The organism is Marinobacter pelagius (genome assembly GCF_003315345.1).
In the GTDB taxonomy this organism is placed as follows: Bacteria; Pseudomonadota; Gammaproteobacteria; order Pseudomonadales; family Oleiphilaceae; genus Marinobacter; species Marinobacter pelagius_A.
The window spans coordinates 114,954-169,396 of record NZ_QNRO01000003.1 but is presented as its reverse complement, the minus strand read 5'-3'; the positions used below and the strand labels follow the sequence as shown (position 1 = coordinate 169,396).

The 54,443-nt window shown below is 60.2% G+C and carries 59 protein-coding genes and 1 pseudogene (2 of these 60 cut by a window edge); 40 read left to right on the top strand and 20 right to left on the bottom strand.

The window, feature by feature from the left end; all coding sequences use genetic code 11:
- Both DET50_RS04770 and DET50_RS04765 read left to right on the top strand, forming a co-directional pair.
- Window positions 1-2,506, top strand: partial view of a ribonucleoside-diphosphate reductase subunit alpha gene (locus DET50_RS04770; RefSeq protein WP_113861729.1) — the 3' portion only. It extends 257 nt beyond the left edge of the window; only the last 2,506 of its 2,763 coding nucleotides appear in the window; its start codon lies off the left edge, out of view; the stop codon is at window positions 2,504-2,506.
- A gap of 194 nt (window positions 2,507-2,700) precedes the next feature.
- Window positions 2,701-3,759, top strand: a complete 1,059-nt coding sequence (locus DET50_RS04765) for a ribonucleotide-diphosphate reductase subunit beta (protein ID WP_113861728.1) — start codon at window positions 2,701-2,703, stop codon at window positions 3,757-3,759.
- A gap of 51 nt (window positions 3,760-3,810) precedes the next feature.
- On the opposite strand, the gene DET50_RS04760 is transcribed toward DET50_RS04765, so the two are convergent.
- A complete protein-coding gene (locus DET50_RS04760; RefSeq protein ID WP_113861727.1) occupies window positions 3,811-4,614 on the bottom strand; it encodes an enoyl-CoA hydratase-related protein in 804 nt (267 codons plus the stop codon).
- Between the two features lie 53 nt (window positions 4,615-4,667).
- Between DET50_RS04760 and DET50_RS04755 the strand changes: the two genes are divergently transcribed.
- Both DET50_RS04755 and rluF read left to right on the top strand, forming a co-directional pair.
- Entirely contained in the window at window positions 4,668-5,441 is a 774-nt protein-coding gene (locus DET50_RS04755) for a CLCA_X family protein (RefSeq protein WP_113861726.1), read from the top strand.
- A 365-nt stretch (window positions 5,442-5,806) separates the two neighbouring features.
- Window positions 5,807-6,838 (top strand): 23S rRNA pseudouridine(2604) synthase RluF, encoded by a 1,032-nt coding sequence (gene rluF / locus DET50_RS04750; protein WP_258546047.1) that lies wholly within the window; start codon window positions 5,807-5,809, stop codon window positions 6,836-6,838.
- On the opposite strand, the gene rlmE is transcribed toward rluF, so the two are convergent.
- Window positions 6,835-7,455 carry a 23S rRNA (uridine(2552)-2'-O)-methyltransferase RlmE gene (gene rlmE / locus DET50_RS04745; RefSeq protein ID WP_091998267.1) on the bottom strand — a complete coding sequence of 207 codons (621 nt, stop codon included), beginning with the start codon at window positions 7,453-7,455 and terminating at the stop codon, window positions 6,835-6,837. The genes rluF and rlmE overlap by 4 nt on opposite strands.
- Window positions 7,456-7,578: 123 nt before the next feature.
- Between rlmE and DET50_RS04740 the strand changes: the two genes are divergently transcribed.
- Complete coding sequence (locus DET50_RS04740) at window positions 7,579-8,325, top strand: TrmH family RNA methyltransferase (protein ID WP_113861724.1); 747 nt, start codon at window positions 7,579-7,581, stop codon at window positions 8,323-8,325.
- Between the two features lie 147 nt (window positions 8,326-8,472).
- Window positions 8,473-8,874 (top strand): GFA family protein, encoded by a 402-nt coding sequence (locus DET50_RS04735; protein ID WP_113861723.1) that lies wholly within the window; start codon window positions 8,473-8,475, stop codon window positions 8,872-8,874.
- 82 nt (window positions 8,875-8,956) lie between these two features.
- Here the strand turns inward: DET50_RS04735 and DET50_RS04730 are convergent, their stop codons facing one another.
- Window positions 8,957-10,036 (bottom strand): TauD/TfdA dioxygenase family protein, encoded by a 1,080-nt coding sequence (locus tag DET50_RS04730; RefSeq protein WP_113861797.1) that lies wholly within the window; start codon window positions 10,034-10,036, stop codon window positions 8,957-8,959.
- A 199-nt stretch (window positions 10,037-10,235) separates the two neighbouring features.
- Between DET50_RS04730 and osmF the strand changes: the two genes are divergently transcribed.
- The 4 genes from osmF to DET50_RS04710 are packed head-to-tail and all read left to right on the top strand — an operon-like array spanning window position 10,236 to window position 14,061.
- The gene (gene osmF / locus DET50_RS04725) at window positions 10,236-11,159 is read left to right on the top strand and encodes a glycine betaine ABC transporter substrate-binding protein OsmF (RefSeq protein ID WP_258546046.1); all 924 of its coding nucleotides are present in this window, start codon (window positions 10,236-10,238) and stop codon (window positions 11,157-11,159) included.
- Window positions 11,160-11,195: 36 nt separating this feature from the next.
- Window positions 11,196-12,350: an ABC transporter permease gene (locus DET50_RS04720; protein WP_113861795.1), complete on the top strand. Its 1,155-nt coding sequence runs from the start codon at window positions 11,196-11,198 to the stop codon at window positions 12,348-12,350.
- A 20-nt stretch (window positions 12,351-12,370) separates the two neighbouring features.
- The gene (locus tag DET50_RS04715) at window positions 12,371-13,318 is read left to right on the top strand and encodes an ABC transporter ATP-binding protein (protein WP_113861722.1); all 948 of its coding nucleotides are present in this window, start codon (window positions 12,371-12,373) and stop codon (window positions 13,316-13,318) included.
- Window positions 13,318-14,061, top strand: a complete 744-nt coding sequence (locus DET50_RS04710; RefSeq protein WP_113861721.1) for an ABC transporter permease — start codon at window positions 13,318-13,320, stop codon at window positions 14,059-14,061. The genes DET50_RS04715 and DET50_RS04710 overlap by 1 nt, the downstream gene beginning before the upstream one ends.
- Before the next feature lie 30 nt (window positions 14,062-14,091).
- On the opposite strand, the gene DET50_RS04705 is transcribed toward DET50_RS04710, so the two are convergent.
- On the bottom strand, window positions 14,092-14,463 hold the full coding sequence (locus DET50_RS04705; protein WP_113861720.1) for a VOC family protein: 372 nt from the start codon (window positions 14,461-14,463) through the stop codon (window positions 14,092-14,094).
- A gap of 175 nt (window positions 14,464-14,638) precedes the next feature.
- Here DET50_RS04705 and DET50_RS04700 point away from each other — a divergent pair, with 175 nt between their 5' ends.
- On the top strand, window positions 14,639-16,831 hold the full coding sequence (locus DET50_RS04700; RefSeq protein WP_113861719.1) for an OsmC domain/YcaO domain-containing protein: 2,193 nt from the start codon (window positions 14,639-14,641) through the stop codon (window positions 16,829-16,831).
- Between the two features lie 40 nt (window positions 16,832-16,871).
- On the opposite strand, the gene DET50_RS04695 is transcribed toward DET50_RS04700, so the two are convergent.
- From DET50_RS04695 to DET50_RS04680, 4 genes are all read right to left on the bottom strand, one after another.
- Window positions 16,872-17,231: a YciI family protein gene (locus DET50_RS04695; RefSeq protein ID WP_113861718.1), complete on the bottom strand. Its 360-nt coding sequence runs from the start codon at window positions 17,229-17,231 to the stop codon at window positions 16,872-16,874.
- Between the two features lie 18 nt (window positions 17,232-17,249).
- Window positions 17,250-17,717, bottom strand: coding sequence for a VOC family protein (locus tag DET50_RS04690; protein WP_113861717.1), 468 nt, complete (start codon window positions 17,715-17,717; stop codon window positions 17,250-17,252).
- Window positions 17,718-17,793: 76 nt separating this feature from the next.
- On the bottom strand, window positions 17,794-19,026 hold the full coding sequence (locus DET50_RS04685; RefSeq protein WP_113861716.1) for an RNA polymerase sigma factor: 1,233 nt from the start codon (window positions 19,024-19,026) through the stop codon (window positions 17,794-17,796).
- Between the two features lie 43 nt (window positions 19,027-19,069).
- Window positions 19,070-19,978, bottom strand: a complete 909-nt coding sequence (locus tag DET50_RS04680) for a LysR family transcriptional regulator (RefSeq protein ID WP_113861715.1) — start codon at window positions 19,976-19,978, stop codon at window positions 19,070-19,072.
- Window positions 19,979-20,140: 162 nt separating this feature from the next.
- Between DET50_RS04680 and DET50_RS04675 the strand changes: the two genes are divergently transcribed.
- From DET50_RS04675 to DET50_RS04665, 3 genes are all read left to right on the top strand, one after another.
- Window positions 20,141-20,620 (top strand): DoxX family protein, encoded by a 480-nt coding sequence (locus DET50_RS04675; RefSeq protein ID WP_113861714.1) that lies wholly within the window; start codon window positions 20,141-20,143, stop codon window positions 20,618-20,620.
- A gap of 67 nt (window positions 20,621-20,687) precedes the next feature.
- Window positions 20,688-21,497 (top strand): DODA-type extradiol aromatic ring-opening family dioxygenase, encoded by an 810-nt coding sequence (locus DET50_RS04670; protein ID WP_113861713.1) that lies wholly within the window; start codon window positions 20,688-20,690, stop codon window positions 21,495-21,497.
- A 71-nt stretch (window positions 21,498-21,568) separates the two neighbouring features.
- The gene (locus tag DET50_RS04665) at window positions 21,569-21,970 is read left to right on the top strand and encodes a DUF2784 domain-containing protein (protein ID WP_113861712.1); all 402 of its coding nucleotides are present in this window, start codon (window positions 21,569-21,571) and stop codon (window positions 21,968-21,970) included.
- 3 nt (window positions 21,971-21,973) lie between these two features.
- Here DET50_RS04665 and DET50_RS04660 read toward each other — a convergent pair whose 3' ends face one another.
- From DET50_RS04660 to DET50_RS19815, 4 genes and pseudogenes are all read right to left on the bottom strand, one after another.
- Window positions 21,974-22,759, bottom strand: a complete 786-nt coding sequence (locus tag DET50_RS04660) for an OmpA family protein (RefSeq protein WP_113861711.1) — start codon at window positions 22,757-22,759, stop codon at window positions 21,974-21,976.
- 22 nt (window positions 22,760-22,781) lie between these two features.
- A complete protein-coding gene (locus DET50_RS04655) occupies window positions 22,782-23,159 on the bottom strand; it encodes a DUF4398 domain-containing protein (RefSeq protein ID WP_113861710.1) in 378 nt (125 codons plus the stop codon).
- 336 nt (window positions 23,160-23,495) lie between these two features.
- The gene (locus DET50_RS19820; RefSeq protein WP_473741713.1) at window positions 23,496-23,969 is read right to left on the bottom strand and encodes a hypothetical protein; all 474 of its coding nucleotides are present in this window, start codon (window positions 23,967-23,969) and stop codon (window positions 23,496-23,498) included.
- Between the two features lie 131 nt (window positions 23,970-24,100).
- Window positions 24,101-24,448 (bottom strand): annotated as a pseudogene (locus DET50_RS19815) (lactate/malate family dehydrogenase); the annotation flags it as partial.
- An 89-nt stretch (window positions 24,449-24,537) separates the two neighbouring features.
- On the opposite strand from DET50_RS19815, the gene DET50_RS19570 reads away from it, so the two are divergent.
- Window positions 24,538-24,663, top strand: a complete 126-nt coding sequence (locus DET50_RS19570; RefSeq protein ID WP_258546045.1) for a hypothetical protein — start codon at window positions 24,538-24,540, stop codon at window positions 24,661-24,663.
- A 14-nt stretch (window positions 24,664-24,677) separates the two neighbouring features.
- Here DET50_RS19570 and DET50_RS04640 read toward each other — a convergent pair whose 3' ends face one another.
- Together DET50_RS04640 and DET50_RS04635 are read right to left on the bottom strand one after the other, a co-directional pair.
- A complete protein-coding gene (locus tag DET50_RS04640; RefSeq protein ID WP_113861708.1) occupies window positions 24,678-24,848 on the bottom strand; it encodes a DUF2897 family protein in 171 nt (56 codons plus the stop codon).
- A gap of 90 nt (window positions 24,849-24,938) precedes the next feature.
- Window positions 24,939-25,622: a DUF4396 domain-containing protein gene (locus DET50_RS04635; RefSeq protein WP_113861707.1), complete on the bottom strand. Its 684-nt coding sequence runs from the start codon at window positions 25,620-25,622 to the stop codon at window positions 24,939-24,941.
- 119 nt (window positions 25,623-25,741) lie between these two features.
- Between DET50_RS04635 and DET50_RS04630 the strand changes: the two genes are divergently transcribed.
- The 4 genes from DET50_RS04630 (at window position 25,742) to DET50_RS04615 (ending at window position 27,949) form a co-directional block, all read left to right on the top strand.
- Complete coding sequence (locus DET50_RS04630; RefSeq protein ID WP_113861706.1) at window positions 25,742-26,065, top strand: DUF3175 domain-containing protein; 324 nt, start codon at window positions 25,742-25,744, stop codon at window positions 26,063-26,065.
- A 59-nt stretch (window positions 26,066-26,124) separates the two neighbouring features.
- On the top strand, window positions 26,125-26,337 hold the full coding sequence (locus DET50_RS04625; RefSeq protein WP_113861705.1) for an acetyltransferase: 213 nt from the start codon (window positions 26,125-26,127) through the stop codon (window positions 26,335-26,337).
- 65 nt (window positions 26,338-26,402) lie between these two features.
- Entirely contained in the window at window positions 26,403-26,915 is a 513-nt protein-coding gene (locus DET50_RS04620; protein ID WP_113861704.1) for a hypothetical protein, read from the top strand.
- Window positions 26,916-26,980: 65 nt separating this feature from the next.
- Window positions 26,981-27,949, top strand: coding sequence for a surface lipoprotein assembly modifier (locus DET50_RS04615; protein WP_113861703.1), 969 nt, complete (start codon window positions 26,981-26,983; stop codon window positions 27,947-27,949).
- Between the two features lie 10 nt (window positions 27,950-27,959).
- On the opposite strand, the gene DET50_RS04610 is transcribed toward DET50_RS04615, so the two are convergent.
- The gene (locus DET50_RS04610; RefSeq protein WP_181799928.1) at window positions 27,960-29,294 is read right to left on the bottom strand and encodes a S8 family serine peptidase; all 1,335 of its coding nucleotides are present in this window, start codon (window positions 29,292-29,294) and stop codon (window positions 27,960-27,962) included.
- Between the two features lie 128 nt (window positions 29,295-29,422).
- Here DET50_RS04610 and DET50_RS04605 point away from each other — a divergent pair, with 128 nt between their 5' ends.
- The 7 genes from DET50_RS04605 (at window position 29,423) to ahpC (ending at window position 36,774) form a co-directional block, all read left to right on the top strand.
- Complete coding sequence (locus DET50_RS04605; RefSeq protein ID WP_113861701.1) at window positions 29,423-29,914, top strand: RNA polymerase sigma factor; 492 nt, start codon at window positions 29,423-29,425, stop codon at window positions 29,912-29,914.
- The gene (locus DET50_RS04600; RefSeq protein WP_113861700.1) at window positions 29,911-30,636 is read left to right on the top strand and encodes an anti-sigma factor; all 726 of its coding nucleotides are present in this window, start codon (window positions 29,911-29,913) and stop codon (window positions 30,634-30,636) included. The genes DET50_RS04605 and DET50_RS04600 overlap by 4 nt, the downstream gene beginning before the upstream one ends.
- 144 nt (window positions 30,637-30,780) lie before the next feature.
- The gene (gene betI, locus DET50_RS04595) at window positions 30,781-31,389 is read left to right on the top strand and encodes a transcriptional regulator BetI (RefSeq protein WP_113861699.1); all 609 of its coding nucleotides are present in this window, start codon (window positions 30,781-30,783) and stop codon (window positions 31,387-31,389) included.
- Window positions 31,390-31,403: 14 nt separating this feature from the next.
- Window positions 31,404-32,873, top strand: a complete 1,470-nt coding sequence (gene betB / locus DET50_RS04590; RefSeq protein WP_113861698.1) for a betaine-aldehyde dehydrogenase — start codon at window positions 31,404-31,406, stop codon at window positions 32,871-32,873.
- A gap of 27 nt (window positions 32,874-32,900) precedes the next feature.
- The gene (gene betA, locus DET50_RS04585) at window positions 32,901-34,586 is read left to right on the top strand and encodes a choline dehydrogenase (RefSeq protein ID WP_113861697.1); all 1,686 of its coding nucleotides are present in this window, start codon (window positions 32,901-32,903) and stop codon (window positions 34,584-34,586) included.
- 213 nt (window positions 34,587-34,799) lie between these two features.
- Window positions 34,800-36,017, top strand: a complete 1,218-nt coding sequence (locus tag DET50_RS04580; RefSeq protein WP_113861696.1) for a BCCT family transporter — start codon at window positions 34,800-34,802, stop codon at window positions 36,015-36,017.
- A 193-nt stretch (window positions 36,018-36,210) separates the two neighbouring features.
- Complete coding sequence (gene ahpC / locus DET50_RS04575) at window positions 36,211-36,774, top strand: alkyl hydroperoxide reductase subunit C (protein WP_217647726.1); 564 nt, start codon at window positions 36,211-36,213, stop codon at window positions 36,772-36,774.
- A gap of 103 nt (window positions 36,775-36,877) precedes the next feature.
- Here ahpC and DET50_RS04570 read toward each other — a convergent pair whose 3' ends face one another.
- A complete protein-coding gene (locus tag DET50_RS04570) occupies window positions 36,878-37,609 on the bottom strand; it encodes a DUF3581 domain-containing protein (RefSeq protein ID WP_113861695.1) in 732 nt (243 codons plus the stop codon).
- 140 nt (window positions 37,610-37,749) lie between these two features.
- On the opposite strand from DET50_RS04570, the gene DET50_RS04565 reads away from it, so the two are divergent.
- Window positions 37,750-39,651, top strand: coding sequence for an ATP-binding protein (locus tag DET50_RS04565; RefSeq protein ID WP_113861694.1), 1,902 nt, complete (start codon window positions 37,750-37,752; stop codon window positions 39,649-39,651).
- Between the two features lie 183 nt (window positions 39,652-39,834).
- A complete protein-coding gene (gene ahpF, locus DET50_RS04560; RefSeq protein WP_113861693.1) occupies window positions 39,835-41,403 on the top strand; it encodes an alkyl hydroperoxide reductase subunit F in 1,569 nt (522 codons plus the stop codon).
- A 128-nt stretch (window positions 41,404-41,531) separates the two neighbouring features.
- Here ahpF and DET50_RS04555 read toward each other — a convergent pair whose 3' ends face one another.
- Both DET50_RS04555 and DET50_RS04550 read right to left on the bottom strand, forming a co-directional pair.
- Window positions 41,532-42,200, bottom strand: a complete 669-nt coding sequence (locus tag DET50_RS04555) for a transglutaminase-like domain-containing protein (RefSeq protein ID WP_113861692.1) — start codon at window positions 42,198-42,200, stop codon at window positions 41,532-41,534.
- Between the two features lie 97 nt (window positions 42,201-42,297).
- Window positions 42,298-43,329, bottom strand: a complete 1,032-nt coding sequence (locus DET50_RS04550; RefSeq protein ID WP_113861691.1) for a histone deacetylase family protein — start codon at window positions 43,327-43,329, stop codon at window positions 42,298-42,300.
- A 144-nt stretch (window positions 43,330-43,473) separates the two neighbouring features.
- On the opposite strand from DET50_RS04550, the gene DET50_RS04545 reads away from it, so the two are divergent.
- The 3 genes from DET50_RS04545 to DET50_RS04535 all read left to right on the top strand — a co-directional run bounded on the left by DET50_RS04545 (window position 43,474) and on the right by DET50_RS04535 (window position 45,028).
- Window positions 43,474-44,043: a YgjV family protein gene (locus tag DET50_RS04545; protein ID WP_113861690.1), complete on the top strand. Its 570-nt coding sequence runs from the start codon at window positions 43,474-43,476 to the stop codon at window positions 44,041-44,043.
- Window positions 44,044-44,059: 16 nt separating this feature from the next.
- Window positions 44,060-44,626: a hypothetical protein gene (locus DET50_RS04540; protein WP_113861689.1), complete on the top strand. Its 567-nt coding sequence runs from the start codon at window positions 44,060-44,062 to the stop codon at window positions 44,624-44,626.
- A 111-nt stretch (window positions 44,627-44,737) separates the two neighbouring features.
- A complete protein-coding gene (locus DET50_RS04535; protein WP_113861688.1) occupies window positions 44,738-45,028 on the top strand; it encodes an encapsulin-associated ferritin-like protein in 291 nt (96 codons plus the stop codon).
- A gap of 21 nt (window positions 45,029-45,049) precedes the next feature.
- Here the strand turns inward: DET50_RS04535 and DET50_RS04530 are convergent, their stop codons facing one another.
- Window positions 45,050-45,961 carry a LysR family transcriptional regulator gene (locus tag DET50_RS04530; RefSeq protein ID WP_113861687.1) on the bottom strand — a complete coding sequence of 304 codons (912 nt, stop codon included), beginning with the start codon at window positions 45,959-45,961 and terminating at the stop codon, window positions 45,050-45,052.
- Between the two features lie 104 nt (window positions 45,962-46,065).
- On the opposite strand from DET50_RS04530, the gene DET50_RS04525 reads away from it, so the two are divergent.
- The 9 genes from DET50_RS04525 (at window position 46,066) to DET50_RS04485 (ending at window position 53,955) form a co-directional block, all read left to right on the top strand.
- The gene (locus DET50_RS04525; RefSeq protein WP_113861686.1) at window positions 46,066-47,439 is read left to right on the top strand and encodes an aminotransferase family protein; all 1,374 of its coding nucleotides are present in this window, start codon (window positions 46,066-46,068) and stop codon (window positions 47,437-47,439) included.
- 6 nt (window positions 47,440-47,445) lie between these two features.
- A complete protein-coding gene (locus DET50_RS04520; protein WP_113861685.1) occupies window positions 47,446-48,147 on the top strand; it encodes a CoA transferase subunit A in 702 nt (233 codons plus the stop codon).
- Window positions 48,137-48,790 carry a 3-oxoacid CoA-transferase subunit B gene (locus DET50_RS04515; RefSeq protein WP_113861684.1) on the top strand — a complete coding sequence of 218 codons (654 nt, stop codon included), beginning with the start codon at window positions 48,137-48,139 and terminating at the stop codon, window positions 48,788-48,790. Before DET50_RS04520 ends, DET50_RS04515 begins: the two co-directional genes overlap by 11 nt.
- Window positions 48,790-50,073 carry an ArgE/DapE family deacylase gene (locus tag DET50_RS04510; protein WP_113861683.1) on the top strand — a complete coding sequence of 428 codons (1,284 nt, stop codon included), beginning with the start codon at window positions 48,790-48,792 and terminating at the stop codon, window positions 50,071-50,073. Before DET50_RS04515 ends, DET50_RS04510 begins: the two co-directional genes overlap by 1 nt.
- Entirely contained in the window at window positions 50,070-51,248 is a 1,179-nt protein-coding gene (locus DET50_RS04505; protein WP_113861682.1) for an acetyl-CoA C-acyltransferase, read from the top strand. The genes DET50_RS04510 and DET50_RS04505 overlap by 4 nt, the downstream gene beginning before the upstream one ends.
- A 70-nt stretch (window positions 51,249-51,318) precedes the next feature.
- Window positions 51,319-51,972, top strand: a complete 654-nt coding sequence (locus DET50_RS04500) for an amino acid ABC transporter permease (protein WP_113861681.1) — start codon at window positions 51,319-51,321, stop codon at window positions 51,970-51,972.
- Window positions 51,969-52,691, top strand: a complete 723-nt coding sequence (locus DET50_RS04495) for an amino acid ABC transporter ATP-binding protein (protein ID WP_113861680.1) — start codon at window positions 51,969-51,971, stop codon at window positions 52,689-52,691. The genes DET50_RS04500 and DET50_RS04495 overlap by 4 nt, the downstream gene beginning before the upstream one ends.
- Window positions 52,692-52,694: 3 nt before the next feature.
- Complete coding sequence (locus tag DET50_RS04490; RefSeq protein ID WP_113861679.1) at window positions 52,695-53,201, top strand: GNAT family N-acetyltransferase; 507 nt, start codon at window positions 52,695-52,697, stop codon at window positions 53,199-53,201.
- Window positions 53,182-53,955, top strand: coding sequence for a transporter substrate-binding domain-containing protein (locus DET50_RS04485; RefSeq protein WP_113861678.1), 774 nt, complete (start codon window positions 53,182-53,184; stop codon window positions 53,953-53,955). Before DET50_RS04490 ends, DET50_RS04485 begins: the two co-directional genes overlap by 20 nt.
- 41 nt (window positions 53,956-53,996) lie before the next feature.
- Here DET50_RS04485 and gabT read toward each other — a convergent pair whose 3' ends face one another.
- Window positions 53,997-54,443 carry the 3' portion of a 4-aminobutyrate--2-oxoglutarate transaminase gene (gene gabT, locus DET50_RS04480; RefSeq protein ID WP_113861677.1) on the bottom strand. The gene runs 825 nt beyond the window's last position, so only the last 447 of its 1,272 coding nucleotides appear in the window; its start codon lies beyond the right edge, outside the window; the stop codon is at window positions 53,997-53,999.

Genomic DNA, 54,443 nt, shown 5'->3' with positions numbered 1-54,443 from the left:
GGATATCCAGGACCAGGTGGAACTGGCCCTGATGCGGGCCGAGGAACAGAAAGTGGCCCGGGCCTATGTGCTGTACCGGGAAGAACACGCCCGCAAACGCGCCGTGGAAGAACCCATGGAGGCCCACCCGCACCTGACCGTGAAAAAGGTCGACGGCAGCATCGCCCCGCTGGACCTGGGACTGATGAAGCTGCAGGTGGAACAGGCCGCCACCGGCCTGGACGGCATTGACGGCGAATCCCTGGTGGAAGACGCCCTGCGTAACCTGTACGACGGCATCGAAGAAACCGAAGTGCTCTCGGCACTGGTCATGACCGCCCGCAGCCGGATCGAGCAGGAGCCCGATTACAGCGCCGTGACCGCCCGCCTGCTGCTGGAACAGCTGCGCCTCGAGGCCGCCGAAGCCCTGGACCTGCACCGGAATCAAACGCTGGCGGAGGTGTATCCACAGGCCCTGGCCGCCTTCATCCACGCCGGCATCCGCCACGAGTTGCTGGACGAAGCCCTGGCGGCCTTTGATCTGGAACGCCTCGGCGAGGCCCTGAAGCCCGAGCGCGATCACCAGTTTGGCTTCCTTGGCCTGCAGACCCTGTACGACCGCTACTTCCTGCACTGGAACAAGGCCCGGCTGGAGCTGCCCCAGGTGTTCTTCATGCGCGTGGCCATGGGCCTGGCGCTGCGGGAAGACGACCCGAACGAACGGGCCATCGAGTTCTACGAGTTGCTGTCCAGCTTCGACTATATGGCCAGCACGCCCACTCTGTTCAACAGCGGCACCCGCCACTCCCAGCTGTCCTCCTGCTACCTGACCACCGTGCAGGACGACCTGGAGAGCATCTACGGCGCCATTCGCGACAACGCCATGCTGTCCAAGTGGGCCGGGGGCCTGGGCAACGACTGGACACCGGTACGGGCGCTGGGTTCCCACATCAAGGGTACCAACGGCCAGAGCCAGGGCGTGGTGCCGTTCCTGAAAGTGGTGAACGACACCGCCGTGGCCGTCAATCAGGGGGGCAAGCGCAAGGGCGCGGTGTGCGCCTACCTGGAAAGCTGGCACCTGGACATCGAGGAATTCCTGGAACTGCGCAAGAACACCGGCGACGAACGCCGCCGCACTCACGACATGAACACTGCCAACTGGGTGCCGGACCTGTTGATCGAACGCATGCGCGAGGACCGGGACTGGACGCTGTTTTCCCCCAGTGACGTGCCGGACCTGCACGACCTTTACGGCAATGCGTTCCGCGAGCGTTACCAGCATTACGAAGCCCTGGCGGAGCAGGGCAAATTCAAGCTGTTCAAAAAAGTCCCCGCCAAACAGCTGTGGCGCAAGATGCTCACCGTGCTGTTCGAGACCGGCCACCCCTGGATCACCTTCAAGGACCCTTGCAACCTGCGCTCGCCCCAGCAGCACCAGGGCGTGGTCCACAGCTCCAACCTGTGCACCGAAATCACCCTGAACACGAGCGAGGATGAAATCGCCGTGTGTAACCTGGGCTCAGTCAACCTGGCCGCCCACATTGTCGGGGGCGAACTGGACGTGCAGCGCCTGGAGCGGACGGTCACCACCGCTGTACGGATGCTCGATAACGTCATCGACATCAACTACTACGCCGTGCCCCAGGCCCGCAATTCCAACCTCAGGCATCGCCCGGTGGGCCTGGGCCTGATGGGCTTTCAAGATGCCCTCTACCAGCTGGGCCTGCCGTACTCCAGCCCGGAAGCGGTGGAATTTGCCGATGTCGCCATGGAGCAGCTCAGCTACTTCGCCATCCGCGCCTCGGCCACCCTGGCGGGTGAGCGGGGTGCCTACGAGACCTACGAGGGCTCGCTCTGGGATCAGGGCATCCTGCCCATCGATTCCCTCAGTCTGCTGAAAGACAACCGCCGGGAAGGGGATTGTTCGGTCAATACCGACGCGCGCCTCGACTGGAGCCCGGTGCGCAAGCTGATCGCCAAAAACGGCATGCGTAACAGCAACGTCATGGCCATCGCCCCGACCGCCACCATCTCCAACATCGTCGGCGTGTCCCAGTCCATCGAACCGGCGTACCAGAACCTGTTCGTCAAATCGAACCTCTCCGGCGAGTTCACGGTGGTGAATCCCTCCCTGGTGCGCGACCTCAAGGCCGAGGGCCTCTGGGACAATGTCATGGTCAACGACCTCAAGTACTTCGACGGCTCGGTCCAGCAGATCGACCGCATCCCGGCAGAACTGAAAGCTCGCTACGCCACCGCCTTCGAGATCGACGCCCGGTGGCTGGTGGAAGCCGCTGCCCGGCGCCAGAAATGGCTCGACCAGGCCCAGAGCCTGAACCTGTACATGGCCGAACCCAGCGGCAAGAAGCTTGATGCCCTGTATCAGCTGGCGTGGGAGCGTGGGCTCAAGACCACCTATTACCTGCGTTCCCTGGGGGCCACCGGCGCCGAGAAAACCGCCCCGGTGGCCGCGCTGCAGCCGAAGGTGTGTGCCATCGATAACCCCGACTGCGAAGCGTGTCAGTAACTACTGACATACACAAGAGACTATAACTGCCAAGCCTGGAGAACCGGGCTGGTATCCCCTGCCGAAAATGTCTGTAGCCATGGATGGCTACAGCCAAGCCCTACAGGGACGTATTCGCGGGCGGTTTTCGGGAGGGGATACCAGACCGGTTCAACCACCAGCCTGGCAGGCTACAGAATCAGAGGTAGATACCAATGCTGAACTGGGACGACGAACCAAAAACCGAATCCAAGGCAGCCACCCAAAATGGCCCGGCTCCGGTCAACGTAGACGACAAGCGGGTCATCAACGGCGAGACCGACATCAACCAACTGGCACCGTTCAAGTACCCCTGGGCCTGGGAGTACTTCATGAATGCCAACAAGAACCACTGGACCCCGCTGGACGTGAACATGGCCCAGGACGTCCACGACTACCATCACCGCCTGAACCCGGCGGAGAAACACGTGTACGAGAACGTGCTGGCCTATCTCACCACCTCCGACATCCTGGCCATGCGCAACATCGGCCTGGCGGTGATGGAGAAGATGAGTGCGCCGGAGCTGCAGATCTACCAGGCCCGGCAGGTGTACGAGGAATCCATGCACACCTGGGCCTACCAGCACTGCATCGAAACCCTGAATCTGGACCAGAGCGAGATCTACAACCGCTATCGCGTGGTGCCGGAGATCCACGGCAAGATCAGGATGGCCAATCGCCGGCTCGATGCCGCCATGCGCCCCGACATGAACCTGCGCAACCCGGACGACCTGCAGGAATTTGTCATGTCCTACCTGTTCTTTGCGGCCGTGTTCGAGGGTGCCTGGTTCTATAACGGCTTCAGCCCCATCTTCGCCCTCCAGCGCCGGGGCCTGATGCGCGGCACCGGAGAGCAGCTGCAGTACATCCTTCGGGACGAGGCGATGCACTTCTCCTTTGGCCTGAAAGTGGTGAACCAGATCCTCGAGGAAGAAAACATCACCCTGGACCCGAAAGCCGTGCGCGAGATGTGGGACGAATCCGAGGCGGCGGAAACCGCCTACGCCAACTACATCCTGCGGGATCCCATCCTGGGTTATTCGGCGGAATATCACAGCGAGCAGTTCCGCTTCGTGGCCAACCGGCGGGCCCGCACCGTGGGGCTGGAAGAACCGTTCCCGGGGGCGAAGAACGTCTCGCCCTGGCTGGATGAGCAGGCCACTCTGCGCAAGGAGAAGAACTTCTTCGAGACCCGGGTGATCGAGTACCAGACCGGCGCGCAGCTGGAGTGGTAAGCCCGTAGGGAAGGTCGGAGCTGCCCGATCTGTCGGGCAGCTCCGGATGGGTTATTTCCGGGCCATGGCCTCCAGCATCCGGTTCACCGCGTCCAGGTGCTCCGGCTCATTGTGGCACATGCCCTGGAAACAGGCGCAGATATCCAGGAAATCCTTCAGCTCGGTGCGCTGGGCCATCTTCATCAGGCGCTTAGTGAGCCGTGTGGCCTTGGGCGGCTGATTGGCCATTTTCATCGCCATCTTCAGGGTTGCCGGCATCAGATCATCGGCCGGTACCACGTCCATGACGATGCCCAGTTCCCTGGCTTCGGCGGCATCCACGATGCGGCCCGTCAGCGTCAGTTCGAAGGCACGCTGGTAACCAATCAACCGCTGCATGAACCAGGCCCCGCCATCGCCGGGAATGATGCCCAGGTTCAGGAAGGTTTCCCCGAATTTGGCGGAATCGGCGGCAATGCGGATATCCGCCATATTGGCCAGATCAAAACCCGCGCCAATGGCTGGCCCGTTCACCGCGGCAATGACCGGTACCTCCACCGCCTGCATCGCCAGTGGAATGCGCTGGATGCCCTTGCGATAGCGCTCGGCACACTCGGCCGGCTCACCGGCGAAATCGCCGCTGCGGGTGGCCATGTCCCGGACGTTGCCGCCGGCACTGAACGCCGAGCCGGCCCCGGTGATTACCAGTACCGAGACCTCCTGGCAGTGATTGACCCATTCGGCGGTGGTGACGATGTCATCAATCAGGTTCGAGCCGGTGAGGGCATTGCGCAGGTCGTGCCGGTTCAGGGTCAGCACCGCCACGCCGTCTTCCAGGGTGAGCAGGGCGTCGGTCAGCTGGGGCAGTTGGGTCATCATGGATTCCTTGTTCTGTAGATTCAGAGCGATTGTCTCCCTATGATTGGCCCATGCCAAGAACCTTCTACCGCCGAGGCCCCGATCACCGGGGCGATACCGCCGTCACCTTCCTGGACGTTCGCCGCCGTTTCCAGTTCCGCACCGTGGAGATTGGCCGCTGGGTGACCGAACCGGAAAAACAGCGCAGCGCCGGGCTCTTCTATGATGCCCTGTGCGACCTCATGACCATCCTCGGTGGCACGGAAACCCTCATCTCCCTGCGCGGCACCCTGGCACTGCAGTACGGCATCGGCGGCCGGCCCGGCGTTTCGGCCCACTACAGCCCCGCCACCCGTAGCTTCGCCCTGGCCAAGAACGCCGGCCCCGGCAGCATTGCCCACGAGTGGTTCCACGCCTTCGACCACTACATCGCCGACAAGTTATTCACAGGCACCGGCAAAGGCGAGTTTGCCTCCAAACTCTGGCTCACCCGCGAGGACGCCATCGCCCATCCCCTGAACGAGCGCCTGCAGACCTGCTACCGGACCGTATTGCTCAACGAGGCAGGCACCGAACCCAGCGACCTGTTCCGAAAATCTGCGAAAGCCGACAAGGCCGCCGGGGTGCACTACTACAGCCAGCCGGAGGAGCTGTGCGCCCGGGCCTTTGAAGCCTTTGTGCAGGACGCCAACTGTAAGAATGCGTTTCTGGTGCGTGGAACCCGGGAATCGGAAGAGGCAAAGCTGGGGCTTTATCCACAGGGTGAGCAGCGCGAGCGGATTAACCAAGCCTTCCGGAATTACTTCCATAACCTGGGCCGGGTCCTGCAGCGCACCGAGCATTGAGAACCGGAGTTAAACGAACGCGTTCGCAAAACTCCGAAAGTTGCATAAAAAATCCGTGTAACTCTCTGATAGGGTTGGAAAGAAAGCCGATCAATCCGCGATCGTGGTCGCCTTTGTTTCGTGGCTTCTCGTCTTGGTTGCACGCGACCTGCGCTTCGCTCCGGCACCCAGCAATGGGGGGCGTTAATGGCAAAGGCTTCAGTCTTTTGGGTGGCTTTGTGTCAGAAGCCTTACGTAGGTCTCGTCGCTAAAAATGTCGAAACATAACTATCGGTTCCAAGCGACGCCCATAGAGCAGAAGGTGGGAATACCATAAGATAGGCGGGTGACTAGCTGCGAGCGTGGTGCCGTCTTAGCCGGGTGCTGTGCGCAGTTTTATTTTCCAAGCCAATCATCAAGATAAGTCATTACCTATGTTGAATGCCTCGTCGACCCGCCTCAATAAATACATCAGCAGCAGCGGTATGTGCTCGCGCCGCGAAGCGGACCGTTACATTGAACAGGGCAACGTATCTCTGAATGGCCGGCGTGCTGAGGTGGGCGATCTGGTCACGCCCGGTGATACGGTAAAGGTTAACGGGCAGCTGATCGAGCCGCCAGAGCCCGACGACTTCGTTTTCATTGCACTGAATAAACCCGTGGGCGTTGTCAGCACGACAGACAGCAGTGAGCCCAATAACATCCAGCGCTTCGTGGGCCACGGTACCCGAATTTTCCCGATCGGTCGCCTGGATAAGGATTCCCAGGGCCTGATTTTTTTAACCAGTAACGGCGATCTGGTGAACAAGATTCTGCGCGCTGGCAATGACCATGAAAAAGAATATCTGGTGGAAGTGAACAAGCCCATTACCAAGGGCTTTATTGAAGGGATGGCCAACGGGGTGCCGATTCTGGGCACCATGACCAAGAAGTGTAAGGTGCAACAGGAGTCCGCTAAGGTTTTCAGAATCACCCTGGTACAGGGCTTGAACCGCCAGATTCGCCGTATGTGCGAACACTTTGGTTACGATGTAGTCACGCTGGAACGTGTTCGCATCATGAATGTGGATCTCAAAGGCCTGGCCGTTGGTGAGTGGCGCGACCTCACGCAAAAAGAGCTGAATGGCATTATGGACGCCATTAAAGACTCCTCTTCTGAGGCGCCTGCCGGGCATAAAACCACGCAAAAACGGTCAGCCAGTAAGAAGTCCGGTCCGAAACGTGGCGACCCACCTAAAGCCCAGAAAACTGGCGTTAAACCCAAAGGCAGGCATAAGCCCGGGAAACCATCCGGCAAACATAAGAAACCGGGCAAGGGCGGTGACATAAACCGGCCGGGTGGGAAACCCGGCGGTAAAAACACAGGGCCGAAGTCAAAACGGCCAAGGAAGCCAAGCGTCAAGAAAGCGCGTGGCTAGCCTTTGAAGCCTTTGGCCACCACATAGACCTCGCGGGAGCGGGCGCGTGACGCATCGGGTTTGCGAATCAAGACCTTGCTGAACGACGAACGCACGTCTTTGAGGTATTCGTCATAGCCCACCCCCTGAAACACCTTGGCGACAAAACAGCCGCCGGGCTTCAGGACCTGGCGAGCCATATCCAGGGCCAGCTCCACCAGATACATGGACGCTGCCTGGTCGGCCACATTGATACCGCTTATGTTGGGGGCCATGTCCGAGACCACCAGGTCCACCGGGGCGTTGTCCAGGGTGGCCATGATGTCGTCAAAGACCTCGTCTTCGGTAAAGTCTCCCTGGATGAAGTCCACACCCGCTATGGCATCCATGGGCAGAATATCGGAGGCGATCACGCGGCCCTTGGCGCCGACCCTGGTCGCCAATACCTGCGACCAGCCGCCCGGTGCACTGCCAAGGTCCATGGCCACCATGCCGGGGCGAACCAGCTTGTCTTTCTCAATCAGCTCAAGCAGCTTGTAGCTGGCGCGGGAGCGATAGCCATCAGCTTGCGCGCGTTTCACATACACATCATTGACGTGCTCATCAAGCCATTGCTGGCTGCTTTTGGATCTGGCCATGTCATTGCTCTGAATAGAACCTGAAGTGTGCGCGAATTATACCTGCTCCGGCAGGGGGCTGTAACATGGGAAAATCCCGATCCATGCTAGTATTCAGTGGCTTATTGGTGTGAGTAACGCGCGATGAAACTGGATGACATAAAAAAGCTGCATAAGAAGAAAGGCCGCAAAGATCTGGGCTGTTTTTTGGTGGAAGGCGAGCACCTGATCCTGGAGCTGGAAAAGGCGGCCAGAGCTATTCCTGCATTCCGGCAGGCGAAAGTTTATGTCAGTGAAAGCTACGGCGACGTGGCGACATCGCTGGAACAGGTACGTATTACTGACAAGCAAATGCAAAAGATTGCCGATACGCAGACTCCGCAGGGCATTGTTGCGGTGGTGCCATTTCTTCCCGCTGAGCCGCTCTCTGCGCCTTCTGTTGATGCGGGTGAAACACCCCACGAAAAAACCATTTATTTATACGAAGTTCAGGACCCGGGCAACCTGGGTACCATTTTGCGAACTTTGGCCTGGTTCGGCGGTTTTCGCTGCGTATTAAGCCCCAACAGTGTGGACCCCTATAACCCAAAAGTGGTGCGTGCGAGTATGGGGGCGATTTTCCATGTGCCCATTGAATTGGATGTGAGTATCAACGAGCTGAAAACGCGCTTTGATCACTTTGCGTGCCTGGATATTGCCGGAGCACCACTCTCCAGTGAAAGCTTTACAACGCAACAGTGCTTTATATTTGGCAATGAAGCGCGCGGAGTTCCCCACGACGAACTGGCCAGGCTTGATGTGACCGCGTATTCCATTAAAGGGGCCGGCGTTCTTGAATCGCTGAATTTGGCCACGGCCGTCAATATGTGCGCGTACGAACTGAATCGCTAGCCTCGACGCCGCTCACAGATCCGGTCATCGGGTCTCGGAATCCTGCGAGAAAAGGCCTCCGTATGAGGTATAAAAAAAGGATTTAACAATCGGCTGCACAGCCAAGGCGTTATGTGTTTTCACCCACAGTCCATGGAAGGAGTTCTGATGGCTGATCATTTCGGTTCTTGTCTGTGTGGTACCGTGAGCTTTGAGGTAAAAGGTGAGTTCGACAGCTTTTACCTGTGCCATTGTCGGCATTGCCAAAAAGATACAGGCTCGGCCCATGCAGCAAATCTATTCTCGCACTCAGCGAAATTGGTCTGGCAGTCGGGTGCAGATGCTGTGACTTCCTTTACGCTTCCAGGTACTCGTCACAACAAAAGCTTTTGTAAGTTGTGTGGTTCAGCATTGCCAAACACTCAGATTGCAGGTTTGCTTGTCGTTCCCGCAGGGTGTTTGGATACTGAAATCACTGTGGTGCCAACTGCGCATATCTTTTCATCCGGCAAAGCTGCTTGGGATGATGGGTTAGGGGAGGTGCCAAAGTTCGAGGGATTGCCAACTTGAGCTACCATCACTTAACCAGTGGCTGTTGCCGGAGGTAGCTGGGCCGGATTCACTGAAACCGGGCAAGCAAGAGCTTCCCGCCTCAGTTCTGCATCCGGATATCATCCTTCCACCGAAAGCCAACGCCACCCGTTTGCCAGACACCATCCTTGTTGAACGGATGAGGCCCGTTCATATTGATGTAGGTGGGCAACCCGAAGTGCGGTGCCAGGTTCTGTCTCGCCTTGATCGTCACTCGATCCATGATTCGTAACCCCTGCTGCTCGGCTGGCATGTGGGCTTCCGGTGATGCCCGGTGAGCCACCGCCCAGTTATCGATAAAGAGCAGATCCCCGGTGTCATAGTGGTAACGGATCCCGTAACCTTTTTCGAAGGACTCGTTCAGCAAATCGTTATAGTCGTTGAAAAGCTGCTTCATCTCGTCCGGAGTCAACAAACGCAAATTGTCGGCCGTTGCTGGCAATGTCTGCAGTTCTTCAATCGAGAGTCCGTACTCCGGTAGTCGCTCAAGAACCGCACCGGTCATTCCCAGATGCAGCCACACGCTTTTTCGTCCGGAAATGGGATGGGTGTGGACAACGGGGTGGGTCACGCAGGAGGCTGAATTCACGGATACGAGGCGTTGCCAGAAATCCTGTTTTTCTTTTGGCAGCGCATCAAAGCCAGCGCCCTGGTGGGCAAAGTGTGTGCCGCCGCCATGCTCGGGCGCCCGGGCCATGTAATAGGCTGAATGCGAAAACGTTGCGGCTTCGAAGCTGCCGTCATTGTGCCACTGGGGGCCAACCCCCAGAATGCCGTAGCGGCTGTTATTGGAGCAACGGAAGATGTGTCTGTTCCTGTCCGGCGTCGCCGGATGGATGCCATGGGTGGAGTGGATTTCGCGAGCGCCCCACCATTTGCTGGCGTTGATCAGTTCCTCGGGGGAGAGATCGCGCTGGTGTTTGAAGACGATGAACCCCCGATTCGCCATTTCCTGCTCCAACGCTTCGATGATGGGTTCGGGCAGATCGGAGCGAACATCGGCGCCGTAGATCTTGACGCCGAGAGGCTCCAGTTGTTTGAGCGTCAGCCCTGCTTCTTCGATCAGGGAGACCCGATCAGGGTCCAGCGAGGGTATGGTCGGTGCCTTGTTGCGGGTGGTGTCTTCCGATGTCTGGCCCATCATCCTGACTCCCTTGCTGGTTAATTCATGATCAGACTAACGCACTGTGTTTTGTACACAACCCCTTTGGGGCGTTGAAAGACCAATTCCGCCTTGCCTTCGTATGTGCGTGCCATAGACTGAATGGTTGTGGCTGCAACGTGCGTTCGCATGTTGCGACAGCCTTTGGATTCCAAATTCAGCCAAACGACCAAGAGGAATGGCCGTGTTCCCCATCTCCCGTTTTCGCCGCGCTGCGGCACTGACCGCCATGTTGATCACTGCGCCGGCCATGGCCGCCGACCCGGTGGTGGTGTCATCCAAGATCGATACCGAAGGCGCCGTATTGGGCCAGATGGTACTGCAGTCCCTGGAAGAGGCCGGCATTCCGGTGGAAAATCGCCTTCAGCTCGGGGGCACGAGCATCGTGCGCAACGCCATCAAGGCGGGCGAAATCGATGTCTACCCGGAGTACACCGGCAACGCGGCGTTCTTCCATGACCAGGCCGATCGCGACATCTGGAAAGACGCGGACAAGGCCTACGAGCAGGCCGCCCGTCTCGATGAGGAAGCGCACAACATCGTCTGGCTGACACCGGCGCAGGCCAACAACACCTGGGCCATGAGTGTGCGCGGGGACCTGGCGCGGGAGAACAGCCTGAAGACCCTGGAAGACCTGGCCGGGTACATCAATGACGGTGGTGCCTTCAAGTTTGCGGCCAGTGCCGAGTTTGTGGAATCAGCCAGCGCCTTGCCCGCGTTTCAGGAAGCGTATGGCTTCGAGCTGGCGTCCGATCAGCTGCTGATTCTGTCCGGTGGCAACACCGCCGCCACCCTCCGGGCAGCGGCTCTGAACAACAACGACGTCAACGGCGCCATGACCTATGGCACCGATGGCGGTCTGGACGCGCTGGATCTGAAGGTGATGGAAGACACCCTGGGCGTTCAGCCGGTGTACCAGCCGGCGCCCATCGTCCGTGCCGAGGTGCTGGAAACCTACCCGCAGATCCGGGAGGTGCTGGAGCCCATCTTCGAATCCCTGGATCTGGAAACCCTGCAGCGCCTGAACGGCCAGGTTGCGGTAAATGGTGTGCCCGCCCAGACAGTGGCGCGGGACTACCTGGATTCCCTGGCCCGGGAGTGAGGTTTGTCGGTTAGCCGCTCCGAATCCAGTCAGCTTATGCCGAACCGTGTCATTCCCGCGCTGGGGTTGCTGGCCCTGGCCCTGGTCTGGCTTCTGGACGTTGGCACCATCCAGCCCAATCGCATCGTGCCCGGCACCGGCCATGGCCTGGTCTCGGCGGTTGGCTGGGGCGGCGCGGCCCTGGTCACGTCGACGCTGGCCGGCTCCATTCTGCTCGCCTTCCTGAATCTCCGTGGCCGCTACCTGATCCAGCTCGCCCTGCTTGGCCTCTCGTTGGCACTGCTGCCCCTCTTGTTGGATGTGTTTGCGAGCCGGCATCTGCCGGAGGATTCCCCCTTTGCCCGCTCGTCCATTGGTGCGGGTTTCTGGTGCCTGTTGTTTTTTTTGTTCCTGATGTTGATCGAGACTCTGGGGCGGCTCGGGAGCCGGCGGGGGCTGGAGCTCCTGCTGGTGGTTGTGATTGGTGGCAGTTGGCTGATATTCCTGCAGAGCGAAGGCCTCGAGAGCCTGTCGCTGGTGCGGGAATTCAACGCGCGGCCGGCCAAGTTCGAGCAGGCGTTCTGGACGCATCTGGCGCTGGCGTTCGGGGCGGTGGCCATCAGTGCCGTTCTGGCGTTTGGTCTGGCACTGAAAATGATGCGCAGTCCCGGCTGGCAGCGGCCCATCCTCGGTCTGGTGAGTTTTCTCCAGACCATTCCCAGCCTGGCGGTGTTCGGTTTGCTGATTGCACCGCTGAGCGCCCTGGTGGCGGCCTTCCCGGTCCTGGAAACGCTGGGTATCCGGGGGATCGGCTGGACGCCCGCGTTGCTGGCCCTGGTCGCCTACAGTCTGCTGCCGATGGTTCGCAACACCTTTGTCGCGCTCACCGAAGTGCCCGAGAACCTGGCCGATGCTGGCCGGGGTATGGGCATGAATGAGCGCCAGCTGTTTTTCAAGCTCAAGTTACCGCTGGCGCTGCCGGTCATCATTGAGGGGGTGCGCATTACCACCATTCAGGCCATCGGTCTGACGGCGGTGGCGGCCCTGATCGGTGCCGGCGGCTTTGGCAGTTTTATTTTCCAGGGGCTCGGTCAGGCGGCGATGGATCTGGTGTTGCTCGGGGCCTTGCCCACCATTGCGCTTGCCCTGCTGGCCGATGCCGTATTCACCATGCTCGCTGCCAGCCTGAAGCCGACCCCGGCCACGGCCTGACAGGAAGAGGATTTGTCCGGATGATCGAACTGAAACATGTCACCCGGCGCTTCGGTCCTACCGTCGCGGTGGATAACATCAACCTGACCATCGAAACCGGCGAGGTCTGCGTCCTGGTGGGCAGTTCCGGCTGCGGCAAATCCACCACGCTGCGGATGATCAACCGCCTGTTGCCCCACAGTGAAGGCGAGATCCTGGTGGACGGGGAAGACATCACCACCATGAATGCGGAGCAGCTGCGGCTGAACATGGGGTACGTGATCCAGGGCACGGGCCTGTTCCCCCATTGGACGGTGGCGCGGAACATCGCCATGGTGCCCCAGTTATTGAAGTGGCCCCGGGACCGGATCGACGCGCGGGTCCACGAGCTGATGACCCTGCTGGATCTCGACCCGGCCACCCACGCCAATAAATACCCCCAGCAACTGTCCGGCGGTCAGGCGCAGCGGGTAGGGGTGGCCCGGGCGCTGGCGGCAGACCCGAACATCCTGTTGATGGATGAGCCCTTCGGTGCGCTGGATGCGATCACCCGGGAGAATCTTCAGCTGGAGATGCTGCGCATCCAGAAGCAGGTCCGCAAAACCACCGTTTTCGTCACCCATGACATTGATGAGGCTCTGAAACTGGCGACCCGTATTGCGGTGATGGACCAGGGGCGCATCATCCAGCACGACACCCCCGAGAACATCCTCCGGCGGCCGGCGTCTGAGTTTGTCGAGAACCTGGTGGGCAAACAGGACCGGGGCCTGAAACTGATGAGCCTGCGCCCGGTGCGGCAGCTGATGCAGGCCCATCCGGCGCCGAAACGCCCGGAACCGGGGGCGGAGGGGCTCAAGGAAGAGGACAATCTTCGTCTGGCGCTGTCGGTCATGCTCTGGCAGGGGGCGGAGCAGGTGCCCGTCTTCAATGCCCGAGGGGAGGAGACGGGAGTGATTACCCGTGAACGACTGATTCAGGAAGGCGCCTGATGCGACTCTGGTTGCCGCCTGTCCTGCTGGCCGTTCTCCTGTGCGGACTGAGCGCCGGTATGCCGGCACTGGAGCCGCTGTTTCACTGGGTGCAGCCGGACAAACAGCAGGTGATCTATGAGCGGGAGAGTTTTCTGTTCCTCCTGCAGAACCATTTGCTACTGGTCCTGATCTCCGCGGCGGTGGGCACCCTGGTCGCCGTGGCCGGCGGCATTTTCGCCACCCGTCCCTCGGGCCGCGATTTCCTGCCGCTGGTCAGTCAGGTGGCGTCCATCGGCCAGACCTTCCCGCCGGTCGCGGTGCTGGCGCTGGCGGTGCCGGTTCTCGGTTTCGGGGAAGCGCCGATACTGGTTGCCCTGATGCTCTATGGCTTGCTGCCGATTCTGCGTAACACCCTGGCGGGCCTGGAAGGCATCAGCCCTGCCGTGAAGGAGGCGGCCAGGGGAATGGGCATGTCACCCCTGCAGGTACTGGTGCGGGCCGAACTGCCCCTGGCGGGCAGGGTGATTCTTGCCGGCATCCGCACCTCGGTCACCATCAACATCGCCACCGCAGCCATTGGCTCCACCATCGGTGCCCGAACGTTGGGCGATCCGGTCATTGCCGGACTGGTCAACGGCAACACCGCATATGTGCTGCAGGGGGCGATCCTGATCGGCTTGCTGGCGCTGGCAACCGACAGTCTGTTCGAGGCACTGGAACGAACCTGGGACCGTCGGTTTTCGCCACAAGTGGCGGTTTGATACGCGCCTGTTGAAAGCTTTTCAGTCGGCTCAGCCGAAGTGGTAAAACGCCAGCTTGTTGCCGTCCGGGTCTTTCACGTAGGCCCCATAGAACTGTCCCGGAATCCGTTGTCCCGGCTCGCCGTCACAGGTGGCGCCCAGTTCGATGGCCTTTTTGTAGTGGGCATCGACCGCTTCTTTGGGGCCGGGGTGGATCGCCAGCATGTTGCCGTTGCCCGGGTGGTTGGGCTCTTCGTTAAAGGGAATGCACACCGCCAGCATCGGTTCGCGCATGCTTTTGCCGATGAAGGCAATGCGTCCCATGTCCAGCAGGACCTTGGCGCCCAGATCGCCCAGCAAGTCGCTGTAGAAGGCCTTTGCCCGTTCCATGTCACTGACACCGAGGGTGACGTAGAAGATCATAATGTTTTCTCCTCGTTGATTGATTCAGCACCGTATTTACGAAGGGTGCGATGAAAAGATTAGTCGTCCCTACTCCGTCGCAGTATTACGGAGAGACGGGGCCTTGCAAAAACTGGATAATAGCGCATTTTAGCTTGACGGCTCGCCGAAATTCTCCAAGCCTGGTGCTCCCGCTATGGAAATCAAAGTCAATTTTCTCGACAACCTCCGCCTTGAAGCCAAGTTCGACGACTTCACCGTCGTCACCGATCAGCCCATCCGGTACAAGGGTGATGGCTCGGCGCCGAGTCCTTTCGACTACTTCCTGGCATCCTCAGCCCTGTGTGCGGCCTATTTCGTTCGGGTGTATTGCCTGGCGCGCAATATTCCCACCGACAACATCCGGCTGTCCCAGAACAACATCGTGGACCCGGAGAACCGGTACAACCAGATCTTCAAGATCCAGGTAGAGCTGCCCGAGGACCTGCCGGAGAAAGACCGGCAAGGGATCCTGCGTTCCATCGACCGCTGTACCGTCAAGAAGGTGGTGCAGACCGGCCCGAACTTCGAAATCGAGACCGTGGAAAGTCTGGATGAGGACGCCCAGGCGCTGCTGATGGTGGAGCCGGACAGCGAGCACCACACCTTCATCGAGGGCAAGGACGCACCCCTGGAGCAGACCATCGCCAGAATGACCGGCATCCTGCGTGAGCTGGGCATGAAGATCGAGATTGCCTCCTGGCGCAACATCGTGCCCCACGTGTGGTCGCTGCACATCCGAGATGCCGCCTCGCCCATGTGCTTTACCAACGGCAAGGGTGCCACCAAGGAGAGCGCCCTGTGTTCCGCCCTGGGCGAGTTCATCGAGCGGCTGAACTGCAACTTCTTCTACAACGACCAGTTCTTCGGCGAGGACATCGCCAACGCCGGGTTTGTGCACTACCCGGACGAGAAGTGGTTCCAGCCGGGCCCGGATGACGAGCTGCCCGAAGGCATCCTGGACGACCACTGCCTGACTATCTATAACCCGGAGGGGGAGCTTGGTGGTTCCAACCTGATCGACACCAACTCCGGCCGCGTGGACCGGGGTATCTGCTCCCTGCCGTTCGTGCGCCAGTCCGACGGTGAGGTGGTGTATTTCCCCTCCAACCTGATTGAAAACCTGTTCCTGAGCAACGGCATGAGTGCCGGTAACACTCTGGCCGAGGCCAAGGTGCAGTGCCTGTCCGAGATTTTCGAGCGTGCGGTGAAGAAGCAGATCATCGAGGAAGAGATTGTCCTGCCGGATGTGCCCCGGCATGTGCTGGCGCGCTATCCCGAGATCGTGGAAGCCATCGAGGCGCTGGAAGCCCAGGGCTTCCCGGTGCTGGTGAAGGATGCCTCCCTGGGCGGTCGGTTCCCGGTAATGTGTGTGACCCTGATGAACCCGAAAACCGGCGGCGTGTTCGCCTCCTTCGGGGCCCATCCAAGCTTCCATGTGGCCCTGGAGCGCAGCCTGACCGAGCTGATGCAGGGCCGCAGCTTCGAGGGCCTGAACGATGTGCCGCCGCCCACGTTCAACAGTCTGGCGGTATCCGAACCGAACAATTACGTGGAGCACTTCATCGACTCCACGGGGGTGGTGTCCTGGCGCTTCTTCAGCGCGAAGTCCGACTACGAGTTCAGTGACTGGAACTTCTCCGGCAGCAATGAGGAAGAGGCCGATCTGCTCTTCGGTATCCTCGCGGACCTGGGCAAGGAAGTTTACGTGGCGGTGCATGAGGATCTTGGCGCCCCGACCTGCCGCATTCTGGTGCCGGGCTACTCGGAGGTCTATCCGGTGGAGGACCTGATCTGGGACAACACCAACATGGCCCTGGACTACCGGGAAGACATCCTCAACCTGCACTCCCTGAGTGACGAGCAGCTGGCGGACCTGGCGGAGCGACTGGAAGCGAGCCAGCTCGATAACTACATGACCATCATCAATCTGATCGGCGTGGAGTTTGATGAAAACACCGTGTGGGGGCAGCTGACCATCCTGGAGCTCAAGCTGCTGATCTGCCTGGCCCTGGGCTGGCATGAGGAAGCGCTGGAATTTGTCGAGATGTTCCTGCAGTTCAACGACAACACCGTCGAACGCGGCCTGTTCTATCAGGCCATGCAAGCGGTGCTGGAAGTGACCCTGGATGACGAGCTGGAACTGGACGATTACATCGTCAACTTCCGCCGCATGTTCGGGGACGAGACCATGGACGCAGTGGTCGGCTCGGTGGAGGGCACCGTGCGCTTCCACGGCCTGACCCCGACCAACATGCAGCTGGAAGGCCTCGACAAGCACTTGCGCCTGGTCGAGAGCTACAAGAAGCTGCACGCGGCCCGGGTGCGGGCAGCGGGCCTCAAGGTCTGAAGCATAGGCAAGTCAGCCCTCGGGGCTGACCTGCAACCTCTCAATCCTTGGGAGGCAGTTCCCGAGCCGGTCGCACTTCGATACTGCCGAATCGTGCCGGTGGAATACGGCTTGCCAGTTGGATCGCCTCGTTCAGATCCCTGGCTTCGAGCAGGTAGAACCCCGCAAGTTGTTCCTTGGTTTCCGCGAAGGGTCCATCAGTGATCAGCACCTCCTCATTCCGGACGCGAACGGTGGTTGCGGTATCCACCGGTTGCAGGGGCTGACCGGTCACGAAATGACCCTGGGCTGACAACCGCTCGACGCCGGCCACGCATTCCTGGTTGAGGTCATGCCATTCCTGATCGGTCATCGCATTGATGATGCTTTCCTGGTAATAAACCAGGGCAACGTATTTCATGGTCTGCTCCTTTTGTTGTTACGTGCACTGCTCGAGTCCGCAGCTGATCATCCACTGAAGCCCGTACCGGTCACGGGTCATGCCGAAGCGATGGGCCCAGAAGGTCTGCTCGAAAGGCATGATTACCTGGCCCCCATCGGAAAGCGCTCGGAAGACCCTTTCCGCCTGATCCTCGCGGTCGTATTCCAGGTGAATCTGGGCGCCCTCAGGCTGCTGATATTCGAGGCAATCAGCGCCCATCAGCCTTCGTCCTCTGAGGTTAACGGAGGCATGGACGATCCGATCATGCATGTCAGCGGACACTTCTTCCGCGGCAGGGGTCTCGCCATAGGTAATCATGGCCTCCAGGAGGCCGCCGGTGACTTCGGAATAGAATTCCATGGCCTCACGGCAGGTTCCGGGAAATGCCACATGTATGTTCATTTCCCGTGGCAATTGGCTGTTTTCGGCGGCAGTATCCGCCGCGGCCTCAAGGATTTTGTTCATCTGATGATTCTCCGTTGGTGGTTATATGACTGAGTCGTCCGGCACCAACGGCAATCGACAACATCGGAAACTTTTTTCAGGTAATGGGCCCGAGTGCTGCCAACCTGCGTTGAAGGAAACGTTGCTCGGGGCCCTGGCTGGTCAGCTCTATGGCGCGTTGGTAGGCCGTTGCTGCGGCTTTCGTGTCACCGGCGCGGCGATAGAGATCGGCCCGCACGGCATGGAACAGGTGGTAATTGAGAATTGCTTTTTCCGGGATGAGGGCCTCAAGCAGCCGAAGTCCATCTGCCGGCGTGTCACGCATGGCAACGGCGACCGCCCGGTTGAGTGCGATTATCGGAGAGGGTTGTTGGCGGTAAAGCGCATCGTAAAGCCGGACAATTCGCGCCCAGTCGGTGGTATCGGCCTGAAGCGCTTGGGCATGCACGGCAGCGATGGAGGCCTGCAGGGTGTAGGGGCCGGTGGGGGAAGCGGTCAGGGCGAGTTCAAGGTACTGCAGCCCCTGACGGATGTCTTGCTGGTCCCAGCGGCTACGATCCTGATCTTCGAGGGTCACCAGTTCCCCTTCGGCGTCCTGGCGCGCGTGGCGTCGGGAGTGCTGCAGTCGCATCAGCGCAAGTAATCCGAATACCTCCCCCTGCGGCAGCATGCCGCCAAGCTCCTCGGCAAGTCGGATTGCCTTATTGGCGAGACTGATGTCTACGACCGACTCTCCGTCGCTTCGGGAGTAGCCTTCATTGAAGACGAGGTATACGACTCGAAGCACATCCGGCAAACGCTGCGGAAGCTCTTTCGCGCCCGGAATCTCGTAGGGGATTCCCGCTTCCCGGATCTTTTTCTTGGCGCGCACGATGCGTTGGGCCAGGGTGGCCGGCTTCTGAAGCAGGCCACTGGCTACCTGCTCGGTAGTCAGTCCGCACATTTCCCGAAGTGTCAGGGCTACCCGGGCATCTATGGAAAGGCCGGGGTGGCAGCAGGTGAACAGCAGCCGGAGCTGGTCATCTGCGATGGATTGCTCATCGGGCTCGGGAGCAACGTCCTCACCGTTTGCCAGAAGATGGGAATACTGCCGGGCGGTCTGCTTGCGCCGGATCTGGTCGATGCCCCTGCGTTGACCAGCACGAATCAGCCAGGCGGTCGGGTTGTCGGGGGTGCCTTCCTCCGGCCATTGGCGGATAGCGGCGGTGAAGGCCTCCTGCATAGCCTCCTCGGCCAGCGCAAAATCGCCGAGCAGGCGGATCAGCGTTGCGAGCACCCGTCGGGACTGTTGCTGGTAGAGTTGCCCAAGTGCGAGAGGGTCGTTGGCCATTGGTTTCTGTCCGGGAGTTTCACACCAGTGCAGTCACTTTAGTTCACTCGAAGCGATCCCAGTAGGGCGGTTCGCCGAAGTAGCCGTCGAGAAAGTCGACAAAGCTGCGCACCTTGCTGGCCAGCAGCTGCCGGTGCGCGAACACCGCGAACAGCGCCATTGGTGCCGGTTCGTGGTCCGGCAGGATAACCTGCAGTTTTCCGTCCCGAATTGCAGAGCCTGCGATGAAGGTGGGCTGCAGCGCGATTCCGGCGCCGGCAATGGCGGCTTCCACCAGCACGTCGCCGTTGTTGCTGACCATGTCACCCTCCGAATGTTTCCCCGCGCTCCTCAGCCACCGGTGAACCTGTCCGGTGGCGTCCTGATCCATATAGCTGTAGCGCAGATAACGATGATGCTCGAGGTCCTCCGGGCGCTGAGGGATACCGTGCTGTTTCAGGTAGTCCGGCGAGGCGCACAGCACCAGCCGGACCGGTGCGATGCGCCTGGCGATCAGCGACGAACTCTTCAGGTGGCCGATGCGCAAGGCCACATCAAAGCCTTCCTCGACAATATCCACTTTGCGGTCGTTCAGTTGCAGGTCGATGTCGACGGCGGGATGGGCGTTCTGGAACCCGGTCAGTAAGGGAGCCATGTGGCGGATGGCAAAGGACACCGGGGCACTGATGCGTAACAGGCCCCGGGCCTCGGTCTGCAGGTCGCCCAGCTGGTTTTCCAGATCGTCGATATCGGTGAGCACCTGTTCGGCGCGCTGATGGTAGCGGATGCCGGCTTCGGTCAGATGAAGCTTCCGCGTGGTTCGGTTGAGGAGGCGTACGCCCAGGTGCTGTTCCAGTTGGGAAACGTACTTGCTGACCAGCTGAGGTGACATCTCCAGCCGGTCCGCAGCGCGGGTGAAAGTGCCTTCGTTCACCACGGTGACAAAGGCGCGCATGGCGTCGATACGGTCCATTGGGTCGTCCTGCCTTGTTGTTATCTGCAATTATCAACATATGGTTGATAATAAGCCAACACTGCCCACCTTAGTCTTTCGATCCGGCGATAGTAAAGTGGTCCCATCTTCTGGAGCGGCGCTTCAGAACCCATCAATAGCGAAAGATTCGAGGTGACCCTTATGAACACTCAATTTGCACAGGCGCTTTTCGGTTCCACCGGCGGCTTTGCGGCGCTGGTCCTGCGGGTACCGGTCGGGCTCATTCTGGCGGCCCACGGCGCGCAGAAACTGTTTGCCTGGTTTGGCGGCTATGGTCTGGAAGGCACCGGTCAGTGGATGGCCAGCATCGGCCTGGAGCCGGGCTACCTGATGGCACTGATGGCCGGTAGTGCCGAGTTCTTCGGCGGTCTGGCCCTGGCCCTGGGCTTGCTGACCCGCCCGGCGGCGCTGGTCAGCGCCATTGCCATGCTGGTGGCGATCTTCGCGGTTCACATCGGTAACGGCCTGTTTATGTCCAACAACGGCTATGAGTATGCCCTGACCCTGTTCGTGGTCAGTGTGGCCCTGGCGATTCAGGGTGGTGGACGCTACGCCCTGGATAACGTGCTGCTTGAGCGACTCGGTCGCGGAGCTGCGTACCGCAAGCCTCTCGCGGCATAATCGGCGATATTCAGAACAAAAGGTGCTCCTGGAGTTGCCCGGGAGCTCAGGTTCGGGAGTGACAAACATGCAGAGAACGACCGATGTCTTGTTCATTTCTCACGGTGGCGGGCCGATGCCGCTGCTGGGAGACCCTGGCCATCGCGAGATAGTGGATCGGCTCACCGAAATTGCCGGCAAGCTGCGTAAGCCGTCGGCGATCCTGGTGGTCAGCGCCCACTGGGAAGAAGCGGTGCCGACGGTCACGGCGGGAGCCAACCCGCCGCTGATCTACGATTACTATGGATTCCCCCCCGAATCCTACGCCATCGAGTATCCCTGTCCTGGTGAGCCGGCGCTTGCGGGGCAGATTCATTCGGCCCTGGAGCAGGCTGGAATACCGGCGAGGCTGGACGATCGGCGGGGGTTTGATCACGGCCTGTTTGTACCGTTGAAACTGATGTATCCGCAGGCGGATATTCCGTGTGTGCAGCTGTCACTGGTGAACAGTCTGGATGCGGAGGCCCATCTGGCCATTGGCCGGGCCTTGCAGGCACTGGACTACGACAACCTGCTGGTCATCGGCTCCGGCTTCTCCTTCCATAACATGCGGGCGTTTTTCGCCTCCGCGACCCCGGAGATCCAGGCACGAAACCGGGCCTTCGAGGCCTGGCTGGAGGATACCTGTACCAATGCGGCAATCAGTGAAGTCGAACGGACTGACCTTCTGAAGCATTGGGACCAGGCACCCTATGCCCGGTTCTGTCACCCCCGTGAGGAACACTTGCTTCCGCTGCATGTGTGTTATGGACTGGCGGGGCAGGCCGCCCGGACCCGCTTTGAGGCAACCATTCTTGGAAAGCAGTCCGGGATGTTTTACTGGCGGGTGGGCCGGTAAAGTAGGGGCTGACTCACGGTTTCCGGAGGCTGTGACTGTTGCCATGATGCCGCTGAAAAAACGGGGCTCTCATGTCCCCTGAGCTGTATCTCCTGCTGGCGGATTCGCTGCTGGTCCTGCATGTACTGCTGGTGGTTTTTGTCATTTTCGGGCTGGCGGCGGTTTTCCTGGGCCGTTTGCTGCATTGGCGCTGGGTGCGGAATTTCTGGTTCCGGGTCACTCATCTGGTGGTAATCGGCATTGTTGTGCTCCAGGCCTGGCTTGGCGTGCTGTGCCCGCTGACCGTCTGGGAAATGGAACTGAGGGAGCGAGCCGGCGCGGCCGGCTATGAGGGCTCGTTCATCCAGCACTGGCTGCAATCCCTTCTGTATTACAGTGCCCCGGAGTGGGTGTTTATCCTCACCTATACGGTATTCGGGGGCGTGGTCCTGGCCAGTTGGTTTCTGGTCAGGCCAGGACCGCCCCGGAAATAAGCCTCAGCGTGTCTGAATCACGCCGTTCTCGTCGGAAATGACGATCTCCACCCGCCGGTTCTGCTGTCGCCCGGCACTGGTGTCATTGCTAGCCACGGGATAGGCCTCGCCATAACCCATGACTTCCACCCGGCTGCGGGCTACCCCCTCGGCCATCAGCGCATCGCGCACGGCCATGGCCCGACGTTCGGACAGATCCTGGTTATACGACTCTGAGCCGGTGCTGTCGGTATAGCCTTCGACCCTTACCCGGCGGTCTTCATACTGGAGCATGAAGTCTGACAACCGCTGTACCGTGCGCATGCCGGCTGGCTTCAGGTCGGCCTTGTTGAGGTCGAACAGGACATCGCCGAGGGTCAGCACCATGCCGCGCTCGGTCTTCTCGGCCTGGAGCGCTTCCATTTGAGCACGGAGGGCTTCCGCCTCGTTGGATTTCAGTTGCAGCATGATGTCCTGGCGACGTTTTTCGGCGGAGCTGATTTCCTCTTCCAGCTCGGCGCGCAGGCCCTGCTGTTCCGCAATCTCCGCGTGGCGCTTGGCGAGATAGGCGGCGTGCTCAACCCGCACTAGATCCTCGTCATCCTCCAGCAAGGCTTGCGCCCGATCCAGTTCGGTCCGGGCACTGCGGAGCTGGCTGGAGCCGCTGCGGGCAACGTAGGGATCTTCCTCGATCTCGTTGTAGATCATGCGGGCTTCTTCGATTTTGGCGTTCTGCTCCGGGGCACTGGCACAGCCAAACATCAGCGCCGACAGCCCGACCGTGGTTATCAGGGATAGTGTGCGATTCATGGTGTCGATCTCCTTTCAGGGCTCACTGTTGGTCCATTTCCAGCTGTCTGCGGAGGTTCTCAATGTTGGCATTGATCTCCTCCACGGCGCGCCTGGCTTTTTCGGTCTCGGAGCGTGCTCCGGCCAACTGTGCGTCCACCGCGGCCTGCTCCAGCAAGCGCTCGGCTTCCCTGTATTCTTCCCGATCGATCAGTTCGCGGGCATCGGCCACCTTGTTCTGTGCCTGGTTCAGCAGAACCGGCTCGAACTGACGGGCATCGGCAGCTTCTGCCTGGGTGATGGACCCGGTGGCCAACTGCAAATCACTGTCCGGACGGGGTCCGGGACCCGCGCAGGCCGCGAGGGTCACTGCGAGTCCAAGAATGATGAGGGGGCGTGAGAAACGGATGTGTGGCTGCATGCATGAACTCCCTTGTTCAGACATTTCCTTAAGTAGGGGTGATCGCGACGGTTAAGATTTGAGCAATCCCTACGGAAATATAGCAGCTGGGCAGGGGGAACGCGGGTTTTGATTGAATAATGAGCGAATTCGGGCCCGGGCGTCTGAAAATGGGATCAGTCGGGCCGGAACCGCTGTTACTGCGTACGTTGACGCTCTCGAGGGTTGCGGGCACTTGTCGCCAGTCCGCGCTGACGGCGTGTTCGTACAGGGTGTGAAAGGGGCCGAGGGCCAGGACGCCAAGACCGACGGCCAGAAAGATGAGGCCAAAGAGACTGACCCCGGGCCCATGGGGCATCAACGCACCCGATCGGTTTGCAGGTATTGCTTCTTGGGCAATGAAATGCCGTCGTCGTAGAGCGTGGTGCCCGAGCGCAGGCAGACCGAGAGGTTGCGATGGGACTCCCCGGTTTCCTTTGGCAGCAGGTTTTTCACCGTGTCCATCTCTTTGAGCAGTTCCTGCTCGGACAGAGTCATCTTTTCCCGGGCGAATTCGCCGATCTCCAGCCCCTGGACTATCTGGTAGCGACCATAGTCACAGCGCACCGGGAAAGAATAGATGATGCCTTTCTCGATCCCGTAGCTGCCATCGCTGACAATGCCCATACTTACCCAGTCGTTCTCGGGTGTACCGTTAATCCAGTCGTGCATGTGATGGATGATGGCCTGGGCGGCCGAGGCGGCACTGGAATGGCCGCGGGCGTCGATGATGGCCGAGCCGCGCTTCTGGATCTTTTCGATGAAGGTGTCCCGGTACCAGTCCTGATCCACCTGTGGCAACGCCGGCTCGCCGTAAATGGTGGAGTGGTGCAGATCCGGGAACTGGGTGGGGAGTGGTTGCCCCAGACTGTGATGCGGCGGATATCCTTTGGGTTGGCACCGGTATGGTTGGCCAGCTTGTTGATGGCCCGACCCTGGTGGGCGAAGATCGGTGCGTTGCTGGCAATCAGTTCGCTGCGCTCCATGCCCGGCCCCCGCGGCTTGGCGCCGATCAGCAGCACGTAGTGAGCACCGACCACCCCTTCCTCGAAGTTGTCATGCAGACTGATGCTGTGCAGCAGCGGGAACGCGCAGTCCTCCAGCTCCATGGCAATACCGCGCAACGGCTCCATTGCCTGCGGCATCTCAATCAATTGCAGAATAACCGGCTGATCCCGGCCGATCATTTCACCGGTGGCGATCTTGAACAGCAGGGAGTGGCTGATACTGCCGGCGGCGCCGGTGATGGCGATTCTGACGGGACGTTTCATAGCTAGTAACCATTGTTGTTGTGGATCCGGATTTGCCGGCGTTCACCGGCGAAAACGAGAATAACGATTATGCTTGGAGGATAGAAGGTATGGCAGAGCCTGCGATGGTTTGTCGCAGTGCCTTCTTCAACTGGGGCGCACTTCTCGGGGCGGGTATTGCGTGGTTTCTCGCCAGGGTTGTGCTGGTCTATCTGGCGGCTTTTCTTTTTCGTTAGTTGAGCTCCGTTACTCAATCATTACCCTCGGCTTTGTCTTTTTCCTCCATCTCCGTCTTGCGTTTGCGGATCTTCTCCAGTTTCTCCGGTGGGATGCGCATATGGGCGGAATCGCGCAGCAACATGAGGCTGCCGACAATCAAGGCGAGCGCGAGCAAAATGATGATCCATCCAATCAGAGGCATATCCGTGACCCTCACGCGGAACCAACGTCAATGGTGCACGAGGCCGGACCTTCCTTCCACACCATTTTTGCCGCGCTGGCTCCGGCGGGACTAGTGACAGTGCGCATGCGCTGCCGCGTCGGTGTCTCGCGGATCCCCCATGCCGCCCTTGAGGCCATACTTGATCAGCAACAGATTGGCGGGCCAGGCCGCGAAAAGGCCGAGGGACAGGGATACGTAGAGGGATGACCAGAACAGGGCGTCGCCCATGGTGGACTTGCCGCCGAGATACAGATCGGTAGTGATGGCCACCGATTCCATCACCACGATGGAAATAGTCTCGGCCACGAATGCGCCCTTGAAGGCTTCCTTGAAGGCCATTCCGTTCTGCATCATCGGGCCGATGTTCAGGGCAAAGCCGAAGATATAGGCCAGGGTGAAGGTGATGACAGCGGCCCAGAAGTTCCCCATTGCGAACAGGCCCACGGAGATAATCACACCCAGGATCTCGCCAATGCCGCAGCCGGAATAGCAGTGGGCCACGGAGCGGAAGCCTTTCCGGGACAGGCTGTCTGTCGGAATCTGTTGACGCCCCGAGTAACGGTAGATCAGGACACCGATGGGCCCGGAATACAGAACTGTGAGGGTCCAGACCCATTGCATCATGGAGGCAATGTGGCTGTTGTTGGTGCGCAGATCGTACACAACCCACGCTACACTGGCAGCAACGAGTGCGAGCCAGATACCGAGTCCGCTCCAGCTGTCGATCAGGGTCTGAATCTGGTCAATACTCATGGAAGAAGGGTCCTGTCCGGAGAGTTTGTGCCTACTGTCTGTGACCATGGAACCGGATAGCCCACTTTTCAACCAGCTCGGTCAAAACGTTGGCCGGGCTATACGGATGGGAGGAACGAATGGCATCAGAAGCAGACAAGCCGGACTCTTCCGACAACTGGTCGCAGAAGGTAACGGAAACCAGCGATTCGCTGGATCTCCAGGCAGGTGTGTTCACGCTGGAGGATCCGAAGGAGATCGCGCTTTCACTCAGCCGGTCAGCAGAGCAGAGCGGGCGCCGTAAATCTGAACCGTATCGCTCGGCGATGTCGATGCTGACGTTTTATATCAACCGCGCCGGCAAACATTTGCCAGACGACCAGCGCAAGCGGCTGGAGCAGGCCAAGGACGAGCTGAGAGCCCTCTACGGCCGGCCCAGGAAACAGACCGCTGACCGTAAATAAGCAGACTGGCGGGTCTTCTGTTAAGTTTAGGGATAATCCCCCAGAGAAGGAGTTCGTCCATGTTCGTTGCCGAGAAAGCCACCGGGCACTTGATCGAAGTGCTGGATAGCGCCGCTCTGTTCGACCCTCACCTGGATTCCATCAGGGGCAGTCTTCACTATGGGGAAGAAGCCCAGGACCCGGAATCTTTCCAGAAATCCGAACTGGTTTTCCCCTCCGGTGAACCCCTGCCGAAGTGCTGGACGGATCCGAATTACCGCCGTAAGGAATAAATTCTTCGCTGAATCGTCCTCCTGATGAAAGCCACCCGAAAAGGGTAAAACAGGAGGACGAAATCATGAAAAAGCAGGTACTGACCCTCGCAATCTGTTCCATCCTTTCCACCGCTGCGTTTGCGGCCGAAGGCTCCGGTGCTGCCAATGCCGATATGCAGGCCGACACCAGCATGAGCGCTGAGGCCAGCGCCCAGAATGGTGTTTCTGCCCAGGGCAGTGGTTCTGCCTCTGCCGAGGGCAGTGTCAACGGCCAGGCTGTTCGGGACGAGGCGTCCGAACAGGGTCAGGCGGCCAGCAACGAGGCGCGCCAGAAGGCCAACACCGCCGTCCGTGCCGGTGTCGAGGCGGGTCAGAAGGTTCGTGGCACCGCCAATGCTACAGCGGATGCGGCAACCGACACTGCCGCCGAGCAGCGTGAAGCCGCCGGCGAACGCATGAACAAGGCCCGAAATGCCGAAATCCAGGCTGAAACCAATCAGCAGATCGGCACGTCAGTCTCCGATAGCGTCAAAAGCGAAGTCCGTAACACCGTGAAAGGTACGGTGCAGGGTTCCGCTGGCGGCGGCCTGTTGTAAAGGCGTGATCCGAGAGCAGCCGGGCCGTTTCAGGCCCGGCTTTTTTCTGACAGAGAGGAGCCGATATGCGTTTGATACAGCGAATCTCCACCCTGTCCCTGGCAGTGGGACTGATGTCTCCGGTTCTGGTGGTCGAGGCGGCGGACAAGGCTGAACTGAACGGCCATCTGGAAGGCGGCTATGAGCACGACAGCAACCTGACCGTGGACGAACTGAATGCCTCTTCCGGCGAGAGTGACGAGGCCTGGGTGTTCGATGCCGGTCTGGAAGGTATCCTCAAGCCGGCAGAACGACTGAATGTCACTCTGGGGTATTCGGTGTCCGGTCGCCGGTACCAGACTTTTGACCGGTTTGATCAGGACATCCACCTGGCGTCTGCCGACATCAGTTACGACTTCGATCCGGTCACTGTCGGGGCGAGCTACCATTTCTCCCATGCCACACTGGGTTCCGACCCTTTCCTGGATTATCGGCGGGCGAGTGTCTATCTGGGGCGTCTGGTGGGTGACGATGTCTACCTGCTGGCGAGCGTGCAGGACAAATCCAAGGACTTCGAGGACAGCAGCGCCCGGGACTCGGACATCAAAGGCGCCAGCCTGGACTCGTTTTTCTTTTTCAACGAAGCGCGAAGCCATTTACTGGTTGGGTTGGACGGCGACCGCGAGGACGCCGAGGCTGATGCCTATGACAACCGCCTGATCCGGGTCCGCGTCAGCCTGGTGCACAAGTTTACGTTGGCCGGCGAGGACAACCGGTTCCGCCTGGGCTGGCGCTTCGAGGACCGGGAATACGAGGCGGTGACCATCACCAGCAGCGATCCGTTGCTGACGGATCCGCTCACTGGTGACCTTACCGAGCGCAGTTCCAGCCAGCGCGTGGATCAGGCCCGGATCCTGGAGGCGGGTTGGCGCATCGGCCTGACCGAGGTGGTCAGTGTTGAGCCCAGCATTTCCTACGGTAACTATACCTCCAACGTGGACTCGGCCGACTATGACAAGACCGTGGCCGGCGTCACCCTGCGGGCCGGTTTCTGACCGGGAAGGCTCAGTAATCCAGCAGGCCGTGGCCGAAACTCCGGTCACGGCCAGGTTCGCCAAGATCCCGGGCTGTCCCGATAAGTGCCTCGATTGCCTGCTCGGCAGAAGCCTCACGGAGCCGGCAGGCCAGGGCCGCCGTGACCACCGGTGCCGCCAGGGAAGTGCCGCTGTCAGAGACCCGGCCGCCCTCCGGAGCGGCGACCGGAACCGATACCCCCCGGGCCGCAAACATCACCTGCTCGCCACGATTGGCCCACCGATAGAGCTCATTCGAGTCGTCCACCGCGGTAACACCGACAACCCCGGGATAGGCTGCCGGATACAGCGGCGGCGCCGCCGGGCCCTGGTTGCCGACCGCCGCCACCAGCACAAGGCCACGATCCAGCAGGTTGCGGATAACCGTCGCCAGTACCCGGTTATCCGGCCCCGTCAGGCTGATGTTCAGGACGGAAATATCCTGCTCCGACAGCCAGTTCAGGCCCTCCAGGAGATGCCCCAGGGTGGCGCCGGACAGGTTCCGGTTCCGGTCATAGAACACCGACGCGTTGAACAGCGTAGCGCTCGGAAGCCGGGCCGGCGAGTCATTGCCGAGGTCGCCCACCATCAGGCTTGCGACGGCGGTCCCGTGGGCGCGTGGCTCCGAGAGCTGGCCTTTCGCTCCGTCGACGTCCAGGAAACGGGACTGCACGACGCGGGCCTGCCGGAATGAAGGATGCCCGGTGGCAATTGAGGTATCCACCATACCGACCCGCACCGGGGAAGAGCACAGGCTCTGCCACCGGGGTGACCGCGCCTGCGGCTCCGGCGGCGGTTCGTCAGCCTGGGGGCTGTAGATATGGTTACGGTCCAGCCGGTCCACAAGCTTTGGCAGGATTGCTTGCAGTGCTTGCCGCGAGTCCAGCTCCGGTGATACCCGGAAGCGGACAAGGTTCAGGCCCAGTCCCGCCAGTTCCTGACGCTTGAGCAGCGTAATGCCCGGTTGGTCGAGTCGCGCGATTTCCTCGTCCGTGCCGGTGAGCAGCCACTGGCGTTCCACCGCACGCCCGCCATCTTCGACGGCAACCTCGGTGAACGCCACCTCGCCCTGTTTCGTCAGGACAGGAAGCTCCGCGGGCAGGTTTTCAAGCGGGTTACGGAAGGATTCGGACACGGTTTCTACCCGCTCCTCGACCTGCCGGGCCATCCTCCGCTCCACCAGACGTTCTGCGCTCTGTTCCACCTGTCGGGTTACGGGCCCGGCCGCCCCGTCCAGCACGCTGCCGGTACCCAGCGCCAGCACCGGGGTGGCGAGCGAGGCCAGGGCGAGCGCGGGGAGCCAATGGATCTTTCGGAAGTGCTTCATCGTGTCTGTCCAGATTCGGAAGTGTTTCATTCGATATAACGACCGGGTCGGGGAAAAATTCCGCCCTTCGATGGAATAAAACGGTTTCTGGCTCGTTGTACTGTTAACACGTATCAGCAAAGAGCGCTATGCAACAGGAAATCACCGAACTATTGCCCAGGCTCAGACGCTTTGCCTACTCGCTCACCGGCTCCATGCCCGATGCCGACGACCTACTCCAGAATACGGTGGAACGGTTGCTGGCCCGGGACATACCACGGGACGCGGACCTGACCAAGTGGTCGTTCCGGGTCTGCCGGAATGTCTGGATAGACGAATGCCGGGCCCGAAAGGTTCGCCGGGAGGCGGCGGAGCAGCCTGAGCTGACCGACGGCCAGGTTGTTGACGGCGAACGTCAGACCACCCGGAAAATCGAATGGAACCGGGTGGATGCGGCCATGGCCCGACTGCCGGAAGATCAGCGCCAGATCATTTCCCTGGTGGCCATACAGGGTCTGTCTTATCAGGCGGTGGCCGAGATCCTGTCGGTACCCAGGGGTACGGTGATGAGCCGGCTCGCCCGGGCACGATCGGCATTGAGCGAGGCGCTGGCACCCGTAAGTATGAGGACCGAATCATGAAGATTACCGACGAGACCCTGTCTGCCTTCCTGGACCATGAACTGCCCGAGGCGGAGATGCAGGCGGTGCGTGACCAGCTGGCCGCCGACCCGGCTCTGGCCGATCGTCTGGCGGAACTGGCGTCGGTGGATGCCGAACTGCAGGCCCGCTATGGCGCGATCGATGAGCGGCCTATGCCGGAAACCGTGACCCGGCTGCTGGGGGATGAGCCGTCCGCAGGTGCCGGCGGCGGGCCGGACAATGTCATTGCCTTCCCCGGGTGGCGCCGGGTGCGGGAGCACACCGGGAAAGTCGTCGCCGCGGCCGTAATTGCCGGGTTTGCCCTCGCCCAGTGGCTGGCCGTGCCCGGCCCCGGCGAAGAGGCCGGCTGGGCGGAAGTGGCACAGGCCCTGGAGACGCGTCCGAGCGGTGAGCCCCATGCCATTGACGAAACCACCGTGACGCCGAGGCTGACCTTCCGGAACCAGGACGGAGACTGGTGTCGGCAGTACCTGGTACAGAAGGCTGACCATGCCTCCGAACAGATTGCCTGCCGCACCGGTGCCGGTGACTGGCAACAGGTGGCGAGAGTCGATGTGGAGGTAAACGCCTCACCGGAGACCTATCAGACCGCGACTGGAGGTCGCGTCCTGGATGAGACGCTGAATCGACTCATGGAAGGGCCGCCCATTGGCCCTGATGCGGAAAGAACCCTGATCGGGAAAGAGTGGAGCGGCCAATAACGGCCGCTCTTTTTTTGAGCAAATTTGAAATTCCTGTCACCTTTCTGTAGCCTTTATTTTAATTGAACGTTCAATTAATAAAAAACAGGCAGAGATCAGAGCCTGTTTTCGACACGGAAATCATCGGGAACACGCGGAATCGCCATGCCAAAAGTTGGAATGAAAGATACCCGCAAGCAGCAGCTCATCGACGCCACCATGGAGTCCATTGCCGAGCTGGGCATGCAGAACACCACCATTGTCAGCATCAGCAAGCGGGCGGGGATGTCCTCGGGGATCATCAGTCATTACTTCGGGGGCAAGCAGGGCCTGATCGAGGCGGCCTTGCGTTACCTGCTCGAGCAGCTGGGCAAGGAACTGCGTGAGCGCATGGCGAAAACCGATGGCTCGCCGGAGCAGCGGCTCGATTGCATCGTGGAAGCCAACTTCTCCGAATTCCAGCGCTCGGCCCTGGCCGCCAAGACCTGGCTGAGCTTCTGGTCCCGCTCCATGCATGAGCCGGGGCTCAAGCGACTGCAGCAGATCAACAACGCCCGGCTGTACAGCAACCTGCGCTATTCCTTTGCCCAGGTGTTGCCGGCGGGGCAGGCCACGGAGGCCGCGCGCCAGACCGCTGCGATGATTGACGGTTTCTGGCTGCGAAGTGCCCTGAGCCTGGACCCGATGGAAAGCTTCGAGGCGGGCGAGCGGCTCACCAAACAGTTTATTCACGACACCCTGGCCAAGGCCGGGGCAACGAATTCAGCGAATTGAGGTTACCGGTCACTATGTCCAACAACGTACCTGTGGTTCAGAACTTTGTGCACGGCCGTTTCCTGGCCAACACCAGCGGCGAGACCTTCCCGGTGGTCAACCCGGCCACCGGCCAGGTCATCTACGAGGTGGAAGTGGCGGATGAGGCCATCCAGCAGGCGGCCATGGAAAGTGCCCGGGCCGGTTTTGCCCAGTGGTCCGCCATGCCGGCCATCGAGCGCAGCCGCATCCTGTTGAAGGCGGTGGCCTTACTGCGTGAGCGCAACGACGAGCTGGCGGCCGCGGAAGTTCGGGATACCGGCAAGCCCTGGCAGGAAGCGGAGGCCGTGGATGTGGTCACCGGCGCGGACGCCATCGAATTCTTCGCCGGCCTGGCGCCCTCCATCGAGGGCAACCAGCAGGATCTGGGTGGCGATTTCTACTACACCCGCCGCGAGCCGCTGGGTATCTGCGCCGGCATCGGTGCCTGGAACTACCCGATCCAGATCGCGTGCTGGAAGTCAGCTCCGGCGCTGGCCTGCGGCAACGCCATGATCTTCAAACCCTCCGAGGAAACCCCGATGGGCGCGGTGAAGTTGGCGGAAATCTTTGTCGAGGCCGGTGTGCCGGCTGGCGTGTTCAACGTGGTCCAGGGTGAGGCGGAAGTCGGCCAGTGGCTGACCCACCACCCGGACATCGCCAAGGTGTCGTTCACCGGCGAAGTTGCCACCGGCAAGAAGGTAATGTCAGCGGCATCGTCCACTCTGAAGGACGTCACCATGGAACTCGGCGGCAAGTCCCCACTGATTGTCTTTGACGACGCCGACCTGGAGAACGCCATCTCCGCCGCCATGGTGGGCAACTTCTACACCCAAGGCGAAATCTGCACCAACGGTACCCGGGTGTTCGTGCACGAGGATATCTACCCGCAGTTCATGGAGCGCCTTCTGGAGCGGACCCGCAAGAACATCAAGCCGGGTGACCCGATGAATCCGGACACCAACTTCGGCGCCCTGATCTCCAAAAAGCATCAGGACCTGGTGCTGGATTATATTGCCAAGGGGCTTTCTGAAGGCGCCACCCTGAGCCACGGAGGCCGGGCCTTCGAGCCGGATGATTCCAAAGGTGGCTATTTCGTGGAGCCTACCATCTTCACCGACTGCACCGATGACATGGCCATCGTGCAGGAAGAGATCTTCGGGCCGGTGATGTCGGTACTGACCTTCTCCGACGAGGACGAGGTGATTGCCCGCGCCAACAACACCGAGACCGGTCTGGCCGCCGGCGTGTTTACCAACGACATCCGCCGGGCGCACCGGGTTATCCATCAGATCCAGGCGGGCATCTGCTGGATCAACAGTTACGGCGCCTCGCCGGCGGAAATGCCGGTGGGCGGCTACAAGCTCTCGGGCATCGGCCGGGAAAACGGGCGCGAGACCATTGCGCACTACACCCAGATCAAGTCGGTGTATGTGGGCATGGAAGATCTCGACGCCCCGTTTTAAGCCCGCGGGCCACAGAGGAGAACGCGTATGAAAGAAAATCAATACGACTACATCATCGTGGGCGCGGGCTCGGCCGGTTGTGTGCTGGCCAACCGTCTCACCGAGGATGGCCAGAACAAGGTGCTGCTGCTGGAGACCGGCGGCAGCGACAAGAGCATCTTTATCCAGATGCCCACGGCCCTGTCCATTCCCATGAACACCAAAAAGTATGCCTGGCAGTTCGAGACCGAACCGGAGCCCTACCTGGACAACCGCCGCATGCATTGTCCCCGGGGCAAGGTGCTCGGCGGCTCGTCGTCCATCAATGGCATGGTTTATGTCCGCGGTCATGCCCGGGATTTTGACGAATGGCAGTCCGAAGGTGCCAACGGCTGGAATTACCAGAACGTCCTGCCTTATTTCAAAAAGGCGGAGTCCTGGGCCTTTGACGGCAATGACTACCGGGGCGATTCCGGACCGCTGGGCGTGAATAACGGCAACAACATGCAGAACCCGCTGTACAGGGCCTTTATCAAGGCGGGTTCCGATGCCGGTTATTTCGAAACCGCCGACTACAACGGCGCCCAGCAGGAGGGCTTCGGTGCCATGCACATGACGGTCAAGAACGGCCGTCGCTGGTCCACCGCCAACGCCTATCTGCGCCCGGCCATGGGGCGGGATAACCTGACCGTGGTCACCCACGCCCTGGTTCACAAGGTATTGCTGGAAGGCAAGACTGCCACCGGCGTGCGTTACGAGCAAGGTGGCAAGGTCCACGAGGTACAGGCCAGCCGCGAAGTGATTCTCTCCGCCGGTTCCATCGGTTCTCCGCACCTGTTGCAACTGTCCGGTATCGGCAAGCGCGAGGTGCTGGAGCAGGCCGGTATCGAGGTGCAGCACGAGCTGCCCGGCGTGGGTGAGAATCTGCAGGACCATCTGGAATTCTACTTCCAGTTCCGCTGCAACCAGCCGGTGTCCCTGAACCGCAAACTGGACTGGTGGAACAAGCTCAAGATCGGGGTGCGCTGGATCCTTCGCAAGGACGGCCTGGGAGCCACCAACCACTTCGAGTCCTGCGGCTTCATCCGTTCCAAAGCGGGTGTGGAGTGGCCGGACCTGCAATACCACTTCCTGCCGGCGGCCATGCGCTATGACGGCAAAGAGGCCTTCGATGGCGACGGCTTCCAGCTGCACATCGGTCACAACAAACCGAAGAGCCGCGGGTTTGTGCACGTGCAGTCCGCCGATCCGAAGCAGGCGCCTCGCATTCGCTTCAATTACCTGGAGCACGAAGCCGACCTGGAAGGCTTCCGGGATTGTGTCCGTCTGACCCGGGAAATCATCAACCAGCCGGCCATGGACGAATACCGGGGCGCGGAAATCCAGCCCGGTGCCGAGGTCCAGAGCGACGAGGAAATCGACGCCTTCGTGCGCCAGGCGGTGGAAAGCGCCTATCACCCGTCCTGCTCCTGCAAGATGGGCACCGATGAACTGGCAGTCGTGGATCCGGAGACCCGGGTACGCGGCATCAAGAACCTGCGGGTGGTGGACTCGTCCATCTTCCCGACCATACCCAACGGCAACCTGAACGCGCCCACCATCATGGTGGCCGAGCGGGCAGCCGACCTGATCCGGGGCAAGGAGCCCCTGCAATCTTCTGAAGTGCCTGTGGTAATGGACGACCAGTGGCAGGCACGGCAGAGACCGGGACAGGCAAAGCGCGCGCTGGCATAGCGCGTCGTCATCCCGCCCGGGCGTGCAACGCGCCCGGGGTTTTGCAAGCCCTCAGGATTTCCCTATCAGCGCGACGGCATCCCGCCGTTTCCGGGCGCCGGATAGGCAAGTCCTGGGTTTGTGTCCGATTCGAAAGAAGCAGCGCTTACAAAGTAGAGGAGGAACACCCATGCTGTTCACTATAATGATGACAAACAACCGGAGGTGCAGCGCATGACACTCTGGTTATCCACAGGCCTCATTTTCACCTTCGCCGCCATTGTCCTGATTCTGTACAAATGGTGGGATATGCAGTGCATCGGCGTAACGCCGGTCCGCACCCTGACCTTCATTGCCATCCTGTTCACCTCCGGCCTGGACGTGGGGCTGATCATGTTCCCGCTGACCGAGTTCGGCGGCTATGGCAACGTTGGCGAAAACCCGGAGTACGGCTTTGCCAATCCGCTGGCCATCGAGTTCGGCTTCTGGGCGTTCCTGATCTGGGGCTTCTATTTCCTGACCTGTTTCTACTTCGCCATCATTGAGCCGCGGGTGAAGTTCTTCGAGATCCCGCTGGTGAAGCTGGTTAACAACGTGGTGATCATCGGCACCTGTGCGTTCACCGCCTACCTGCTGCTGGTGAACCTCCCCTGGTATCTGCCACAACTGGGCGACGGTGAATCCGTGGTGCCCGCGTTCTACGTGATCGTGTTCCTGGCCATCGCGCTGGCGGTGTATTCCAGTTCCAAGGTGAAGTACATCCGCATTCTCAGCATCGGCTCCAGTGTGCTGTTCATTGCCCTGATTGTCGGCATGTGGTTCCGGGCATTCGTGCTGGGCAAGGGCTCGCCGGCGGATTTCTTCGGCACTGCCAGCATGCTGGGCGAGTATTTCGGCAACATTCACCAGTTTGTGTTGCCGATTAACGACTACCACGCCTTCTACCTGTTCTGGTGGTTTGCATGGAGCATCATGATCGGCCAGTTCACTGCCCGTTTCGTCAGTGGTATCCGGACCTGGCAGCTGCTGATTGCCATGCTGGTGGTACCGTCCATCGCCATCGGGGTGTGGTTCAGCGTGCTGTATTACTATCACGCCGAAGGCCTGCAGATTGCTGCCTTCACCAACATTGCCATGATTTCCGTGGGTGTGCTGATGGTGGTGAATTCCCTGGATTCGCTGATCCGCCTGTATACGGACAACCTGAACCTGACCGCCCAGCGCCTGGGCCGGGTGAACTACGTGATCTTCAACCTGGTGGCCATGGTCGGGCTGACCATGCTGTTCCAGCTGGATTTCCTTCGTATCCAGTGGGTTGGTGCGCTGGTCATCGCCCTGTATTTCGCCTGCTTTGCCTACATCCTGGCGAAGAAGCGGAGCGAGGTGGCTGCCATCAAATCGTCACCCAAGGAAAATATTCTGGATTTCCACAAGATTGAACTTGCGGGATAAGACCCCATATCAACAACCGCAGTTACTTCCCGGGATGGAAATGACTGCGGGTTGTTGGTCCGGGCTTCGTCTGGATAGACTGAGCCTATCCCTTGATTGGAAATTATCAATTTAAACGAAGCCGGAAAAATCCGTATCTTTGCGTCCCGTAAATTCTTCAACCCTCAAATGCACCAAACAGGAGTTATCTTAAATGGGCATCATTAACAGCGAGATCAAGCCGTTCAACGCCACCGCATTCAAGAACGGTGAGTTTGTTGAGATCAGCGAAGCGGACGTAAAAGGTAAGTGGGCTGTCTTTTTCTTCTACCCGGCCGACTTCACTTTCGTATGTCCGACCGAGCTGGGCGACGTGGCTGACAAGTACGAAGAGCTGCAGAAGCTGGGCGTAGAAGTGTTCTCCGTGTCCACCGACACCCACTTCACCCACAAGGCGTGGCACGATACTTCCGAGACCATCGGCAAGATCCAGTACTACATGGTTGGCGACCAGACCGGCACCATCACCAACAACTTCGGTGTTATGCGTGAAGGCCAGGGCCTGGCCGACCGTGCCACTTTCGTGATCGATCCGGACGGCATCATCCAGGCCGTTGAGATCACCGCCGAAGGCATCGGCCGTGACGCCGACGACCTGCTGCGCAAGATCAAGGCCGCCCAGTACGTTCGCAAGAACCCGGGTGAAGTTTGCCCGGCCAAGTGGAAAGAAGGCGAAGAGACCCTGGCTCCGTCACTGGACCTGGTCGGCAAGATCTAAGTTTCGCCGAACGGTGAAACTGAATGGATGCGAGGTCTGCTCTGCGGACCTCGGATTCCCGAGGAACCCCGGCCCGGCCGGGGTTTTTTGTGTCTGACCGGTATCAGGAGCTGGCGATCTCGCTGCCGTAATCGGCGCCGCGGGCCTTGAGCCGGTAGAATTCCTCGATCACTTCCGCCATCGCTTCCGGACAGTAGGGCCGTAATCCGCTCAGCACCAGGCGTTTGGTCACATCGCCTACCGGCTTGCCATCGGCCTTCAACAGATATTCCAGCGTCACGTTGCCCCGTTTACCGGCGGCTTCCAGGTCGGCATTGCTCAGCTCCAGTTCAGGGGAGGAGGCATCCACTGTGTCCAGGGCCAGGCTCATGCTCTCATACATCACCATGGGGCGATCCGGATTGAACATGACGCCATTCGATTCCATCAGCGGCTTGAGGGTGTGCGGGAAGTTCTTGCCCGATGCGGCCACGTAGCAACGGGTGAAGTCCTCGATGAACTGCTCGTCCCGGGTAAGCTCGCCGCTGCGGGTAACCTCAAGGTAGACCTTGCCATTGTCGTCACAGACTTCGATGGTCTCATCCCCATTCTCCCGGAACAGGAGCTCAACGCCATCACCAACCAGGGCGCGGAACCGGAATGTCATGTTCCGGGAAAGCCCGAAGCGGGACACAACCACGGCAAACAGTAGATCCCCCGGTACGCAGAAGCGGCGGGCATCGGGATCATGAATCGGGTTGAAGTCCCCGGCCACTTCCTTGGCGAACTTGCTGGCCTGGAGCGCGGAAATGGTGACACGTCCGTCCTGGAGGGAGTGGAAACGTTCTAGAAACATGGTTCGCCTTTTCGGGTCGCGGGGCTGACAATGGGAGATTAACTCTTCGTCCCCCTATGATAGTTGAGCCGTATCAATAGCAAAATGCGCTATTTGTCCTACTGTGGAAAAGAGGCCTGGAAATTCACGGGGGATGGCTTATGGGCATTACCGCAATTCCGGTAGATCAACGGGTGATCGATATCGATTCCCGCCGGTTCGCGTCGGTGGAAAAGGCGCTGGTGGAGCTGATCACCAACAGCGATGACAGTTACTCCCGACTCGAGCGTGCCGGAGTTGCGGTGACCGGCAGCATTACCATCCAGTATGAGCGCCACCAGAACGGCGCCATGCTGGTAGTTGCCGACCAGGCCGAGGGCATGACCTGGCAGCAGGCCCTGACCAGCCTGACCTATGGCGGTGCCCATAGCCCCCTGGCGAATGGTGAAGCAACCGGCCGGGGCTTCTTCGGTCGTGGTCTTAAACAGGCGATCTATGGCCTCGGTTATGGCTGGCTGGAAACCCTCCATAATGGCCGCTACACGCGCGTCGATTTGTTCCGGGGAGAGGATGGCGGCTACCTCTACGACGACGGTGAAGGCGATCGTGAGGCGAAGGATACCGACTACGAGCGCCTCGGCACCGATGCCAATGGTACCCGGGTGGCCATCGTGATCGACAATCCCCTGGTCCACATTTCCCAGTACCGTTCGGTTTTGCACTCCCTGTCCCACAACATCTACCTGCGGGAAATCCTCGGGCGTCGGCGAGTGGAGCTGGTACACCGTCAGGCCGGTAAGGAAGTGGAGCGGATGGGGCCGGTCCACTACCTGGAACCGGAATCCAGGGTGCTGCTGGGGCCACAGCAGCCGTGCAGTTTTGTCTACGAACAGGTGAGCTACCCGTTTACCTTGACCCTGAAGCGGGCGCTCAATGCCGAGCTGACCCTGCACGGTGACGAGCGCACCAACGGGCTGCTGGTGTTGTCCGGTAACGCGGTGCTCGATTGCCAGTTGTTCGAGTTCGAGAACCAGGTGGGCACGGAATACCTGTTCGGCGAGGTGAATTGTCCTGCCCTGGCTGAAAAGCTGGGGCAGGGCCTGGCTATCATCAGTGACGAGCGTGACGGCCTGAACCTCAAGGATCCGTTTGTGGCAGCGTTCGGGCGGGCCGTCAGCAAGTATCTCCGCCCGGCGGTACAGGAAGAGCGGGAGCAACTGCGCCACCTGGAGCATGCGACCGCATCGGGTCGGACCGACCACATGATCGAGCATCTGCTGGAGCGGATGAACCGGGCCGCAATCCAGGATCTGCGCATCTCCTTGCCGCCGGCGGGTGATACTCAGGCGGAATCGGAGCCGGAGCCTGAAGAGCCTGCCCTGCGCTTTACCACCCCGTTCTATTACCGGCAGGCGGGGCATCCGTTTCATGTCTCCTTGCTGGTGAAACCGGCCAGCTTTGCCCCGGACGATGTGTTGCACATCAGCTACCGCTTCCCGGATTCGGTTCAGCTGGATACCAAACCGACGGAGGTGCCGGTGTCCCAGTTGACCGACCGCAATCGCATTGAATGGACTATCACCGGAGATTCCGTCGGAGACCGGGGTGAGATTACCGTTCGAAGCCAGCATTACTGGGCCTGGTGTGAGGTAGTGATCGCGGACCACGGCGCCCATCACCGGCACCATCGGCCCAAGCATCATCCCAGCCACAATCACCGGGCCGCATCCCGTGACCACGGCGAGGCGATGTTCATTGGCTATGACTTCCGCGCCCTGCACAACGAGCTGGAGCGAGCGGTATACAGCCCGAAGGAGCGCAAGATCCTGATCAATACCGAGGCACCGACCGTGCAGCTGTACGTGGACGGTCGCGGGCGTTTCCGGGATTCCGCGCGTCTGCTGCTGGCGGAGCTGTTTATGGACGTGATTTCCGATGAACTGGCCCGCCACCAGCTGGCACGGTCGAAGGAGCCGGAGAGCGTGGCCGCGTTCCACGCCGCCAAGATGGACATCATCCGGCGTTATGGCCGTGACATTCACCGTTCCTTCATCAATGCCTGACCGTCTGCCAGGGAGTGGCAGGCTATTGCTGCATTCCGCTTTATAGGGCTGCCCTATCAATCAGTTTGGGGCAATTAATTTGAGGCTTAGGCCTCGAATCCTTATCTTACCCACATCTTCAATTACTGATTCATTTTTAATTCAAACACTTAGATTTACGACATATCAAGGGGAAAAACCTACATGTTGGATGCCAATATCAAGCAACAGCTCCAGGCCTACATGGAAAAACTGCAGCAGCCGATCGAGCTGGTGGCGGCCTACGACGACAGCAAGAAGTCCCAGGAGCTGAAAGAGCTGCTGGAAGATATCGAGCCGATGTCTTCCAAGATCAGCCTGCGTACCGAGGAAGACCCGGACGTGCGGCGCCCGTCCTTTGCGATCAACCGGGTGGGTAGTGACATTGGTGTCCGGTTTGCCGGCATCCCCATGGGCCATGAGTTCACCTCCCTGGTGCTGGCACTGCTGCAGGTGGGTGGTCATCCGTCCAAGGAATCCCAGGAGCTGATCGAGCAGATCAAGGACCTGGAAGGGAGTTTCGAATTCGAAACCTACTTCTCCCTGTCCTGCCAGAACTGCCCGGACGTGGTTCAGGCCCTGAACCTGATGGCTGTTCTGAACCCGAACATCAAGCACACCTCCATCGATGGTGCCCTGTTCCAGGACGAAGTGGAACAGCGTGAAGTGATGGCGGTGCCCAGCGTATTCATGAACGGCGAGTCCTGGGGCCAGGGCCGTATGACCCTGGAAGAGATCGTGGCGCGGCTGGACACCAGTTCCGCCGAGAAGGAAGCAGAGAAGCTCAACCAGAAAGATCCGTTCGAGGTGCTGGTCATCGGTGGTGGCCCGGCCGGCTCTGCTGCCGCGATCTACGCCGCCCGTAAGGGTATTTCCACGGCGATCGCGGCGGAGCGTTTCGGTGGTCAGGTGGCGGACACCATGGGCATCGAAAACCTGATCTCCGTGCCGTATACCGAAGGCCCGAAGCTGGTGTCTGCCATGGAGCAACACGTCAAGGAATACGACGTGGATATCATGAACATGCAGCGCGCCGAGAAGCTGATCCCGGCCGCCAAGACCGGGGGTCTGCACGAGGTGCGCCTGGCGAATGGTGCCACTCTGAAATCCCGTACCGTGGTGCTGTCCACCGGTGCCCGCTGGCGTCAGCTGGGCGTACCGGGTGAGGAAGAGTATCGCAACAAGGGCGTGGCCTACTGCCCGCACTGTGACGGCCCCCTGTTCAAGGGCAAGCGCGTGGCGGTCATCGGCGGTGGTAACTCCGGCGTGGAAGCGGCCATCGACCTGGCTGGCATCGTGGGTCACGTGACCCTGATCGAGTTCGGCGCCGAGATGCGTGCCGACGAGGTGCTGCAGAAGAAGCTACGCAGCCTGAAGAACGTTGAGATTATCACCTCCGGCCAGACCACCGAGATTACCGGTGAAAACGGCAAAGTGAACGGTCTGACTTACACCGACCGTAATACCGGTGAGTCCCACCATGTGGCGCTGGAAGGTGTGTTCGTCCAGATCGGCCTGGTCCCGAACACCGAGTGGCTCAAGGGTGATATCGAACTGAGCCAGCATGGCGAAGTGATCGTCAACGACCGCAACGAGACCTCCATCCCGGGTGTCTTCGCGGCCGGCGATGCCACCACCGTGCCGTACAAGCAGATCGTGATTTCCATGGGTGAAGGATCGAAGGCGGCGCTGAGTGCCTTTGACTTTCTGATCCGGAATTCTGTGGAGGACTGAGATCGGCGTGAACACGGGGTCAGATGAACAAATTCATCAGACCCCTTTTTTCACTCCCAAGCTCGCGCCCAAACTCCGGGGTCTGATGAACTTGTTCATCTGACCCCTCTTTCACTCTTCGCACGGGCTCACCGCCCGAAAATATCCTTTTCCAGACTCCCTTCAACTTCCAGGTTCTCCCCATCTTCCGGAAACAGATGCCCATACGCCGCCCGCACCCCATCCACAATGAACTGGTGCGGCACATCGTCAAACACCCCGTGGTCGTTGATGTACTCCATATGCGCCTGGCCATCCTCGGTGAATTCCTGGAACACCGAGTCATTCACACCATCAAACTCCAGCGGCTCCACCTTCATCAGCTCACACAACTGTTTGTTGAACGCCGGGGTCGCCTTTACCCACTGGTCATTCAGATAGAGCTCGATAAAGCCGTGCATCCGGAATATGTCCGAGCGCAGCCATTCGATCAGTTTGGGGCTGGAGAGGTGGTTGCGCACATCCGCCAGGCCCAGACGGCTGGGAATGCCGATGGCCCGGGCGGCGGCGCCGAGGAGGACGGCCTTGGGAATGCAGTAAGTCTCGCCGCTGGTCAGGGCGTAGCTGGCGGACAGGGTGGTGGGGTCGGTGCGGAACACATAGGGGTTGTAGTTGATGCTGTCCCGGACCGCGAGGTAGAGCACCGTGATCTGCTCCACCGGGTCGTCGGAAACACCTTCAAGCTGCCGGGCGATCCAGGCCTTGAGTTCGGGCTTTTCGTAATCGAAGAAGGCGGTGGGCTGAAGGTAGCGTTCCATAGGGACTCATCCAGGGTTCGGGCATCAGAGTCCGATCGTCCCTGATTAGCAACCTACGGGCAATGACCATTTCCGCCAAAGCCATTGCCCGCTTTGCTCATTCCTTGCCTTCAAAGCCCTGCATGACATTGACGGCATTCACGCCGATGGCGTCCACGTCGTAACCGCCCTCCATGGTGAATACCGTCGGCAGCCCCAGCTGCTCCAGGCGTTTGCCCAGTTTGAGGTAATCGCCGGAGGTCAGCTTGAAGAAGGAAATCGGATCCTCCTCGAAGGTATCGACGCCGAGCGCCACCACCAGGGCATCCGGTGCGAACGCCTGGATGCGTTCGCAGGCCTTCTCCAGACCCTGGTTCCAGACGCTGTAGGGGGTGCCAGGCGGAAAGACGATGTTCAGGTTGTAGCCTTCGCCTTCGCCCTCTCCGGTTTCATCCTCGAATCCCAGAAAGTGTGGGAACACCAGGTCCGGATCACCGTGCAGGCTGATGGTGAGTACATCGTTGCGATCATAGAAAATAGACTGGGTGCCGTTACCGTGGTGAAAATCCACGTCGAGCACCGCGACTCTGCCATAGCCCTGGTCCCGGAAGGCCTGGGCGACAATGGCGGCGTTGTTGAAGAAACAGTAGCCTCCGAACACGTCGGCATGGGCATGATGCCCCGGCGGGCGGCACAGGGCGAAGGCCGCACGCTCTCCACCTGCAACCAGTTTCTGGGCGGTGAGGGCGACATTGGCGGAGGCCCGGGCCGCCTCCCAGGTGCCATCGGAGATCGACGTATCGGCGCCGAGACTGTAATAGCCGAGGCGGCCGTCGATGTCTTTCGGCAACCGGGCCCGCATGCCCCGGCCAACCCAGAAGGTGGGGATGGCCTCGCCGGGTTTACCGGCCGCTACCCACTCGTCCCAGCAGGTTTCCAGGAAGCTCACATAATCGGCGGTATGGACCCGTTTGATGGGTTCCAGTCCGAATTCTTCCGGCTCCAGGATTTCCCCGAGCGCCTGGTCCTTCACCCGCGCCAGGATGGTTTCGGCCCGGGAAGGCTTCTCGTGGGGCTCGATCAGTAGACCGCCGTCCAGTTCGGTTTTGACATGGCGTCGGCTGTGCAGGGGTGAGAACACGGTTTTCATGGCGGCGGAGATTCCTCGCTGAACGGATCAGATGACTTTGGCACACGGCGGATCGTGGCTCAATGCTACCAATTGTGGCAGGCTGGAGCCCTTTTCGGGGAGAGGGGAATACCGCTATGACGCCTTGTGCATTACCGGGGAAACATGACTGACCTGATTGCGGGTATGTCTCTCGCGGAAGGGCTCGGGCAGCTTTGTGGTCTGATCGCTCTGGCGTTCTGCATTGCCGGCTTCGCCAACAAGAACGACGACCGGTTGATGGTGTTGCTGGTCTCCGCCAACGTCGCCTTTGCCCTGATGTTCGCTTTCTTCGAAAGCTGGACGGCCTCGGCACTGACGGTACTGGTGATTGTCCGCATCACGCTCGCCCGCAAGTATCAGGGCAACTGGCAGATCATGGCGGTGATGCTGGCGGTGAATCTGGTGGTGGCCTGGGTGACCTGGAAATCCTTGACTGACGTCTTCCCGCTAACGGCCGCGGTGCTCGGCACCGTGGGCATGTTCATGCTCCGGGGCATCGCGCTCAGAATTGTTCTGGGCCTGGCGGCCCTGGCCTGGATGCTCAACAACATCGTCATCGGCTCCGTGGGCGGCACACTCGCCGAAGCCATGGTGCTGGTGACCAACATCATCACCATCGTCCGGCTCTACCGGCTGCAAAAAAAGTATCCGGATCTGAAAACCGATGCCATAGTCAGTTCACAGAGTGACTGACTGGCGGAGCATACGGATGGGAATGATGATCCGGGTAATTTTAATAGCAGCGGCGGGCTTGCTCGCGGGATGTGTCATGGCGCCGGTGCACTATTACGAGCCGGTGGCGCCCGGGTACAAGACCAAAGGAGGCCCCTGTAGTGCGGGCCCCGAAGACCGGGTTTTGCTTGAGTATGGCGACATCACCTTGCAGGTATCCATTGAGCGCGAGACAGACCGGCCCGCGCTGTTAATCGGAATCGACATCCCTGACGGTCATGTTGTCACCCTTCTGACCGATCAACTGTCAATCAACGGTGAATTCCGGGACCTCGGCCCGGCCAGGACCTGGAGCCCGGCGCAGGCAGCGATGGTGACCGTTGGCCCCGAGCTGGTTGGCAGCGGCACGAAAAAATTCCGTTGGATCGTGTCCGACACTTCGGTATTGCCAAGGCATTTCACGATCGAGACGCCACTGCCTCCGGGCTTCGACGTCTACCGGATCCAGCTCCCCGCAGTCCTGTTGGATGGTGAGCCAACCGGGCTGCCGGAACTGATCTTCCGGAAAGCCTCTGGAGTATTCAGTACGCCGATCAACTGCTGAATCGGCCGCCCCTCCGCCATCGTCAGCTTTTCCCGTGTCCAATTCTGGACTATTGTCAGAGAGGATTTTCCAAGCGAAACCACTCATTTCCGCCTAGAAAAGGATCACACCATGGCCAATGAAAGCTACCACGAACCTGTCGAAGAGCTGTCTGACGAGACCAGGGACATGCACCGGGCAATCAGCTCGCTAATGGAGGAGTTCGAGGCCGTCGACTGGTACAACCAGCGTGCGTCCTCCTGCAAGGATTCCGAGCTCAAGGCGATTCTCGAGCATAACCGCGACGAAGAGAAGGAGCACGCGGCCATGGTGCTGGAGTGGATCCGTCGGAAAGATCCCACCATGGACAAGTACCTGCGGGAGTTCCTGTTCAAGGACGGCCCGATTGGCCATCACGACTAGCCCGGGTTCCGGCCCCAGCCCTCAGTCCGGATAGGTTTTCAGAAGTTCATTGCCTGTCCGGCGAATGGAGTCGAGGGCCTGTACGTTCTTCCAGTCCTCCCGGTAGACCATTCCGAAACTGAAAGAAATTCTCGGTGAGAAAGGCCGCATCACCACATCGGTGCGGCCTACCAGCTGATCCGTAGCCGTGATCGGATTCATCACGCTGATCCCGACACCGTTGGCGACCATGGCTGCAATGGCACCGATGTTCGACTCGGTTTTGCCGGCAATGGAGATCGAGTGGCTGGCGGCCAGGTGGAGCAGGGGGTCCGCACCGACATTAGGTTGATTGCTGATGACGAGGTATTCGTTCTGCAGATCCTCAACGGTGACCTCTGTCCGGCTTGCCAGCGGATGATTGGCGGGAACGAGGCAGCGGGCCTGGGTGGTCAGCCACTCTTCGATCCTGAGTAGCCTTGAGCTCACCGGCAGCGTGACAAAACCGATGTCCGCATGACCGGATTCCACCTCCCGGAGTACATCGTGGCTGGACATCATGTCGAAACTGATGCTGAAACCGCGATTCTCCTCCAGCAGGGTACCAATCAGACGGGGAACAAAGCCGAACGCGAGCCCCGGGATCGCGGCGATGCGCAGGCGAGAGGTGCCGAACTCCTTCAGGGCCAGGATGCTGTGACGCAGTTCTTCAATATTTCCCATCAGGCGCAGAATTTCCTCGTAAAGCTCATACGCCTCGGGTGTCGCAACCAGCCGGTTTTTCTCCCGCAGGAACAGCTGAATCCCCAGGTTGTCCTCCAGCTGGGCCAGGGAACGGCTCACCCCGGATTGGGTGATGCCCAGGGTTCGTGCGGCCTGAGAGGCACTGCCGGCTTCCAGCAGTGTCTTGAAGATTGCCAGCGATTTCAGGGAATGGATGTTGACGTCAGCCATGATTAAAAGTCATCGAATCCGGTAAAAAAATCATATCTTGAAATACTTTTACGTATCTTTCTAGACTGCAAATCAACAACAGTACAAATATACCGGATCGCAACATGTCATCTTCTCCTCTTTTCTATCAGGCCGGCCCGGCCATGCCTGAGGTCTCCCACGGACGTGGCGTCTATCTCTGGGATAAGGACGGCAAGGAATATCTTGATGGCTGCTCGGGTGCCATTTCCTGCAACCTGGGTCATCACCATGACGGTATTCGTGATGCCATGCTGGCGCAGCTGGATAAGGTCGCTTTTACCTACCGCACCCAGTTCGAGAATGCGCCGGCCATGGCATTGGCTGAAGAGCTGGTCAACATGACCAACCGGGACCTGGAAAAGGTCTTTTTTGTGTCCAGTGGTTCGGAGTCGGTCGAATCCGCGATCAAACTGGCCCGGCAATATTTTGTGGCCCGTGGCGAATCCCATCGGCGCCATTTTGTCTCTCTGCGTCCGTCCTACCACGGCAGCACCCTCGGTGCATTGGGCGTGACCGGGTATCAGCCCCTGGAGGCGCCGTTCGCTGATATTACCCAGGGTTCCATCAAGGTGCCTGGGCCGGATTTCTATCGCCACACCGAGACGGATGACGATGCCCATATCCGTAAGGTGCTGCAGGAAACCCGTGATCGGATCAATGCCGCCGGTGGCGACAACATCATTGCGGTGGTTCTGGAGCCGGTCGGTGGTGCCAGCACCGGTGCGCGGATGGTCAATCAGGCCTACCTGGAGGGCATCCGGGCGTTGTGTGACGAGATTGGGTGTCTGCTGATTTATGACGAGGTGCTGTCTGGCGTCGGCCGTACCGGCACCTGGTTCGCCTACCAGCAGTGGGGCGTCGCGCCGGATCTGCTCACCACTGCCAAAGGCCTTGGAGCCGGCTATTACCCGGTGGGAGCCCTGCTTTGCCGGGAGGACATCGTCGATACCGTCATGGCCAACGGCGGGTTCCAGCACGGCCATACCTACGCCGGCAATCCGCTGGCCTGTGCGACCGGCCTGGCGGCCGTCGAAGCGATCCGGAACGAGAAGCTGCTGGATAACGTTGCCGCCCGGGGTCAGCAGGTGCGTGAGGGTCTCGAGGCCCTGAAAGCCCGCTTTGACTTCGTGGGCGATGTTCGTGGCATCGGACTGCTCTGGGGCGTTGAGCTGGTTATGGACCCGGCCACCAGGACCCCGTTTCCCGCCGAGGCCAACCTGTTTGCCAGCGTCACCGCCCTGGCCAAGGAAGAGGGGCTGCTGATCTACCCACGCCGGACCCTGGATGGCCTGGCCGGTGACCACTTCCTGATCAGCCCGCCACTCAACATCTCCGAACAGGAGATCACGATCTTGCTGGAGCGGCTGACCCGGGCCCTGCAGCGTCTTGAAAGCGAAGTCGTGGCACCCCTGTCGCCAACAATCGCCGAACCCAATGCCCAAAGGACCATAGGCTGAACCCGCATGACACTGCTGAACCAGAAATACACGTCCGTCGAAGATGCCATCGCGATGATTCCTGATGGTGCTTCCATCATGGTCGGCGGCTTCGGCTCACCGGGTACCCCGTTCGCCCTGCTGGAAGAACTGCTGGCCCAGGGCCAGAAAGGCTTAACCCTGATCAAGAACGACGCCAACGAACCCGAAATCGGTATCGGCCGGCTGATCCGTGCGGGGCGGGTGGACCGCCTGATTACCTCGCACATCGGCCTGAATCGTGTGGCGATTGAAGAGATGAACCAGGGTCGGCTGGCGGTGGAGATGTATCCCCAGGGTCTGCTGGCGGAGAAAATCCGTTGTGCCGGGGCCGGCCACCTCGGATTCCTGACCGACATCGGCCTTGAGACAGAGATCGCCCAGCAACGGCGTGAACTGGAGCTCAATGGCCGCAAGTGCGCCATCGAGCCCGCCATCACTGCGGACTTTGCCCTGATTCATGCCGATGTTGCCGATACCTACGGCAATCTTGCCTACCGGGGTACGGCGATCAACTTCAACCCCCTGATGGCCATGGCCGCGGACAAGGTGATTGCCCAGGCCTTCCGGGTGGAGACACCGGGAGGCCTGAAACCGGAAGCCATTCATACGCCTTGTGCCTTCGTTAATCATGTGGTCCAGGTCGATCCTGCCACCATTGAACAGGGGATTCGTGCCCATGCCGTCTGATCAGGAAAGAATGCTGGCCCGCGCCGCCAGGGAAATCCTGCCCGGGCAGATCGTGAACCTGGGTATCGGCCTGCCGACGCGCCTGTTTCATTACATGCCCGAGGATCTGGAGGTGCTGGTGCACTCCGAGAACGGTGTGCTCGGCTGTCAGCCTCTGGGCCAGGATGCGGCGCCGGACTACGAGCTGATCGACTCCGGCGGCGCCTACATCGGTACCCGTCCGGGGGCCAGTGTGTTCGACAGCGCGCTGTCCTTCGCGATGATCCGGCGCAGCCGCGTGGACGTGACTTTCATGGGCGCGTTCGAGGTCGATGAGCAGGGCAACCTCGCCAACTGGAAGATCCCGGGCAAATTCTCTCCCGGCATCGGCGGGGCGATGGAACTGGCCCAGAAGGTCGAAAAGCTGGTCGTGCTGTGTTCGCACAACGACAAGCACGGTAACCCGAAAATTCTCAAACAGTGTCGATTGCCGCTCACAGCCCCCCGGTGTGTCTCGCTCATCGTGACCGAAAAGGCGGTTATGGAGGTGAAGGAGAAAGGGCTGGAGGTGATTGATATCGCCGAGGGCATGGATGTGGACAGCTTGCGTGCTGCCACGGAGGCCGAGCTGATCATTGATGAAAGCCGGCTCGGGAGGTTCTGATGCTGACCGCCATCGAACAACGCATTCTCGATTGTTGTGATGAACTCATGGACGACACGCTGGAACTCACCCGTGAGCTGGTGAGGGGGTATAGCGTTCTCGGCCAGGAGCGCAGTGCGCTGGCAACCATGGAGAGCTGGTTCCAGCGCCTGGACTTGCCGGTGGAGCGGGTGGCACTGGATGCGCCCGGTTTCTCGGACAATCCCCACCGCGCCCCTACCGAATGGTCCAGCGAAGGCCGCTACAACGTCGTTTCCCGTCTTAATCCCTCGTCCGATAAACCACACCTGATCTTCAATGGCCACCTGGATGTAGTGCCGGCCGAGCCGACCGATATGTGGACCCGGCCTCCCTGGGAGCCATGGCAGAAGGATGGCTGGCTGTATGGTCGCGGCGCCGGTGATATGAAGGCGGGCATTGCCGCCATGGTGATGGCGGTCGAGGCGGTACGCCGGGCCGGCGTGGAGATCGATTTCCCGTTGACGTTGCAGACGGTCATCGAGGAAGAATGCACGGGCAATGGTGCACTGGCCTGCCTTCATCAGGGCTATACCGGCGACTTTGTGCTGATCCCCGAGCCCTTTGGTGCCCAGATCTACAGCGGGCAGGTGGGTGTGCTCTGGTTCCGCATGCGTATCGATGGGGTGCCGGCTCACGTGCTGGACACCCGGGCCGGTCGCAATGCCATCGAGACGCTTCAGACCTACCTGCCAGCGTTCAAGGCGCTGGAAGAGGAAATCAACAGCCTGCCGCGTCCTGCGCCCTACGAGGCGAAGGAACATCCGTTCAACCTGAGCATTGGCAAAATCGAGGGTGGCAACTGGGCCTCCAGCGTACCGGCCCACGCCATTCTGGAAGGCCGGGTTGGCTTCCCGCCGGGTATGTCGCCCGATGACATCATGACCCGGGTGCGCCAGGTGATCGCGGACCGCCACCAGGCCCTGGGTGATGGCTCCCCGGAGCCACGCGTGGAGTTCCATGGCTTTCGCTCCGAGGGCCATCTGGTAGATCTCGAGACCCCCGGCATCCGGCTGCTGTCCCGGTGCCACGAGGATCTCGTGGGGGAGCCTCCGGCCCATTACCTCTCGACCTGTACCACCGACCTGCGGGCCTTTCATGTTTCCGGTGGCATCAACGGCACCTGTTATGGCCCCGTTGCCCAGCGCATCCACGGCGTGGATGAGTGTGTCGATATCGAGTCAATTCGCCAGGTGCTGACCACCTATGCCCTGTTCCTCGGCCGCTGGTCCACCGATACCGAATCTGCAAGGAGTGTGCTATGAACGACGCGTATATCGCCGACTTCGCCCGCTCGGCCTTCACCCGTGCCCACCCTCGCAAGCCCGATGTCGACGCCTGGTCCGGCCAGCGCGGTGATGTTCTGCTGGGCCAGGTAATTGATGCGCTACTTGATCGTACCCGGGTGCCGGGAACGGCAATCGAGGATCTGAGCGTGGGCTGCGCACTGCCGGTCAAGGATCAGTGGAGTTTTGGCGGCCGCTATCCTCAGTGGTTGTCAGAAGTGGGTGTCCAGTGCCCCTCCCGTCAGATTGACCAACAGTGCGGTTCGGGTCTGGCGGCACTGCGTTCCACCGCGCGGGAGATTCAGGCCGGGGCCATCGAAACCGGTCTGGCTGGCGGTTACGAGAATATGTCCCGCGTCCCGATGGGCCCCACCCTGTTCCAGGAAGGCGTACTGACTGTTCCCGAGCCTCTGCAACAGCAGGAAGGTATCGATCTGACAGTTGCCATGAATATGGGCCTGACCGCCGAGTGCCTGGCGCGGGAGAGCGGGCTGACCCGGGAAGCGATGGACGCGTTCGCGGTCCGGTCCCATGAACGGGCCGCCCGGGCTGAGCAGGACGGCTGGTTTGACGGCGAACGTCTGACCCTCAGGAATCCGGCTGGAGCCCTCGTCGGCCAGGACGCCAACATCCGACCGGACACCAGCGCCGAGCGACTCGCCGAACTCAAACCCGCATTCTCCGAGGATGGCCAGGTGACGGCTGGCAACAGCTCGCCGCTGACGTCCGGTGCCGGTGCGGCGCTGCTCATGTCCGAGGCGTCGCTGAGCCGGCACGGTCTGTCTCCGCTTGCCAGAATCGTGGCGATTGCCGACTGCGGCGTCACGCCTGAATGCATGGGGGCCGGAGCCGCTGTTGCTGCTGAGCGTGCTCTCAAGTTGGCCGGTATGAGTGCCGGCGACATCGATGCCTGGGAGATAAATGAGGCGTTCAGCGCCGTGCCGCTCTACGCCATGCGTTCCCTGGACATCGATTCCGAGCGGGTAAACATCTTTGGCGGCGCCCTGGCGCTGGGGCACCCATTGGGTGCGACGGGCATTCGTCTGGCTGGCACCCTGGCGCGCACCTTGCAACACCGGGGCGGACGCTATGGCTGTGCAGCGGCCTGTATTGGTGGCGGCCAGGGGATCGCGGTGATTCTCGAGCGTTGCTGACTCTTGCAGCCAAACGGGCCGACCGGTTCAAGAAGACTGTGCTGCTACAACGACCAACAAGGATTAAACAATGACGTCGTTTTTTGAAAATCTGTTATCTACCTTTCCGGCTTTTATGGAAGCCGCCTGGATGACCTTGCGCCTGACCGGCGTTTCACTGGTGCTGGCCCTGGTCATCGGGCTGATCTTCGCACTGATGAAGGTCACCGGTGTCCGCTGGCTGGGCGTGATCTACAACGGCTATGTGGGCATTATCCGCGGTACACCCCTGATTGTTCAGATCATGTGGCTGTACTTCGGCATCACCCACATTGTCGTGCTCTCGGCTTTCTGGGCCGGGACCATCGCTCTGGCCATCCACAGCGGTGCCTACATCGCCGAAATTTTCCGTGGCTGCATCCAGTCGGTGGACAAGGGGCAGATGGAGGCCGCGGAATCCCTGGGGATGAAGCGGGCCCTCGCCATGCGTCGGGTGATCCTGCCACAGGCCTTGAAGCGGGCCATTCCACCGCTGGGTAACCAGTTCATCATCGGTCTCAAAGACTCGTCGCTGGTGGCTTTCATCGGTATTACGGAAATCTTCAGCCTGTCCATGGATAACGCTGCCGTGACCTTCAAGCAGCTCGAGTTCTACACCATCGCAGGCCTGTATTACCTGGCCATGGTCGCGATTGTCACCTTCGTTCTGAGCCGCGTTGAAAACCGGATGGATACAGCCAAATGATCAAAGTCGAGCAACTCCACAAGTACTTCGGTGACCTCCATGTTCTCAAGGGTGTCGACCTTGAGGTGGCCCCTCAGGAAGTGGTGGTCATGATCGGTGCCAGCGGGTCGGGCAAGAGTACGCTGCTGCGCTGCCTGAACTTCCTCGAGATGAAGAACGAGGGGCGCATCCTGATTGATGGCAAGGAGGTAGATCCTGCCACTACACCCCTGAACAAGGTGCGTGAGCATGTCGGTATGGTGTTCCAGCATTTCAACCTGTTCCCGCACATGACCGTGCTGGAGAACGTCATCGAAGCGCCGGTTCACGTCAAGAAGATCCCCCGGGCCGAGGCCATCGAGCGCGGCCGGGAATTGCTGGAAAAGGTTGGTCTTGGCGACAAGGGCGATGTCTACCCGGAGAAGTTGTCCGGCGGGCAGAAACAGCGGGTGGCCATTGCCCGCGCCCTGGCCATGGAGCCCTCGGTGATGCTGTTCGATGAGCCGACATCCGCCCTGGATCCCGAACTCGTCGGCGAAGTGCTCGAAGTCATGAAGAGCCTGGCCGCCGATGGCATGACCATGGTGGTGGTGACCCATGAGATGGGCTTCGCCCGGGAGGTCGCCGACCGCGTCGTCTTCCTCGATAACGGGCAGATCGCCGAGCAGGGGGATCCTGAGACCTTCTTCAGTAATCCCCAGCATCCCAAAGCGCAACAGTTTCTCAGTCGGGTGCTGTGAGCCATGAGTATTGCGATCCAGGCGTTGGAGCCCCGTTTTATCGGGCAGCTGGCGACCTGGCACCAGGCGGAGTGGTACCACCTCGACGATACGGTGACCGAGGCCGTCCGTCGGAAACGGCTCGCGGAGCACTGTGACACCCGCTCGCTACCGGCCACTTTCGTTGCCCTTGAGGACGGCGAACTGGTCGGCAGCATCTGCCTGGTGGCGCATGACACATCGGATCGGCCGCAGTATTCGCCCTGGTTATCGCGAATCTTTGTGGCACCGGAACACCGAGGCAAGGGGATCGGCAGGGCGCTGATCGACCGGGCCAAGGCGGAAATGCGTCGGCAGGGCCACGACGCGCTTTACCTGATCACGGAGGACAAGGGCCCTTATTACGCCCGGATGGGCTGGAACAAAGTCGAAAACTACAAACTTAACGACCACCCAGTGGAAATCATGAAGATCTCATTGCACGGATCTTCTTCAAAGAGAGGGGAACACAATGAAAAAACTGATCCGTAACCTGATTGGAGCCACCAGTGCTCTGGTCATCGCCGCCACTATCAATGTAGCGCACGTGGACACCGCGCAGGCCGCCGATAAAGAAGTCTTCACCTACGCCATGACCGGCCTCTACCCACCGTTCAGCTTCCGTCAAAGCGGCGATCTCGCCGGCTTTGATATGGAAATCGGTCAGGCGCTGGCAGAGGAAATGGGCATGCAGCCCAACCCGGTTGCCAACCCCTGGCAGACCCTGATCGCGGCGCTCAAGTCCGATCGTTTTGATGCCATCATCGGGAGTATGGCCATCACCGAGGAGCGTCTGAAGCAGGTGAACTTCACCGATCCGTACTACAGCTCCGGGGCGCAGGTATTCGTCAGCACCGATAACGACGAAATCAAAGAGGTTGAGGACATCCGTGGCAAGACCATCGGTGTTCTGGTCTCCAGCAGCTTCGCGAAGGCGGCGCGTGAGTACAGTGACAACATCACCACCTACACCGACGACGTGACCGCACTGCGGGATCTCACCGTGGGTGGTCGTGTGGATGCGGTGATCACCGATCAGCTGATCGGCGAGAATGCCATCCTGAACGCCGGCCTCGGGGTGAAGCCGCTGGGCGATCCGATCTACGTTGATGACATCGGAATTGCCGTCAACAAGGGTAACGAGGCTTTGCTTGAGAACCTCAATAAGGCCCTGGCTGCCATCAAGGCGAATGGCAAGTACGCCGCGATCAGCGAGAAGTACTTCGGTCGCAACATCGCCGAGTAAGTCGTTGTTGGGTCGGGGTAAGATGCCCCGACCCGACCTTATCAGCACAGCGCTTCGAGCGCCCCTTCAATCACATTCAGTCCTTCCTCCAGCACCGACTCTTCGACCGTAATCGGCACCAGGACACGAATGGTGTTGCCGTAAAAACCGCAAGAAAGCAGGATCAGACCATGCTCACGGGCTTTGGCACAGACTGCCTGGGTAAGGGCAGGGTCGGGATTGCCATCGCTGTCGAGCAATTCGAAGGCGGCCATCGCGCCCAGATTACGGGCATGGCCCACCCGGTCGAAGCGTTTTTCCCACGCGGCAAAACGGTCTGCCAGTTTGTCTCCGAGTGCGGCACTGCGTTCGAGAATGTTTTCCTCCTCAATAACCTCGATGACAGCCAGCGCCGCTGCGCAGGACAGGGGGTTACCGCTGTAGGTGCCGCCCAGGGAATTGGGGCCGGAGCCGTCCATCACTGTGGCGTTGCCGACCACCGCTGACAA

What these genes read in the sequence shown, in the direction of transcription:
- DET50_RS04525 (WP_113861686.1), top strand. Translation starts at nt 46,066, where the DNA reads ATGTCATCTTCTCCTCTTTTCTATCAGGCCGGCCCGGCCATGCCTGAG.
- DET50_RS04600 (WP_113861700.1), top strand. Translation starts at nt 29,911, where the DNA reads ATGAAGATTACCGACGAGACCCTGTCTGCCTTCCTGGACCATGAACTG.
- DET50_RS04615 (WP_113861703.1), top strand. Translation starts at nt 26,981, where the DNA reads ATGCGTTTGATACAGCGAATCTCCACCCTGTCCCTGGCAGTGGGACTG.
- DET50_RS04675 (WP_113861714.1), top strand. Translation starts at nt 20,141, where the DNA reads ATGAACACTCAATTTGCACAGGCGCTTTTCGGTTCCACCGGCGGCTTT.
- osmF (WP_258546046.1), top strand. Translation starts at nt 10,236, where the DNA reads ATGGCCGTGTTCCCCATCTCCCGTTTTCGCCGCGCTGCGGCACTGACC.
- DET50_RS04765 (WP_113861728.1), top strand. Translation starts at nt 2,701, where the DNA reads ATGCTGAACTGGGACGACGAACCAAAAACCGAATCCAAGGCAGCCACC.
- betI (WP_113861699.1), top strand. Translation starts at nt 30,781, where the DNA reads ATGCCAAAAGTTGGAATGAAAGATACCCGCAAGCAGCAGCTCATCGAC.
- DET50_RS04535 (WP_113861688.1), top strand. Translation starts at nt 44,738, where the DNA reads ATGGCCAATGAAAGCTACCACGAACCTGTCGAAGAGCTGTCTGACGAG.
- DET50_RS04640 (WP_113861708.1), bottom strand. Translation starts at nt 24,848, where the DNA reads ATGCCTCTGATTGGATGGATCATCATTTTGCTCGCGCTCGCCTTGATT.
- ahpC (WP_217647726.1), top strand. Translation starts at nt 36,211, where the DNA reads ATGGGCATCATTAACAGCGAGATCAAGCCGTTCAACGCCACCGCATTC.
- DET50_RS04490 (WP_113861679.1), top strand. Translation starts at nt 52,695, where the DNA reads ATGAGTATTGCGATCCAGGCGTTGGAGCCCCGTTTTATCGGGCAGCTG.
- DET50_RS04680 (WP_113861715.1), bottom strand. Translation starts at nt 19,978, where the DNA reads ATGGACCGTATCGACGCCATGCGCGCCTTTGTCACCGTGGTGAACGAA.
- DET50_RS04665 (WP_113861712.1), top strand. Translation starts at nt 21,569, where the DNA reads ATGTCCCCTGAGCTGTATCTCCTGCTGGCGGATTCGCTGCTGGTCCTG.
- DET50_RS04610 (WP_181799928.1), bottom strand. Translation starts at nt 29,294, where the DNA reads ATGAAGCACTTCCGAAAGATCCATTGGCTCCCCGCGCTCGCCCTGGCC.
- DET50_RS04510 (WP_113861683.1), top strand. Translation starts at nt 48,790, where the DNA reads ATGCTGACCGCCATCGAACAACGCATTCTCGATTGTTGTGATGAACTC.
- DET50_RS04570 (WP_113861695.1), bottom strand. Translation starts at nt 37,609, where the DNA reads ATGTTTCTAGAACGTTTCCACTCCCTCCAGGACGGACGTGTCACCATT.
- DET50_RS04720 (WP_113861795.1), top strand. Translation starts at nt 11,196, where the DNA reads ATGCCGAACCGTGTCATTCCCGCGCTGGGGTTGCTGGCCCTGGCCCTG.
- DET50_RS04545 (WP_113861690.1), top strand. Translation starts at nt 43,474, where the DNA reads ATGACTGACCTGATTGCGGGTATGTCTCTCGCGGAAGGGCTCGGGCAG.
- DET50_RS04715 (WP_113861722.1), top strand. Translation starts at nt 12,371, where the DNA reads ATGATCGAACTGAAACATGTCACCCGGCGCTTCGGTCCTACCGTCGCG.
- DET50_RS04550 (WP_113861691.1), bottom strand. Translation starts at nt 43,329, where the DNA reads ATGAAAACCGTGTTCTCACCCCTGCACAGCCGACGCCATGTCAAAACC.
- betB (WP_113861698.1), top strand. Translation starts at nt 31,404, where the DNA reads ATGTCCAACAACGTACCTGTGGTTCAGAACTTTGTGCACGGCCGTTTC.
- DET50_RS04540 (WP_113861689.1), top strand. Translation starts at nt 44,060, where the DNA reads ATGGGAATGATGATCCGGGTAATTTTAATAGCAGCGGCGGGCTTGCTC.
- DET50_RS04705 (WP_113861720.1), bottom strand. Translation starts at nt 14,463, where the DNA reads ATGATCTTCTACGTCACCCTCGGTGTCAGTGACATGGAACGGGCAAAG.
- DET50_RS04495 (WP_113861680.1), top strand. Translation starts at nt 51,969, where the DNA reads ATGATCAAAGTCGAGCAACTCCACAAGTACTTCGGTGACCTCCATGTT.
- DET50_RS04605 (WP_113861701.1), top strand. Translation starts at nt 29,423, where the DNA reads ATGCAACAGGAAATCACCGAACTATTGCCCAGGCTCAGACGCTTTGCC.
- DET50_RS04630 (WP_113861706.1), top strand. Translation starts at nt 25,742, where the DNA reads ATGGCATCAGAAGCAGACAAGCCGGACTCTTCCGACAACTGGTCGCAG.
- DET50_RS04700 (WP_113861719.1), top strand. Translation starts at nt 14,639, where the DNA reads ATGGAAATCAAAGTCAATTTTCTCGACAACCTCCGCCTTGAAGCCAAG.
- DET50_RS04685 (WP_113861716.1), bottom strand. Translation starts at nt 19,026, where the DNA reads ATGGCCAACGACCCTCTCGCACTTGGGCAACTCTACCAGCAACAGTCC.
- DET50_RS04505 (WP_113861682.1), top strand. Translation starts at nt 50,070, where the DNA reads ATGAACGACGCGTATATCGCCGACTTCGCCCGCTCGGCCTTCACCCGT.
- DET50_RS04485 (WP_113861678.1), top strand. Translation starts at nt 53,182, where the DNA reads ATGAAAAAACTGATCCGTAACCTGATTGGAGCCACCAGTGCTCTGGTC.
- DET50_RS04735 (WP_113861723.1), top strand. Translation starts at nt 8,473, where the DNA reads ATGGCTGATCATTTCGGTTCTTGTCTGTGTGGTACCGTGAGCTTTGAG.
- DET50_RS04740 (WP_113861724.1), top strand. Translation starts at nt 7,579, where the DNA reads ATGAAACTGGATGACATAAAAAAGCTGCATAAGAAGAAAGGCCGCAAA.
- DET50_RS04555 (WP_113861692.1), bottom strand. Translation starts at nt 42,200, where the DNA reads ATGGAACGCTACCTTCAGCCCACCGCCTTCTTCGATTACGAAAAGCCC.
- DET50_RS04690 (WP_113861717.1), bottom strand. Translation starts at nt 17,717, where the DNA reads ATGAACAAAATCCTTGAGGCCGCGGCGGATACTGCCGCCGAAAACAGC.
- DET50_RS04655 (WP_113861710.1), bottom strand. Translation starts at nt 23,159, where the DNA reads ATGCAGCCACACATCCGTTTCTCACGCCCCCTCATCATTCTTGGACTC.
- DET50_RS04580 (WP_113861696.1), top strand. Translation starts at nt 34,800, where the DNA reads ATGACACTCTGGTTATCCACAGGCCTCATTTTCACCTTCGCCGCCATT.
- DET50_RS04760 (WP_113861727.1), bottom strand. Translation starts at nt 4,614, where the DNA reads ATGACCCAACTGCCCCAGCTGACCGACGCCCTGCTCACCCTGGAAGAC.
- DET50_RS04500 (WP_113861681.1), top strand. Translation starts at nt 51,319, where the DNA reads ATGACGTCGTTTTTTGAAAATCTGTTATCTACCTTTCCGGCTTTTATG.
- betA (WP_113861697.1), top strand. Translation starts at nt 32,901, where the DNA reads ATGAAAGAAAATCAATACGACTACATCATCGTGGGCGCGGGCTCGGCC.
- DET50_RS04620 (WP_113861704.1), top strand. Translation starts at nt 26,403, where the DNA reads ATGAAAAAGCAGGTACTGACCCTCGCAATCTGTTCCATCCTTTCCACC.
- DET50_RS04755 (WP_113861726.1), top strand. Translation starts at nt 4,668, where the DNA reads ATGCCAAGAACCTTCTACCGCCGAGGCCCCGATCACCGGGGCGATACC.
- DET50_RS04625 (WP_113861705.1), top strand. Translation starts at nt 26,125, where the DNA reads ATGTTCGTTGCCGAGAAAGCCACCGGGCACTTGATCGAAGTGCTGGAT.
- DET50_RS04515 (WP_113861684.1), top strand. Translation starts at nt 48,137, where the DNA reads ATGCCGTCTGATCAGGAAAGAATGCTGGCCCGCGCCGCCAGGGAAATC.
- rlmE (WP_091998267.1), bottom strand. Translation starts at nt 7,455, where the DNA reads ATGGCCAGATCCAAAAGCAGCCAGCAATGGCTTGATGAGCACGTCAAT.
- ahpF (WP_113861693.1), top strand. Translation starts at nt 39,835, where the DNA reads ATGTTGGATGCCAATATCAAGCAACAGCTCCAGGCCTACATGGAAAAA.
- DET50_RS04695 (WP_113861718.1), bottom strand. Translation starts at nt 17,231, where the DNA reads ATGAAATACGTTGCCCTGGTTTATTACCAGGAAAGCATCATCAATGCG.
- DET50_RS04710 (WP_113861721.1), top strand. Translation starts at nt 13,318, where the DNA reads ATGCGACTCTGGTTGCCGCCTGTCCTGCTGGCCGTTCTCCTGTGCGGA.
- DET50_RS04730 (WP_113861797.1), bottom strand. Translation starts at nt 10,036, where the DNA reads ATGGGCCAGACATCGGAAGACACCACCCGCAACAAGGCACCGACCATA.
- DET50_RS19570 (WP_258546045.1), top strand. Translation starts at nt 24,538, where the DNA reads ATGGCAGAGCCTGCGATGGTTTGTCGCAGTGCCTTCTTCAACTGGGGC.
- DET50_RS04520 (WP_113861685.1), top strand. Translation starts at nt 47,446, where the DNA reads ATGACACTGCTGAACCAGAAATACACGTCCGTCGAAGATGCCATCGCG.
- DET50_RS04660 (WP_113861711.1), bottom strand. Translation starts at nt 22,759, where the DNA reads ATGAATCGCACACTATCCCTGATAACCACGGTCGGGCTGTCGGCGCTG.
- DET50_RS04565 (WP_113861694.1), top strand. Translation starts at nt 37,750, where the DNA reads ATGGGCATTACCGCAATTCCGGTAGATCAACGGGTGATCGATATCGAT.
- DET50_RS04670 (WP_113861713.1), top strand. Translation starts at nt 20,688, where the DNA reads ATGCAGAGAACGACCGATGTCTTGTTCATTTCTCACGGTGGCGGGCCG.
- DET50_RS04530 (WP_113861687.1), bottom strand. Translation starts at nt 45,961, where the DNA reads ATGGCTGACGTCAACATCCATTCCCTGAAATCGCTGGCAATCTTCAAG.
- DET50_RS04635 (WP_113861707.1), bottom strand. Translation starts at nt 25,622, where the DNA reads ATGAGTATTGACCAGATTCAGACCCTGATCGACAGCTGGAGCGGACTC.